General features: G+C 37.8%; 57 protein-coding genes and 1 other annotated feature. Of the genes, 14 read left to right on the top strand and 43 right to left on the bottom strand.

What is annotated here, in order from left to right; all coding sequences use genetic code 11:
• Nucleotides 1-1,114 precede the first annotated feature (1,114 nt).
• From P6922_RS04995 to P6922_RS04955, 9 genes are all read right to left on the bottom strand, one after another.
• On the bottom strand, nt 1,115-3,067 hold the full coding sequence (locus P6922_RS04995; protein ID WP_276874862.1) for a sensor histidine kinase: 1,953 nt from the start codon (nt 3,065-3,067) through the stop codon (nt 1,115-1,117).
• Nucleotides 3,064-3,768 (bottom strand): response regulator transcription factor, encoded by a 705-nt coding sequence (locus P6922_RS04990; protein WP_276874859.1) that lies wholly within the window; start codon nt 3,766-3,768, stop codon nt 3,064-3,066. The genes P6922_RS04995 and P6922_RS04990 overlap by 4 nt, the downstream gene beginning before the upstream one ends.
• Before the next feature lie 35 nt (nt 3,769-3,803).
• Nucleotides 3,804-4,589: a phosphate ABC transporter ATP-binding protein PstB gene (pstB, locus tag P6922_RS04985; protein ID WP_276874858.1), complete on the bottom strand. Its 786-nt coding sequence runs from the start codon at nt 4,587-4,589 to the stop codon at nt 3,804-3,806.
• Nucleotides 4,589-5,518 (bottom strand): phosphate ABC transporter permease PstA, encoded by a 930-nt coding sequence (gene pstA, locus P6922_RS04980; protein ID WP_276874855.1) that lies wholly within the window; start codon nt 5,516-5,518, stop codon nt 4,589-4,591. Before pstA ends, pstB begins: the two co-directional genes overlap by 1 nt.
• A complete protein-coding gene (gene pstC / locus P6922_RS04975) occupies nt 5,518-6,396 on the bottom strand; it encodes a phosphate ABC transporter permease subunit PstC (protein WP_007553661.1) in 879 nt (292 codons plus the stop codon). Before pstC ends, pstA begins: the two co-directional genes overlap by 1 nt.
• A gap of 11 nt (nt 6,397-6,407) precedes the next feature.
• A complete protein-coding gene (locus P6922_RS04970; RefSeq protein ID WP_276874852.1) occupies nt 6,408-7,271 on the bottom strand; it encodes a phosphate ABC transporter substrate-binding protein in 864 nt (287 codons plus the stop codon).
• A 169-nt stretch (nt 7,272-7,440) separates the two neighbouring features.
• Nucleotides 7,441-8,424, bottom strand: coding sequence for a tRNA dihydrouridine synthase DusB (gene dusB / locus P6922_RS04965; RefSeq protein ID WP_007553773.1), 984 nt, complete (start codon nt 8,422-8,424; stop codon nt 7,441-7,443).
• Between the two features lie 8 nt (nt 8,425-8,432).
• On the bottom strand, nt 8,433-8,558 hold the full coding sequence (locus tag P6922_RS04960) for a hypothetical protein (protein WP_276874849.1): 126 nt from the start codon (nt 8,556-8,558) through the stop codon (nt 8,433-8,435).
• A complete protein-coding gene (locus P6922_RS04955; RefSeq protein WP_276874848.1) occupies nt 8,555-8,953 on the bottom strand; it encodes a nitroreductase family protein in 399 nt (132 codons plus the stop codon). Before P6922_RS04955 ends, P6922_RS04960 begins: the two co-directional genes overlap by 4 nt.
• 358 nt (nt 8,954-9,311) lie before the next feature.
• Between P6922_RS04955 and P6922_RS04950 the strand changes: the two genes are divergently transcribed.
• From P6922_RS04950 to P6922_RS04935, 4 genes are read left to right on the top strand one after another with little or no spacing between them, the layout of a single operon-like run.
• Nucleotides 9,312-9,968 (top strand): amino acid ABC transporter permease, encoded by a 657-nt coding sequence (locus P6922_RS04950; RefSeq protein ID WP_276874846.1) that lies wholly within the window; start codon nt 9,312-9,314, stop codon nt 9,966-9,968.
• Complete coding sequence (locus P6922_RS04945; protein ID WP_276874843.1) at nt 9,950-10,639, top strand: amino acid ABC transporter permease; 690 nt, start codon at nt 9,950-9,952, stop codon at nt 10,637-10,639. Before P6922_RS04950 ends, P6922_RS04945 begins: the two co-directional genes overlap by 19 nt.
• Nucleotides 10,629-11,366: an amino acid ABC transporter ATP-binding protein gene (locus P6922_RS04940; RefSeq protein ID WP_276874840.1), complete on the top strand. Its 738-nt coding sequence runs from the start codon at nt 10,629-10,631 to the stop codon at nt 11,364-11,366. Before P6922_RS04945 ends, P6922_RS04940 begins: the two co-directional genes overlap by 11 nt.
• Before the next feature lie 23 nt (nt 11,367-11,389).
• Nucleotides 11,390-12,235 carry a cysteine ABC transporter substrate-binding protein gene (locus P6922_RS04935; protein ID WP_276874837.1) on the top strand — a complete coding sequence of 282 codons (846 nt, stop codon included), beginning with the start codon at nt 11,390-11,392 and terminating at the stop codon, nt 12,233-12,235.
• A 28-nt stretch (nt 12,236-12,263) separates the two neighbouring features.
• Here P6922_RS04935 and P6922_RS04930 read toward each other — a convergent pair whose 3' ends face one another.
• Nucleotides 12,264-13,883 carry an FAD-dependent oxidoreductase gene (locus P6922_RS04930; protein ID WP_276874835.1) on the bottom strand — a complete coding sequence of 540 codons (1,620 nt, stop codon included), beginning with the start codon at nt 13,881-13,883 and terminating at the stop codon, nt 12,264-12,266.
• 13 nt (nt 13,884-13,896) lie between these two features.
• Nucleotides 13,897-14,460, bottom strand: a complete 564-nt coding sequence (ahpC, locus tag P6922_RS04925; protein WP_276874833.1) for an alkyl hydroperoxide reductase subunit C — start codon at nt 14,458-14,460, stop codon at nt 13,897-13,899.
• Nucleotides 14,461-14,746: 286 nt separating this feature from the next.
• On the opposite strand from ahpC, the gene P6922_RS04920 reads away from it, so the two are divergent.
• Nucleotides 14,747-18,163: a PD-(D/E)XK nuclease family protein gene (locus P6922_RS04920; protein ID WP_276874831.1), complete on the top strand. Its 3,417-nt coding sequence runs from the start codon at nt 14,747-14,749 to the stop codon at nt 18,161-18,163.
• Nucleotides 18,160-22,017 (top strand): helicase-exonuclease AddAB subunit AddA, encoded by a 3,858-nt coding sequence (gene addA, locus P6922_RS04915; RefSeq protein ID WP_276874830.1) that lies wholly within the window; start codon nt 18,160-18,162, stop codon nt 22,015-22,017. Before P6922_RS04920 ends, addA begins: the two co-directional genes overlap by 4 nt.
• A 302-nt stretch (nt 22,018-22,319) precedes the next feature.
• Here addA and P6922_RS04910 read toward each other — a convergent pair whose 3' ends face one another.
• Complete coding sequence (locus P6922_RS04910; protein WP_276874828.1) at nt 22,320-23,231, bottom strand: RluA family pseudouridine synthase; 912 nt, start codon at nt 23,229-23,231, stop codon at nt 22,320-22,322.
• 79 nt (nt 23,232-23,310) lie between these two features.
• On the opposite strand from P6922_RS04910, the gene P6922_RS04905 reads away from it, so the two are divergent.
• Nucleotides 23,311-23,544, top strand: coding sequence for a hypothetical protein (locus tag P6922_RS04905; protein WP_276874826.1), 234 nt, complete (start codon nt 23,311-23,313; stop codon nt 23,542-23,544).
• Here the strand turns inward: P6922_RS04905 and folE are convergent, their stop codons facing one another.
• From folE to P6922_RS04825, 16 genes are all read right to left on the bottom strand, one after another.
• A complete protein-coding gene (gene folE, locus P6922_RS04900; protein ID WP_007553762.1) occupies nt 23,545-24,111 on the bottom strand; it encodes a GTP cyclohydrolase I FolE in 567 nt (188 codons plus the stop codon). It abuts the gene before it with no gap.
• A complete protein-coding gene (gene queE / locus P6922_RS04895; protein ID WP_007555800.1) occupies nt 24,108-24,788 on the bottom strand; it encodes a putative 7-carboxy-7-deazaguanine synthase QueE in 681 nt (226 codons plus the stop codon). Before queE ends, folE begins: the two co-directional genes overlap by 4 nt.
• Nucleotides 24,778-25,107 (bottom strand): 6-carboxytetrahydropterin synthase QueD, encoded by a 330-nt coding sequence (gene queD, locus P6922_RS04890; RefSeq protein ID WP_007553769.1) that lies wholly within the window; start codon nt 25,105-25,107, stop codon nt 24,778-24,780. Before queD ends, queE begins: the two co-directional genes overlap by 11 nt.
• 2 nt (nt 25,108-25,109) lie before the next feature.
• Nucleotides 25,110-25,802, bottom strand: a complete 693-nt coding sequence (gene queC / locus P6922_RS04885; protein ID WP_007553724.1) for a 7-cyano-7-deazaguanine synthase QueC — start codon at nt 25,800-25,802, stop codon at nt 25,110-25,112.
• A 74-nt stretch (nt 25,803-25,876) separates the two neighbouring features.
• Nucleotides 25,877-26,179 (bottom strand): hypothetical protein, encoded by a 303-nt coding sequence (locus P6922_RS04880; RefSeq protein WP_007553561.1) that lies wholly within the window; start codon nt 26,177-26,179, stop codon nt 25,877-25,879.
• A gap of 208 nt (nt 26,180-26,387) precedes the next feature.
• Complete coding sequence (locus P6922_RS04875) at nt 26,388-27,110, bottom strand: YebC/PmpR family DNA-binding transcriptional regulator (RefSeq protein ID WP_276874824.1); 723 nt, start codon at nt 27,108-27,110, stop codon at nt 26,388-26,390.
• A gap of 18 nt (nt 27,111-27,128) precedes the next feature.
• Nucleotides 27,129-27,713 (bottom strand): RNA methyltransferase, encoded by a 585-nt coding sequence (locus P6922_RS04870; protein WP_276874822.1) that lies wholly within the window; start codon nt 27,711-27,713, stop codon nt 27,129-27,131.
• Nucleotides 27,713-28,456: a tRNA (guanosine(37)-N1)-methyltransferase TrmD gene (gene trmD, locus P6922_RS04865; RefSeq protein WP_276874819.1), complete on the bottom strand. Its 744-nt coding sequence runs from the start codon at nt 28,454-28,456 to the stop codon at nt 27,713-27,715. Before trmD ends, P6922_RS04870 begins: the two co-directional genes overlap by 1 nt.
• 1 nt (nt 28,457) lies before the next feature.
• Nucleotides 28,458-28,955: a ribosome maturation factor RimM gene (gene rimM / locus P6922_RS04860; protein WP_035062603.1), complete on the bottom strand. Its 498-nt coding sequence runs from the start codon at nt 28,953-28,955 to the stop codon at nt 28,458-28,460.
• Between the two features lies 1 nt (nt 28,956).
• Nucleotides 28,957-29,364, bottom strand: a complete 408-nt coding sequence (locus P6922_RS04855) for a YlqD family protein (RefSeq protein ID WP_007553647.1) — start codon at nt 29,362-29,364, stop codon at nt 28,957-28,959.
• Between the two features lie 10 nt (nt 29,365-29,374).
• A complete protein-coding gene (locus tag P6922_RS04850; protein WP_276874816.1) occupies nt 29,375-29,602 on the bottom strand; it encodes a KH domain-containing protein in 228 nt (75 codons plus the stop codon).
• A gap of 12 nt (nt 29,603-29,614) precedes the next feature.
• Nucleotides 29,615-29,878: a 30S ribosomal protein S16 gene (rpsP, locus tag P6922_RS04845; protein ID WP_007555806.1), complete on the bottom strand. Its 264-nt coding sequence runs from the start codon at nt 29,876-29,878 to the stop codon at nt 29,615-29,617.
• A 28-nt stretch (nt 29,879-29,906) separates the two neighbouring features.
• Complete coding sequence (ffh, locus tag P6922_RS04840) at nt 29,907-31,265, bottom strand: signal recognition particle protein (protein ID WP_007553735.1); 1,359 nt, start codon at nt 31,263-31,265, stop codon at nt 29,907-29,909.
• A gap of 10 nt (nt 31,266-31,275) precedes the next feature.
• A complete protein-coding gene (gene ylxM / locus P6922_RS04835; protein WP_007553772.1) occupies nt 31,276-31,599 on the bottom strand; it encodes a YlxM family DNA-binding protein in 324 nt (107 codons plus the stop codon).
• Nucleotides 31,600-31,794: 195 nt separating this feature from the next.
• Nucleotides 31,795-32,847 carry an iron-containing alcohol dehydrogenase family protein gene (locus P6922_RS04830; RefSeq protein WP_276874814.1) on the bottom strand — a complete coding sequence of 351 codons (1,053 nt, stop codon included), beginning with the start codon at nt 32,845-32,847 and terminating at the stop codon, nt 31,795-31,797.
• Nucleotides 32,848-32,893: 46 nt separating this feature from the next.
• Nucleotides 32,894-33,898, bottom strand: a complete 1,005-nt coding sequence (locus P6922_RS04825) for a bile acid:sodium symporter family protein (protein ID WP_276874812.1) — start codon at nt 33,896-33,898, stop codon at nt 32,894-32,896.
• A 79-nt stretch (nt 33,899-33,977) separates the two neighbouring features.
• Nucleotides 33,978-34,212: a binding site (T-box leader), on the bottom strand.
• A 153-nt stretch (nt 34,213-34,365) separates the two neighbouring features.
• On the opposite strand from P6922_RS04825, the gene P6922_RS04820 reads away from it, so the two are divergent.
• Nucleotides 34,366-34,545 (top strand): hypothetical protein, encoded by a 180-nt coding sequence (locus P6922_RS04820; protein ID WP_007553637.1) that lies wholly within the window; start codon nt 34,366-34,368, stop codon nt 34,543-34,545.
• Between the two features lie 46 nt (nt 34,546-34,591).
• Here the strand turns inward: P6922_RS04820 and gyrA are convergent, their stop codons facing one another.
• Nucleotides 34,592-37,030 carry a DNA gyrase subunit A gene (gene gyrA / locus P6922_RS04815; protein WP_276874809.1) on the bottom strand — a complete coding sequence of 813 codons (2,439 nt, stop codon included), beginning with the start codon at nt 37,028-37,030 and terminating at the stop codon, nt 34,592-34,594.
• Nucleotides 37,031-37,227: 197 nt separating this feature from the next.
• On the opposite strand from gyrA, the gene P6922_RS04810 reads away from it, so the two are divergent.
• The gene (locus P6922_RS04810) at nt 37,228-37,737 is read left to right on the top strand and encodes a hypothetical protein (RefSeq protein ID WP_007553791.1); all 510 of its coding nucleotides are present in this window, start codon (nt 37,228-37,230) and stop codon (nt 37,735-37,737) included.
• 26 nt (nt 37,738-37,763) lie between these two features.
• Here P6922_RS04810 and P6922_RS04805 read toward each other — a convergent pair whose 3' ends face one another.
• Nucleotides 37,764-38,267, bottom strand: coding sequence for an 8-oxo-dGTP diphosphatase (locus P6922_RS04805; RefSeq protein ID WP_276874806.1), 504 nt, complete (start codon nt 38,265-38,267; stop codon nt 37,764-37,766).
• A 309-nt stretch (nt 38,268-38,576) separates the two neighbouring features.
• On the opposite strand from P6922_RS04805, the gene P6922_RS04800 reads away from it, so the two are divergent.
• Together P6922_RS04800 and P6922_RS04795 are read left to right on the top strand one after the other, a co-directional pair.
• Complete coding sequence (locus P6922_RS04800; RefSeq protein WP_276874804.1) at nt 38,577-39,485, top strand: LysR family transcriptional regulator; 909 nt, start codon at nt 38,577-38,579, stop codon at nt 39,483-39,485.
• A gap of 34 nt (nt 39,486-39,519) precedes the next feature.
• Nucleotides 39,520-40,212, top strand: coding sequence for a hypothetical protein (locus P6922_RS04795; RefSeq protein ID WP_276874801.1), 693 nt, complete (start codon nt 39,520-39,522; stop codon nt 40,210-40,212).
• 419 nt (nt 40,213-40,631) lie between these two features.
• On the opposite strand, the gene P6922_RS04790 is transcribed toward P6922_RS04795, so the two are convergent.
• Nucleotides 40,632-41,774: an iron-containing alcohol dehydrogenase gene (locus P6922_RS04790; protein ID WP_276874799.1), complete on the bottom strand. Its 1,143-nt coding sequence runs from the start codon at nt 41,772-41,774 to the stop codon at nt 40,632-40,634.
• A 119-nt stretch (nt 41,775-41,893) separates the two neighbouring features.
• Here P6922_RS04790 and P6922_RS04785 point away from each other — a divergent pair, with 119 nt between their 5' ends.
• Both P6922_RS04785 and P6922_RS04780 read left to right on the top strand, forming a co-directional pair.
• On the top strand, nt 41,894-42,268 hold the full coding sequence (locus P6922_RS04785; protein ID WP_007553672.1) for a RidA family protein: 375 nt from the start codon (nt 41,894-41,896) through the stop codon (nt 42,266-42,268).
• A complete protein-coding gene (locus P6922_RS04780; protein WP_276874796.1) occupies nt 42,268-42,834 on the top strand; it encodes a nitroreductase family protein in 567 nt (188 codons plus the stop codon). The genes P6922_RS04785 and P6922_RS04780 overlap by 1 nt, the downstream gene beginning before the upstream one ends.
• A gap of 17 nt (nt 42,835-42,851) precedes the next feature.
• Here the strand turns inward: P6922_RS04780 and P6922_RS04775 are convergent, their stop codons facing one another.
• From P6922_RS04775 to P6922_RS04730, 10 genes are all read right to left on the bottom strand, one after another.
• Nucleotides 42,852-43,547 (bottom strand): SIMPL domain-containing protein, encoded by a 696-nt coding sequence (locus tag P6922_RS04775; RefSeq protein ID WP_276874793.1) that lies wholly within the window; start codon nt 43,545-43,547, stop codon nt 42,852-42,854.
• 15 nt (nt 43,548-43,562) lie between these two features.
• Nucleotides 43,563-44,240 carry an RsiV family protein gene (locus tag P6922_RS04770; RefSeq protein ID WP_276874790.1) on the bottom strand — a complete coding sequence of 226 codons (678 nt, stop codon included), beginning with the start codon at nt 44,238-44,240 and terminating at the stop codon, nt 43,563-43,565.
• Between the two features lie 64 nt (nt 44,241-44,304).
• Complete coding sequence (locus tag P6922_RS04765) at nt 44,305-45,033, bottom strand: class I SAM-dependent methyltransferase (RefSeq protein WP_276874787.1); 729 nt, start codon at nt 45,031-45,033, stop codon at nt 44,305-44,307.
• Nucleotides 45,034-45,053: 20 nt separating this feature from the next.
• Entirely contained in the window at nt 45,054-45,911 is an 858-nt protein-coding gene (gene speE, locus P6922_RS04760) for a polyamine aminopropyltransferase (RefSeq protein WP_276874785.1), read from the bottom strand.
• Nucleotides 45,904-46,521 carry a DivIVA domain-containing protein gene (locus tag P6922_RS04755; protein WP_276874782.1) on the bottom strand — a complete coding sequence of 206 codons (618 nt, stop codon included), beginning with the start codon at nt 46,519-46,521 and terminating at the stop codon, nt 45,904-45,906. Before P6922_RS04755 ends, speE begins: the two co-directional genes overlap by 8 nt.
• Nucleotides 46,522-46,538: 17 nt before the next feature.
• A complete protein-coding gene (locus tag P6922_RS04750; protein ID WP_007555831.1) occupies nt 46,539-47,330 on the bottom strand; it encodes a YlmH family RNA-binding protein in 792 nt (263 codons plus the stop codon).
• Entirely contained in the window at nt 47,327-48,121 is a 795-nt protein-coding gene (proC, locus tag P6922_RS04745) for a pyrroline-5-carboxylate reductase (RefSeq protein WP_007555832.1), read from the bottom strand. The genes P6922_RS04750 and proC overlap by 4 nt, the downstream gene beginning before the upstream one ends.
• Nucleotides 48,118-48,525: a cell division protein SepF gene (gene sepF / locus P6922_RS04740; protein ID WP_276874780.1), complete on the bottom strand. Its 408-nt coding sequence runs from the start codon at nt 48,523-48,525 to the stop codon at nt 48,118-48,120. Before sepF ends, proC begins: the two co-directional genes overlap by 4 nt.
• A complete protein-coding gene (locus P6922_RS04735) occupies nt 48,525-48,983 on the bottom strand; it encodes a cell division protein SepF (protein ID WP_276874778.1) in 459 nt (152 codons plus the stop codon). Before P6922_RS04735 ends, sepF begins: the two co-directional genes overlap by 1 nt.
• Nucleotides 48,980-49,681 carry a YggS family pyridoxal phosphate-dependent enzyme gene (locus P6922_RS04730; protein ID WP_276874776.1) on the bottom strand — a complete coding sequence of 234 codons (702 nt, stop codon included), beginning with the start codon at nt 49,679-49,681 and terminating at the stop codon, nt 48,980-48,982. Before P6922_RS04730 ends, P6922_RS04735 begins: the two co-directional genes overlap by 4 nt.
• A gap of 149 nt (nt 49,682-49,830) precedes the next feature.
• On the opposite strand from P6922_RS04730, the gene P6922_RS04725 reads away from it, so the two are divergent.
• Nucleotides 49,831-50,286, top strand: coding sequence for a cupin domain-containing protein (locus P6922_RS04725; RefSeq protein ID WP_276874775.1), 456 nt, complete (start codon nt 49,831-49,833; stop codon nt 50,284-50,286).
• 78 nt (nt 50,287-50,364) lie between these two features.
• Here P6922_RS04725 and P6922_RS04720 read toward each other — a convergent pair whose 3' ends face one another.
• Both P6922_RS04720 and P6922_RS04715 read right to left on the bottom strand, forming a co-directional pair.
• Complete coding sequence (locus P6922_RS04720) at nt 50,365-51,348, bottom strand: TAXI family TRAP transporter solute-binding subunit (RefSeq protein WP_276874772.1); 984 nt, start codon at nt 51,346-51,348, stop codon at nt 50,365-50,367.
• Nucleotides 51,345-53,264, bottom strand: a complete 1,920-nt coding sequence (locus P6922_RS04715) for a TRAP transporter permease (protein ID WP_276874770.1) — start codon at nt 53,262-53,264, stop codon at nt 51,345-51,347. The genes P6922_RS04720 and P6922_RS04715 overlap by 4 nt, the downstream gene beginning before the upstream one ends.
• Nucleotides 53,265-53,971: the final 707 nt, after the last annotated feature.

Here is a 53,971-nt window from a genome sequence, read left to right as displayed (position 1 = left end):
ACGCCGCCAGCGTTCGTCCTGAGCCAGGATCAAACTCTCCATGATAGATTGTTTGCTAGGCTCATTATTTTTTGCCTTGTTCTTACTCAAATTAATTGCGGTTTCATATTGAAACTCGCACATCGGCTTTTTACCAAAAAATGTTTTGCATTTTTTCGTTGTACTGTTTAGTTTTCAAAGAACCGTGTCGCTCTTCACGCGACTTAGTCATTATACCACCGGTTAAACAAATTGTCAACAGGTGTTCAGGATATTCTTTTCAAAACTGTCCTGCATCATCATTTCATTGACGATGTTGATAATATTATCACAAGAAAAAGTCTCCGTCAAGTATTATTTTAAAAAAATATCAAATAAAATGCGTACTTAAAATTTAATATGAAATATTTTGTTTTATAAAATCAATTACACGATTGAAACAAACTCCGTCTTATTAAATTTATTACTTATAAATAGAAAGAGGGAAGATTTTCATCTCCCCTCTTATGTAGTGTTATTTATGTATAACACTTCTTATTGGCATTTGCATAATTACCTAATGCCAATGAGTAATCTCCGTCCGCTTTAGCTCCATCACCTTATTCAACGGCTCCTGCACCTTTTGCGTACGTATAATTATAAAAACCTGATGTGCCGACAGTACCCAAAACTATCGTTGCAATTATACCGTTTCGTAAAATTTTATTCATACGTAGCGTCTCCCCTTTGATAAATCAGATATATAAAATATACATAATTTATATCAAAATAAATTTATTTACTTTAATATAATCCCCCGATGTTTTGTCAACACCGATTTTTTCGGCGTTTACAACTCATTTTATAATTTTTTTATTTTTTATTTTATTCATTTCTCATGTGTGAAATATCCGATTTCCAAATGCGGAATTTTTTCACAGGTAATTCTTATCAATAATTTTCCGTTTTTATTAATATGTCACCAAAAATAAAACACATTGCACCGATAATGCAATGTGTTTTGAAATAATTACAAGTTTTATATTCTCGTTTCAGATCATTCAGTTTTTTACTTATATTTATATACAGTCCTTAAATATACCCTCATTACCGATTGTCCGATAGTGAGGGTATTCATTTCAAAAGGGTTTTGTTTTTATTCTTTTCCTTTGTTCTTTTTCTTCTTTTTCTCCTTTTTACGTTTTTCTTTTCTCATTTGTGCTTTTTCATCTTTTTTATGTTTTCGTCTTACTTGCAAAACTTCTTTGTTTTCTTTTATTTCTTTTTCGATTTCTTTGTCTTCCGCCGCTTCCATTGCCGCCAATTCTCCAGATTCAACTTCTTCGACTTCTTGTTGTGCCGTAATTTCGGTTGCATTTTCACGAAGTATTTCTTCATCGCTCAGGCATGGAAGTTCGACCGTTACAGTTGTTCCTTTTCCTTCAATGCTGCTTATTTCTATTTTTCCGTTGTGTCTTTCTATTATGTGTTTGCATATTGAAAGTCCCAGTCCGCTGCCGCCGGTAGCTTTGTTTCGACTTTCTTCCGCACGGAAAAATCTTTCGAATACACGATTTTGTTTTTCTTCCGGTATTCCTACGCCTGTGTCGGATATTGTTATTTTCATTAATTTTTCTTTCAGACGTTTTATATGTACCGTTATATTTCCGCCTTCTACGTTGTATTTTACCGCATTATCCAAAAGGTTCATGAAAAGTTCGGATAAGAGTGCCGCATTTCCGTACATGTATACCGGTTCGATATCCAAGTTTATTTTCAAATCTTTTTTTGTGGCTTGCGAGGTTATAAGGTCCGCCACGTATTTCAATACGCTGTCTACCGAAACGAGTTTCCATGATATTGTCGTTTCTTTTTCTTCTATTTTGGACAGGTGCATTATTGTGTCTATAAGGCTTAACATGCGTCTTGATTCTTGGTGTATTTTGTTGCTGAAATTTTTTATGTCTTCGGTGTCTTTGCACATTCCTTTCGCTATCATTTCGGCAAATCCGCTTATCGTGGTGAGCGGTGTTTTCAGTTCATGTGATACGTTTGCCGAAAATTCTCTGCGCATTTTTTCGGCAATATGTTCCGCCGTCATGTCTCGCAGTACTATTAATACTCCGTGTTGTTCTTCAGGAAGTATTGTACGTGTCATTATGACTTTGAATGGTTTGTCCGCTATTGTCATTGTGTATTTTTGTCTGTTTTCGTCACGATATGCTCTATCTACGGCTCTGAGCCAATCATGATCGCAGTACATCGAGGATATTTTTCTAAATCTTTTATCTTCAGACGGATTAAATATTTTTTCCGCTCTTCGGTTGTAGTCAATTATTTCTTTTTTGTCGTTCAAAAGAATAATTCCGTCATAAATCGTATTCATTACTATACGTATATTGTTACGATCTTCTTCCATATCTTCGAGGTATTTTTCTATTTGATTTCTTTGTTCGGCAACTTTTTTATACAGAGGTTGGAGTTCCGAGTAATTTACGGGCAGTTCTTTTATGTTTTCTCCCGACATTATCCGTTGTACCATGTCACCGAGTGATTGCAGGGGACTTAGAATTCTGTCCGTTCTGTATTTTGCAAGCATTACACTTGCAAACAAAAATACTATTATGAAAATAAATATTTCCGGTGAAAAGTTTGAGAAAATATTTATCGGCAGGTTTCGTTCAAGTGAAAATCTCAGAATTGTACCGTCTTCAATTTTTTGTGCAATGTATATTTTCGGCATGTCGTTTTTGTCTTTGTGTACATTGTATCCGCTGCCGGTTTTAATCGCTTCGTTTACTTCGGGGCTTTCGAGATAACGGTCGGCATCGCCGTTGTCTTCATTGTCGTAGTAAATTGTTCCTTTTCTATCGAACCATGCTATATGTATTTTTTCGTGTCCCGCTTTTGAAAATTCTTCAAGATATTTTTTACTGTTGCTTTCGTCTTCGGTTGTAATTACGGAAGATACTACTTTGTTCAAATTTATTAATTCTTCCGTTCTTCTTTCCTGCATTCCTTGATAATAGAATACGCCCAAAACTATAAATACTATTATTGCGGTCGTTATTCCCGTTATCAGAAGACTGTTGAATATTTTATTTCTCATTTATTTTCCTTTCCGTGTTCCAATCGGTATCCTATACCTCGCACGGTATTTATATATTTATCACAATCTTTGATTTTTTTACGCAAACTTTTTATGTGCATGTCTACCGTTCTGCTTTCTATTTCTATCGGTGAGTCCCATACAACTTCCATAATGCGATCTCGTGAGAGAACTATTCCTTTGTTTATCACCAGGTATTGAAGCAGTTTGAATTCTTTCAACGTCAAAAAGACTTCTTTTCCGTTTTCGGTTACAACATGCTTTGCTTCATCTATTATTGTGTTTTTATATTTTAATATTTTCGGCTCTTCTTTTGAAGTATTTTTTCCGTAATTACTTCTACGTAAAAGAGATTTCACACGTGAAATCAGTTCCATTATTCCGAAGGGTTTCGTTATATAATCGTCGGCGCCCGAATCGAGGCCTTTCACTATGTCATATTCGCTCGTTTTCGCCGTCATCATGACAATCGGAATTGTGGAATATTCATTTGTTTTTCTCAGTTTTTTCAATACACATAGTCCGTCTTCGCCGGGTAACATTATGTCCAGCAATATTAAATCCGGTATTTTATTTTCCAATTCTTTGTAAAATTTTTCCGCTCCGGCAAAGCCTTTTACATCAAATTTTTGACCTTTCAGTGCATACATAACGAGTTCACGTATTCCGGAATCATCTTCTACGCAATAAATAAGTGCCATATTTACTCCTTTCTTTTTTATTTATTGTATCATATTTATCCGAATTGTCCCGAAATATATCTGTATGTACGTTCATTTTTCGGAGTTGTAAATATATTTTCGGTTTTTCCATATTCTATAAGTTCTCCGAGATAGAAAAATGCGGTCTTGTCTGATATTCTTCGTGCTTGCTGCATGTTGTGCGTTACCATAATTATCGTGTATTTTTCTTTCAATTTCATAGTGAGTTCTTCTATCGCCGCAGATGATACCGGATCCAATGATGCCGTGGATTCGTCCATAAGCAGTATTTCAGGTTCCATTGCTAGCGCTCTTGCAATGCACAGTCTTTGTTGTTGACCGCCGGACAGTCCGAGTGCGGATTTTTTCAGTCTGTCTTTTACTTCGTTCCATATCGCAGCTTGTTTCAAACTTTTTTCCACAATTTCGTCAAGTTCGTCTTTTTTCGTAATTCCTTTGAGTCTTACTCCATATGCTATATTGTCGTAGATACTTTTTGCAAAGGGGTTCGGTTGTTGAAATACCATTCCAACTTCTCTTCTGAGCGATATGGGATCCGTTTCGTTGTAAATATCTTTTCCTCTATATAAAATTTTTCCTTCAACTCTGCAATTTTCTATAAAGTCGTTCATTCTGTTCAATGTCCGCAGAAATGTGGATTTTCCGCAGCCTGAAGGTCCGATGAGTGCCGTTATTTTATTTTTTTCTATATTTATTGAAATATTTTTAAGTGCTTGCGTTTTTCCGTAGTACAAGTACAAGTTTTTTATTTGAAAGGATATGTTTTGTAAATTTTCATTTTCTTTTGTGTGTTTTTCCATTATTTACTTCCTTCGCTTTTTCTTGAAAAGTACCTACTTATATAGTTTGCACTTAAACAGAATACAATTGTCATTATTACCAATATCGCAGATGCTGCAGATGCGGTATCATATGCTCCGCTGCCTATTCCGTCCATTCTCGATGCCCATACTTGAAGTGCCAATGTTTCTCCGGGTCTTAAAGGATTAAGCGGACATTGCGATGATGCAATGTTCCAAACTTTCCAACTGAAGTCGGTACTCATTCCTGCGGTATACAAAAGTGCCGCAGCTTCTCCGAATACTCTTCCGGATGCGAGAATGACGCCTGTCATTATTCTCATCGATGCTGCCGGCAATATTACTTTTCTTATCGTTTCGAAGCGTGTCGCTCCGAGTGCAAAACTTCCTTGTTTGTAGTTGTCGGGTACTTCTTTGCATGCGTCATATGTGGTTGCGGTAATGAGAGGTATCGTAAATATCGAGACCGTCAATGCTCCCGACAGTAAGTTCCATTGAGTTCCTACGTACGTTACAAATGCAAAGTATCCGAAGAGTCCGACAACTATTGACGGTAGTGACGACAGTGTTTCTACCGCCATTTTCAAGATGCTTGAAATTTTTCCGGATGTAACGTATTCGGACATGTATATTCCCGAAAAAATTCCTATAGGAACAGATACGAAAAGTGAAAGCACGAGAAGGTATATTGTATTGAACAGTTGATTTCCTATACCCTTTTCCGTAAATGACAGTATTTCGGGTGAAAATACTTTTATTCCGTTATAGAGTACGTTTGCAAGAAATAATGCAAATACGACAACCGTTATTCCTGTAAATATTTTTATAATCGAAGTTGCAACATGATCCGTAATTCTGTTTCTTTTTATATTTCCGATTTTTATTTTTCCACTATGAACGGTTTTGTAAATTCCGATTGTTTCTTCCATCACTTGTTGTCCTTTCGGTGAAGCATATGAATGATTATTACGAAGAACATAGATATGCAAAATAAGAGTAATGCCATGGACCATAGTGCATAGCTGAGTTCTCCTCCTGCTGTTGCCCCTCCCATGTCGGATGCAATTGCCGTTGTAAGGTTTACCGCCGGTGATAAAATCGAGTCCGGTATTATTCTCATTTTTCCTATTACCATAGATACGGCAAGTGCTTCTCCGAATGCTCTCGTAAGTCCTAAAACAAATCCTGTCACTATACCGGATGATGCCGAGGGTATCAATATGCTGTAAATCATTTGCCAACGTGTGGCTCCAAGTCCGTAGGCGCCTTCAATATATTTCGGAGGTACATTTTTGAATGCATCGGCGATAACGGCTGTCACTGTAGGAAAAATCATCATCGCAAGTACGATTGATGCAGCAAGTACGGTTTGCCCTGTCGGAAGATTGAATATATCCCGTATAAACGGAACAAGTACCGTAAGTGCGGTCCAGCCATATACAACGGAGGGTATTCCGGCGAAAATCCCTATCATCGGTTTTATATATTTTTCTCCGTTCTTTTTATCCGTTACCGATATGTATAGTGCAGTTGCTATAGAAAACGGTGCAACCATAAGGACGGATGCAAGACATACTGCAACGGATCCTGTTATGAATACGCTTGCTCCGACTTTTCCTCCACCTAATTCCGTATCGGAAGGATTCCATGCCGATGAAAAAATAAATTCTCCGATTGTATGATTGAAATATGTAAAAAGCCGAGTTCCGTTCCACAAAAGACTTGCGGCTACCGCAATTGTCAATATCAGCAGTACCGATGCCGATACTGCCGATATATATTTTCCTAAATATTCACGTTTGAGCATATGTCACCAAATCAGCGTGAAACTTGCATTTTGCTTGTAATTCCGTATCCGAGTTCTTCAATTATTTTTCCGAATTCTTCAGATGTAAAGAAGTCGAGATAGTTTTTTACGGCACCTTTTGCTTCGCCTTTTGTATACATATGTTCGTATCCCCATACAGGATATTTTCCGTTATATGTGTTTTCAACTGTCGGTTCTACTCCGTCAATTGCAAGGACATTTACAAATTTACTGTTTCTTACATACGGCAATGCAACATATCCTATCGCTCCTTTTGTCTGCGATACATTTTCGATTAATGTTCCGTTGTCGTCGGTTTCCAAAGTTGCATTTGCAGTTTCATCCGTGCCGTCAAGTGCATACTTTGTAAAAAGCATTCTTGTGCCTGAGGTTTTCGGTCTTGTTATCAATACGATTTCTTCGTCCGGTCCTCCGACTTCTTTCCAGTTTTTTATTTTTGAGGTAAAAATACCTCTTAATTGTTCTTTTGTTATATTTTTCACGTCTTGATAAATATCTTTATTTACTACTGCCGCTACCGTTACTATGCAAACTTTATGATCTTGTAATTCTTTCGCTTTTTCGGAAGGAAGTTTCATTGAGGCATCTACGTCCGAATTTCCGATGTCTACACTGCCTTCGGAGACTTGTTTCAAACCTACTCCGGATCCGCCGGCATTAAGTATGATTGATACATCCGGATTTTTTTCTTTAAATGCGGAGGCCGCTTTTTTTGCGAGCGGCAATAATGCCGATGACCCCGATCCCGTAACGGTACTGCCTTTTTGCGTGCTTTCACCGCTTCCGCAACCGGCCAACAGTACGGATATTCCCAATGCCGCAACACTTGCTACCAACCATTTTCTTAATTTCATATAATTTCTCCTTTCATTTTCCAATTTCATTATTCCGATTTCATTATAAAAAGAGAATGTAAAATACTCGCATATCTTTTGTATAGTTTTTGTATAATAAAATGTTTTTTGTAATTTTTTTGTAAAATAAAAAAATGTATCGCTTTTTTTGCAATACATTTTTTTATTTTTATTCTGAAAGTCCCAATTCTTCTTCATACAAGTCTACTACTTGATTGAATGTTCCTTCGCTTTCACATTTCATGATTTCTCTTCTGAGTGCGGTCGCTTTCGGAAGTCCGTGAAAGTAGTGGCTTGCATGTGCACGCATTTCTCTGATTGCCGTATATTCACCTTTTTCTTTTACCAAATTTCCAAGGTGAGTTCTCGCCATTGAAAGTCTCATTTCCCAAGACGGTTCTTCTACCGTTTCTCCGCTTTCAAGATATGTATTTACCGCATTGAATATCCACGGGTTTCCCCATGCGGCTCTTCCTATCGCCACTCCTACGCAACCGGTTTCTTCCATCATTCTTTTTGCACTCGGTCCGTCCACTATATCACCGTTTCCGAATACGGGAATTTTTACCGCTTCAACAACTTTTCTTATTGCATCGAGGTCCGCTTTCCCGCTGTACATTTCTTCTCTTGTTCTTCCGTGTACGGTAATTGCTGCGGCACCTGCGGCTTCTACGGCTTTTGCAAGCTCGGGGGAGTTCAGATTTTCTCTGTCCCAACCTATACGCATTTTTACGGTAACGGGAACTTTTACGGCTTTTACCATTGCTTCGACTACTTTTGCGGAGTTGTCTATATCTTTCATCATCGAGCATCCGTCACCGTTTTTTACAACTTTTTGCATCGGACATCCCATATTTATATCTATTACGTCCGCACCGGCCTCTTCAACTTCTTTTGCAGCCAATGCCATTATTTCCGCTTGATTTCCGAAGAGCTGCAACGCTACCGGATGTTCGTCAGGTGCTATTTTCAGCATTTCTTCGGTTTTTTCATTTTTATAATAAAGTCCTCGTGAACTTACCATTTCGGCAGTCGTCATGGCTGCACCGTGTTTTCTTGCGATAACTCTGTATGCAAGGTCACTTACTCCTGCCATAGGCGCCAATACCGCCCATCCGTCCAACTTCACCGATCCTATTACCGGTTTTTTCATATCTGTATTTATTCCTCCACACGAATTATTTTAAAATTTCTTTTTGACGGTTTTACACTTTCGGAATTTTTTGCATATCCTATGCCTATCGCAATAACGGGCTTTATATCATTACCCAATCCGGATAATTTCAAATATTGCGCTTTTCTCCCAAATGTCCGACAAAACCTCTGAGTATTACCGAGCTCAATCCCAATTCGGTCGCTTTCAAGTGTATATTTTCGACAATTATTCCGCAATCGAAGTCAACCAGATTTTCTATCGCTTTTTCGGTTTCGCAAACGATTATTACAAGCGGAACTCCATATAAAGGATCTTTTTTCGCTCCCGATTTTATGCTCTCTTCAGTTATACTTTTCAAAATTTTTTCATCACTTATTGAAACAATTGCATACCCCTCATCATTGTGCATTCCTACGGGTACACGTATCGCCGCATTTAAAAGTTCATCTACCGTACTTGAAGGTATTTTTTTGTTTGTATATTCTCTTACGGTTTTTCTGTTTTCCAAAACTTTTTCAAATTCCATTATATACCGCCTTTTCAAAATTCTCTCATATTCTTTATTATGTCACGTTTTTTTACAAGTAACAAGCAAGCGTTTTACACCTTTGAAACAAACATTTTCATCAATTTTGTTGACATTGATTATTTTACATGCTATCATGATAAAAATTTACAAAGGAGGAACACATCATGAGAAACACATGGAATACAATTACAATTTGCTGCTGTTGTACCTGCATGGTTTGTTGCTGCCATGTTTCTTTTGCGTGTGCTCCTGTCGATCGAATAGGTACAATTTTGTAACGATATTTTTGCATATTTGTCATCAAAGGCGGGAATGCACTTCCCGTCTTTTTTTGTTGTTTGAAAAGGAAAATAAAATGGATACTGTTTATATTTTCAAATATCTTCACTTGTTTGTCGATGCAGGTTTGACGACATTGAGAATTGCTTTTTTCGGAATTGTGCTTTCTCTTTTATTCGGACTTTTTATAAGTGTAATACGCTACAAAAAAGTTCCGGTAATTTCACAAATATGCAAGTTTTACATAGAGCTTTCGAGAAATACTCCTCTGCTCGTGCAATTATTTTTTCTCTACTTCGGTCTTCCTAAAGCGGGAATACATATTTCCGGTGAAAATTGCGCACTTTCAGGACTTGTATTTTTGGGAGCAAGTTACATGGCGGAAACGTTTCGAAGCGGATTGGAATCTGTTGCAAAATCTCAAATCGAATCTGCGGCGGCATTGGGAATGGGTGAGTATCAAATTTTCCGTTTCGTTATTATTCCTCAAGCAGTCTCGGTTTCGATTCCTTCCGTTTGTGCAAACATAATTTTTCTTATAAAAGAAACTTCGGTTTTCAGTGTTTGTGCAATTCCCGATCTTATGTATGTGGCAAAAGATTTAATAGGTCTTTATTACAAGACCGATGAAACTTTATTCATGCTCGTTATTGCATACTTAATTATTTTATTACCCGTTTCTATAATCGCTTATTTATTGGAAAGGAAGACGCTATGGATTTATCGGAATTAAATTTTCTGTTTGAAGGTGTGAACGGTTTGAGATTACTTCAAGGTTTGGGAACTACTTTGATGATTTCATTGCTTTCGGTAGCAGGCTCTTGTATATTGGGACTTTTTGTCGGATTGATAATGACTTTGAAAAATCCGTTTATACAATTGCTTTCGAAATTTTATCTCGAGTTCATGCGTATAATGCCGCAGCTTGTACTTCTTTTTATCGCATATTTCGGAATTGCAAAAGCATTTAATATACACATTTCGGGGTTCATCGCTTCATTGACAGTTTTCATTTTATGGGGCATGGCGGAGATGGGCGACCTTGTACGTTCGGCAGTGGAGTCGATACCTGAAAATCAATATGAAAGTGCGGCAGCTCTCGGTTTTTCGAAATTTCAAATGTATCGTTTCATAATTATTCCTCAAGCTGTCGGATTTCTTCTTCCTCCGGCAATAAACTTGTTTACACGAATTATAAAAACAACTTCGCTTGTAGTTATGATCGGAGTTGTGGAAGTTCTCAAAACGGGACAGCAGCTTATAGAAGCAAATCGCTATACTTCACCCGATGCGGCACTTCCCATGTACGGTTTGATATTTTTCCTTTATTTCTTCTCTTGCTGGCCTCTTTCAAAATTATCTTCTTATTTGGAAAAGAAACGGAGCGGCAGATATGCAAAATAAAATATTGCTTTCAATAAAAAATTTAAAAAAGAATTTCGGCGAAAATACCGTTTTAAAAAATATTTCCCTTGATGTAAAAGAAGGTGAAGTAATCGCTGTAATAGGTCCTTCCGGTTGCGGAAAATCCACTTTTCTGCGTTGTATAAACGGACTTGAATTTATAGACGACGGTTCTATATACCTTGATGACGAATGTATTTCCGACGGTTCGATTTCAGGTAAATATGTGCGTCAACGTATCGGAATGATTTTCCAAAGTTATGACTTGTTCAATCATATGAAAGTTTTACAAAATATTATGCTTGCTCCGGTGGAAGTACAAAAAAGAGATAAAAAAGAAGTAAAACGTGAGGCTCTTGAATTGTTGGAGCGTGTACACCTTTCGGATAAAGCCGATGCATGGCCTTCTCAATTGTCCGGCGGACAAAAGCAGCGAATTGCAATTATTCGTGCATTGATTATGAATCCTAAGTTGGTACTTATGGATGAAATTACCGCTTCTCTCGATCCTGAAACCGTAAGTGAAGTTTTACAGTTTGTAACTGAACTTGCAAAAAGCGGAATGACAATGATTATAGTTACTCACGAATTGTCTTTTGCAAAAGCGGTTGCAGACCGAATACTATTTTTCGATAAAGGTCTGATTTCCGAGGAAGGTACACCGGATAAAATTTTCAATCACCCCGATAAGGAACGTACAAAACAATTTCTCACATCCGGTTTTTAAATTTATACAAAGAGGAGTTCACTATGAAAAAAATTACAATGTTTTTAATGGCAATCTTTTCGATTTTGGCATTGACTTTTGCCTCAGGCTGCGCATCAAATTCGGAAACGGAATCAAAACCTTATCGCTCCATCGCAGAAATTAAAAAGAGCGGAGAATTGATAATAGGTGTTTTCAGCGACAAAGCTCCGTTCGGATATATAGACAAAAACGGTAATTACCGAGGATATGATATTTATTTTGCAGAACGTCTTGCAAAAGATTTGGGAGTGAAGCCCAAGTACATTTCTCTTGAACCGGCAAACCGTACCGAATATGCAAAAACAGGAAAGGTAGATATAATTCTTGCAAATTTCACTGTGACAAAGGAACGTGCCGAGCAAGTGGATTTCGCACTTCCATATATGAAAGTAGCAATAGGTGTGGTTTCACCCAAAAATCAAAACATTACATCTGTCGAACAGTTGAAAGGCAAAAAATTGATTGTCGCAAAAGGAACTACTGCGGAAACTTATTTCACTGAAAATCATCCTGAAGTAGAATTACTCAAATTCGATCAATATTCCGAAACTTACAACGCTTTGCTCGACAAAAGAGGCGATGCATTTTCTACCGACAACACCGAAGTGCTTGCATGGGCCATGAAAAATCCCGAATACAAAGTGGGTATTACACATTTGGGAAAAGATGAAGTAATTGCACCTGCGGTGCAGAAAGGCAATAAAGAGCTTCTCGATTATATAAATAATGAAATAAAAGAATCGGCAAAGGAAAATTTCTTCCACAAAGATTATGAGGAAACACTTGCTCCGGTTTACGGAAGCTCCGTAAATCCCGACGATCTTGTAATCGAAGACGGAAAATTGTAATACAAAAGGCGACTTCAGTCGCCTTTTTTTATACACCGAGTATATCCAATATTTGAGATAAATTTTTCTTTCCGAAATGTATTTCTTCTCCGTTTATTATCATACAAGGTACACTCATTATATTGTACTTTTCACGCATTTGCGGATAGTACTGCAAATCATGCACGTCAACAGTTACATTCGTATTTTCGGAAGCTATACGCTGAGCGGCAGCTACCAAGTCAGGACACATCGTACATGAAAGTGAAACTGCAATCTGTATTTTCACGGATTTCTTTATATTCGCAATACGTTTACTTGCTTCTTCACCTATATTTTGTCCCGGACCTGCCACATTGTACATTGCAAGTACAAATGAATTGAACTCGTGTCCGCCGGGTATACCGTGAAATCTCAATCCTCTGTCCGTACCGTCTTTGTCACATATGGAAATCATGTATCTTTCGCTTTCTTGTGATACCGGAACAAATTCGGATTTTATCTTTTCGCAAAGAGATGTTATTTCATTTACAATTTTTGTGTTTTCTCTCGAAACCTTGCTGTCATCGGTATATACACGAAGTACAATTTGATTTTCAAATTTATCGAATACCGGCACAAGTGCTTTACGCATATTATCATCCAAAAAGGCATTTGAAGATGCTTTCGGTACATTTTTCTCTTCAACATTTTGAATTTTCGGCTTTACGAAAGTTCTCTCCAAATTTAGTTTGCGATACTGAATGCCCAAATATTTTTCGGCACTTGTCGCAGCAATTGCACCGTCGGATACGGCGGTAACAACCTGTCTTAAATTCTTTATACAAATATCTCCGGCGGCATACACACCTTTTATATTCGTTTCTTGATTACGATCGGTTACCACATAGCCCTGTGCATTCAATTCCAATAAACCTTTTACGAGTGAATTTTCCGGTTCATATCCGATGAATACGAATACTCCGAAAAAGTCTTTGTCGAATGATTTATATGCAGTTTCTTTTTCGGTTACATTGTTTTTCAATACAACTTTACGAATTGAATTATCTCCCTGAACCGATTTGAGTCGAGTATTGTACATTACGGTAACTTTGGGATGATTTATCAATTCTTCAACTTCCGCAGATGAAATCGAGAATTTATCTCTGCGAACTACCACGGTAATGCTTTTTGCATAACGTGTCAAAAACAATGCTTCTTCTACGGCGGAAAATCCTCCACCGATTACAAATATATCCTTATCGGTAAAAAATTCTCCGTCACATGTCGCACAGTAAGCCACACCATGACCGCGGAATTCATCTTCACCTTCAAACTCCGCTTTCTTGGGATGAGCACCTGCTGCATATATGACACTCAAAGCTTTGAAACTTCCCACATCGGTATGTACAACTTTGTAATCACCCTCAAGCTCAAGCTTGTTTACTTTTGAAATTAAAAATTCCGCACCGAAATTTTCAGCCTGAACTTTCATCTGTTTTGTAAGAGTCGCACCGTCAGTTTTTACAACTCCCGGATAATTTACTATATCCGAAGTAATTGTAATTTGTCCGCCGATAGTTTCCTTTTCGACAACAAGTACCTTGAACTGCGCTCTCGCCATATAAATAGCGGCAGAAAGCCCCGCAGGCCCTCCACCGACTATTATTGCATCATATAACTTTTCCATTCACAAGTACCTTTTAAAGTTTACCGGACAAATCAAAGGAAGGTTTCAAAGTATCATCACCTGGTTCCCACTTTGCCGGACAAACTTCATCACCGTGTTCGTAAACGAACTGTGCCGCCTGTACCTTACGAAGAAGTTCATCGGCATTACGTCCGATATTATCCGCACTTACTTCATACAATACGACCTTTCCCTCCGGATTGATTACAAATGTACCACGTTCCGCCATTCCGTCACTTTCCACGTAAACATCGAAACTCTTTGCCAAATTTCCGTTGGGATCTGCAAGCATTGTGTATTCAACCTTGCCTATTCTGTCGGAACTTTCATGCCAAGCCTTGTGAACATATTCACTGTCACAAGAAACTGAATAAATTTCACAACCCATTTTCTTGAATTCGTCATACTTGTTCTGCAAATCTTCCAATTCTGTCGGACATACAAATGTGAAATCTGCCGGATAAAAGAAAAGTACACTCCACTTACCCTGCAAATCCTTGTCCGTTACAACCTTGAATTCACCTGTCTGATATGCGTTTACCTTAAATTCTGCAATGCTCTTTCCTGCCATTGACATAATTAATTCCTCCTATGTTAAATAAATCTATATTTATTTTTTTCGTTTTAGCGTCTTTATTATAGCAAGCATATCTAAAAAAGTCAATTCAATATAAATTCAAATCCGACTTTCAATTCAAAAACGAAAACGACAAACTCAAAAGTTTAAAATTCCAAGTACGAACTCCCATTTCATTTCAAATTTTGCTGCAAACACATCGGACTTGCAGTTGCATTTCGGTGCAACTTTTTTGTATCTCATTTATAATATAAATTAATGAAATATTTTTTATAGAGGAGATTTTATGTCACTAAAATTCATTTTCGGACTTTCAGGCTCGGGCAAAACCGCACGCTGCTGCAAAGAAATATTCGAATACACACAAAACAAAGATTCAAGTGCGTACTTTATCGTACCCGATCAAAGCACATACACAACCGAATACATTCTTGCACAAACATTTCCCGAAGGCGGATTTACAAATGTAACGGTTACAGGATTTTCACGACTTGCGTACGAAATTTTTCGTGAAGTAAAAACACGTAAACACGATGCAATTTCAAAATTGGGACAAGACCTCGTTTTAAGTCTTATATTGAGTGAAGAGAAAAATAATCTTTCCGTACTTTCTCAAATGTCATCTCAACCTAAATTTATAAAATCTTTAAAAGATATTTTTCATCAATTCAACAGTTCCCTCATAACTGAAGAAATGCTCGAAAATGCGGCAAAAAAAGAAAAAGACTCTCACTTGGGAAAAAAACTCGACGATTTGCACCTTCTTTTCAAAAAATATCATGAATATCTCACAAACCGTTTTTCTTACAACGGTGAAATTTTTGATTTGCTTGCAACTGAAATATCTAAATCGGACTCTATAAAAAAATCTGCAATATGGATAGACGGATACCACGGATTTACACTTCAAGAAATGAAAATAATTTCGGCACTTGTAAAAAACGCAAAAAAAGTGACAATTACACTCCCCTTTGAATCTACCGAGCAGGCAATACAAAATCCTCTTTTCATGAAACCTTCGGAAACATGGAGAATACTTTCAGAAAATGAAAAAACATCGGATGCGACAATACTTACAACGCTGCATAGATTTCAATCAAGCCGCATACGCTCGCTGGTAAAACACGGATTTGAAACGACACCTTACGAATGTCGTGAAAAAGAAGAAACCGACGGCGGAATATATCCGTCATCGGCAGCGGACAGATCTGTCGAGGTAGATTTTATCGCAAGAAAAATACTCACACTCGTACGTGATAAAAAATTACGCTACAGAGATATAACAGTACTTTTGAGAAACCCCGAATTGTATACGGACTTAATCGAAAGAATATTCAAAAAATATGAATTACCCGTTTTCATAAACAAAAAAGACACAATGAACAATCATCCGCTTATAGTGTCGGTAACGGGACTTTTGGAATTTCTCACCGCACAGGCAAGCAGAAAAAATTCCGGATACTCAAGACATATTTTATTTCCGATACTCAAAACCGGACTTTTGAAAAATTTCCCGCCGGAAAAAGTAAACAAACTTGAAAATTACATAATCAAAAACGGAATAAGATTTTTCCAATGGGATAAAGAATGGAATTATCGAACGGTAAAAGACATAGACAATCCGGAAAACGAACTTTCCGAGAATGAAAAATCCGAAAACGAAGAGGCAAACAGCTGCAGAAAAAAACTTCTCGAAACGCTCGGAAATCTTGAAAAAGAATGGAACACCAACACCTCGGTAAAGGAACGTTGCCGCATACTTTACGAATGGCTCGTTTCTCAAAATATACCTCAAATACTTGCAGAACGTGACAAAATCGAATTTGAAAAAACACAAAAAAAGCCGCACATTCAGGCGTGGAAAAAATTCATCTCACTTTTGGACGAACTTGTAAATATCGCAGGAGAAGACACACTTCCCGAAGAATATTTCATGAACGTTTTGAAAAGCGGACTTTTCAACTTGTCATTTGCAACCATACCCGACACATTGGACCACATTACCGCAACTTCCATAAGCAGAGGCTACCACATGGAAAGCACAGCAGTATTTATCCCCGGAATGGCAAACGGAGAATTTCCGAAAGACATTGAAAATACAAACTTCATAACGGAAGCAGAAAGAAAACATCTTGCAAAGGAAAACACACTTACACTCGGAAACGACTTTGTATTTAACATATACGAGGAACAATTTTACACATACCTTGCATTGACACGTGCAAAAAAATACATGTACATCTCGTATCCGAAAACGGACTCGGAAAACAAACCTTTGGAGCCGTCATTCATTTATAAAAAAATAATTTCTCTGAATTACGCACACAAAGAGGAAATTGCCGACAGACCCACCTACGACACAAAAGATATGACATTCTTCTCAAATCCCAAGCAGGCGATAACACTTCTGCCGGAAATTTTAAGACAGGGACTTCCGGAAAAAAACAGCTTCTGGACATATCTCAAAAATTGGGCGACACAATCGCATAACGAATACGCCGAACTTTTTTACGATCAACAAAAAAGTTTTAAATACAACTCGACTGCAAGCACGCTGTCGCAAGACATAGTGAATAAACTTTTCAAACCGTACGGAAAATTTTACGGTTCAATTTCACAATTGGAAGAGTATCGTTCATGCCCGTATAAATATTTCCTCAACAGAGGACTGAAACTGAGCGACCGTCAAGACGGACGGATACAAAACATCGACTTCGGAAACTACCTTCACTCGGGACTTAAACGTTTCGGAAATCTTTTATCGTCAATGAACAAAACATGGAAGGACCTGAGTGATGATGAAATAGACGCTTTCTCAAATCAAATTTCTTCAATAATTACACCGCTTGTTGCACACGGAACACTCACCTCGGACGCAACAAACGCATACACACATCGACTTTTGAATATGACATTCAAAAAATCAATAAAACAATTCAAAAACTGGAGCGAAAACAGCGATTTCAAAACAACGGACTTGGAACGTGAATTCAAAATAAATATAAAAGCCGATGACAAAGATACGTTTACGCTGCGTGGAAAAATAGACAGAATAGACTCATATACAACGGAAACATCACAATGCGCACTTGCGGTATGCGACTATAAAACGGGTATACAGTCAATAGACTTGCAAAGCATAATCTCAGGAATAAAACTTCAACTTGTTACATACATGCTGGCAATGATAAAAGAAAATCCCGAAAAAAATATTATTCCGACAGCACTCATGTACATCTATCTGTCAAACGATGCGGAAAGCTTCAAAAGCGCTCCGCCTGACGGAATACCCGCAAAAGAAGAAACATCGGCATGCGACGGATTTTACCTTTCGGATGCAAATCTGCTCACAAAGCTGGATAAATGCATCGAAGATAAAGATTCGAAAACAAAAAAACATATAAACGTAACACTGAACAAAACCGGAACACTGAGAGCAAATCAAAACACACTGACACCTCAGGAAATGGAAAACCTTACAAAAGCCGTAGAGCAAAAACTCATAGACCTTTACAAACAAATTTCACAAGGAAATATAAGTATCTCACCGATACTCTACGACAAATACACAGCATGCAACTATTGCCCGTACAAAAGCATATGTCGATTCGACATCGCACTCAAAAACAAGTACAACTTTGTAAACAAACTGAAAAACAACGAAGTAAAAGAAATATTAAACGAGAAAGGAAATGACAAATGAGCGACAAAAAATGGACCTCGTCACAAAGCGAAGCACTGAAATCGAGAAACTGCAACCTTCTTCTTTCTGCAGCTGCCGGAAGCGGAAAAACAGCCGTACTCGTAGAACGCATCATACGAAGAATAACCGACCTTGACGATCCGACAGACGTAACCGACCTTCTCGTACTCACATTCACAAAAGCCGCCGCATCGGAAATGAAATCCCGTGTAACAATCGCACTCAACAACGCACTGTCAAAAGCCGCAAAAGAACATAACGAAAAACTGGTAATGCACCTTCATAAACAAATAGCACTCATGTCGGGAGCGCAATTTTCCACACTCGACTCATTCTTTCTCGGTATAGTACGACAATACTTCTACCTCATAAACATTCCGCCGGACATATCAATAATCAACAACCAAAAAGAACTCTACCTCATGCAGCAGGAAATACTCTCGGAAATACTCGAAAAATACTATTCATCAAACGACAAAGACTTTCTGAACTGTGCAGACATGTTCGCCGGAAAATTCAGAGACACAAAACTGAAAGAAATAATATTGAAACTCTACACATTCTCATGCTCGATGCCGTTTCCCGAAGAATGGTTGAATTCACTTTCAACTCCATACAAACTTGAAAATGCAACAAACATAGACGACCTTCCGTACACAAAAATAATATTGACCCACCTTCACAACCTTGCAAAAGAATGGGAAGACAACTACCGTATAATGTTCAACCTCATAGAAAAAGAAAAAGCGCTTATGAATTACACCGAAACACTCAGTGAAGAACTGGCGGCGATAAGCATACTTTGCAATGCAAAAACATGGAAAGAATGGCACGAAACTATAAATAAGATAACATTCAGAAGCTTAAAACCCGTAAAGAAAACTCAAGCGGAAAACCCCGAAGCACTTGAAATATACAAAACAACAATACTGAGTGCACGCCAAAACATAAAAAAGAAATTAACGGAAATATCCGCCATGTACTTTGCGATAGACGAAGCACGCTGGATAGAAGAAATGAAAAAAACCTGTCCTACAATAGAAATACTCTCAAAAATCACAACGGAATTTTACAATGAATACCTGAAAAGAAAACAAAAAGAAAGTACAATGGAATTTTCCGACACCACGCACTATGCACTCAACATACTCATAAAAAAACACAAACTTGAAAACGGAAAACAAGAAATCGAACTCTCCGAAGCCGCAAAAGAACTTCAAAAAAAATACAAAGAAATAATGATAGACGAATACCAAGACACAAACTCCATACAAGAACTGATAACAACACTCATATCAAACGGCCGCAACCTCTTCATGGTAGGAGACCTCAAGCAAAGCATTTACCGTTTCAGAATGGCGGATCACACAATATTTCTCGACAAATACTCCACATTCACAAAAGATGAAAACGCAAAAAATCGCCTGATTGTACTGAACAAAAACTTCAGAAGCGATCATGCGCTCCTGTCGTCAATCAACTACATATTCAGACAAATAATGAACCCTGAAATATTGGAGCTGAGCTACAACGATGATGAAGCGCTGCATGCCGGAAGACTGCAAGAAACGCCGCCGGATACATACATAGGAAACAAAGAACACGGATCCGTTTCGATAAACATAATAAACAACAAAGAACTCGAAGAAAAAATCAGCGACGGGGACAAATCTCAAATCGAAAACGGAGAAACCGAAATAAGATACATCGCAGAAGAAATAAAAAATATAATAAACAACGAACTCACAGTAACAAACCCGGACGGTACGTATCGCAAAGCGGAATACAAAGACATCGCAATACTTGCACGCTCACTTTCAAAAAAAGCATCACTCTTTTTGAAAATATTCAACGAATACAACATACCGGCAGCAACACAAAACGATGACAACTTCTTGGATTCGACAGAAACGAAAATACTTCGTGCATTACTCGAAATCATCGACAACCCCTACAGAGATTTGCCGTTGGTTGCAGTGCTGCGTTCATACTTTGCGAACATGGACGAAACGGAATTTGCAAAAATAGCAATCGCAAAAAACGAACTGAAAACACAAACATGGTGGGAAACATTACCGCTTACCGAAAAATACGTAAGCGAGAAAACATTTGAAAAAATAAAAAAATTCATCGAAAAATACAATAACTGGAAAGACTACTCACTAAACAACAGCATATCCGAACTCCTTCAACACATACTTGAAGAAACGGGATACATGACATACATAAGCGGACTTGCAGAAGGAACATTCAGAAAATCTCACATAGAAAACTTCTACAAACTTGCACTCGACTTTGACGAAAAAGAAAAAAACGGACTATACAGATTTCTCTACATGCTCGAAAAACTCACCGAAGAAGGCCGTACACCGGAAGGAAAATCAATAAAACCGGAAACAAATGCAGTACAAATCATGACAATACACAAAAGCAAAGGCCTCGAATACCCCATAGTATTTCTTGTAAACTGCAACAAAACATTCAACGAAACGGACTACAAAACATCATACATCACACACAAAACGATGGGACTGGGACTTCACTACTACAGCAAAGAACACATCGCACACTGGCCCACGCTGTATTGGTACGCAATAAAAGAAGACTCAATACGCTCCAACAAAGCCGAAGAAGCAAGACTCCTATACGTTGCAATGACACGAGCAAAAGACAAACTCTACATAACCGGAACAACAAAAGACTTTCTCAAAGATCTTGAAAAATGGACAATATCACTAAACGAAAACTCAAGCAACACATCCCCCGCACTGCTTGAATCACACATAATAAGCACCGCCAAAAACTACCTCGATTGGATAATGCCGGCAGTCATGGGACACAAAACACTATACCAAGCATGGAACATGGTAAACACTCAACCCAAAATACAAAAAGATGCACCGACCGACCAATCAAACTACACACTGAAAAGCATATCGGCAATAAACTACCTTCCGCCCGAAATCAAAAGAAAATACGCACAAACAAACGAACAACAAAACACAAAAGAAAATACGGAAGAAAATGCACTCGAATTCTTCAAACCGGAAAACGACACAACCGTCCCCGACCGGCTCAACAGACAACTCACATGGACATACCCATACCCGCAAGCAACAAAAACACCCGTAAAACTTACAGCCACACAAGCGGTCGCAATGAAAAACCTGGAAGAAAACCGGTGGACGGAAGAAAATGACAACGACACCGTACTGGTAACGGAAATTGACGAAACGAAAGAAAACGAAACCACAAACGAAAACGAAATCCCGCCGGAATTTAGAGCGGAACCGGAATTCATGCAAGAAAGCAAACCGATTACAGGAACAAGCTACGGTACACTCATGCACAAAACAATGGAACTCTTACCATTTGAAAAACTTGAAAACGAAACTGAAATAAAAGACGAAATAACAAAACTGAAAAACAACAACTCAATAACGGACGAAGAATACGAAATACTCACACAAAAAGGAAAACATTCACCCGTAACAAAAATAATGACATTCATAAAAAGTCCGCTCGGAAATGAACTAAAAAACGCAAGCGAAATAAAAAAAGAAATGCCGTTCTCAATACTTCTACCGGCAGACGACTTCTACAAAAACTGTGAAAAAGGCGAAAAAATATTCATGCAAGGTATCATAGACTGCATGTTTGAAACGGACGGAAAAATAACAATCATAGACTACAAAACCGACAAAACGAAAAACGAAGAAAAACTAATAAATCACTACAAAACCCAACTTCAAATCTACGCAAACGCAGCAAGCAAAATTCTGAAAAAAGAAATAAAAAACATCTACATATGGTCCTTCTCAATGGGTAAAGCAATAAAAATACCGATGAAGTAATAAAAATCCGACATAAAAAAATGTCGGATTTTTTATTCCATATAAAGATATGTTTTTAAATTTAAGAAACGAAAAAACGATACGTGCAAAAGCACATACCGTTCTTCGTATTTAATGAGTAAAACAAAATGAATAAAAAAATTTTTACTCAAAAAATAAATAAAATATTAAACTTTAAAGGATGTTTCAATTATATAGCAATAAAAACGATATTTCAATAACCAGTTTTTAATTTTTCATCGGCTTGAATGAATTTTCAAAATATTTTTGCAAGCAAAAAGCATGATTTCCGTGTTGGAATTTCATGCTTTGTTTTTGAAGTATTTTTTTATGAAGGGTATTTTTTTCGCTTTGATTTCTTTTCCTTCCAAGTAATCGAGTATGTGACCTTTTCCGTCAAAGTTTATTTTTATTTTGTATGCACACAGGAGTTGTTTTCGTTCTTTGTATGTTTTGTTTATTGTTTTGTTTCCATATTTGTCATCGCCCAAAATCGGGTAGCCTATGTATGAGAGTTGGCTTCTGATTTGGTGTGTTCGTCCTGTGATGAGTTCACATTCTACAAGCGAGAGTCCGTTTTCGGTTTTCAGACATTTGTAGTTCATTGTTGCGGTTTTGGATCCTTTGCAGGGTTTTTCGTAGATGTATACTTTGTTGTTTTTTGCGTCTTTGAATAGTTGGTGTTCAAGTTTTCCGCTTTTCTTTTTCATTGTTCCCGTTGTTACGCACAGGTAGTATTTTTTTATGTTTCTTTCTTTTATAGCTCTGTCGAGTATTACTCGTGCGTGCATGTTTTTTGCAAATATTACAAGTCCTATTGTGTTGAGGTCTATTCTGTGTACGGGGTATGCTTCCGGTTCGTTTTTTTCTTTGAGGTATTCGTTTATTTCGTCATGCAGCGTTTTTTCTTCTTTATTTGTCGTGTCGTTGCACAGTATTCCTGCTTCTTTTTCCGCTATGATTATGTTTTCGTCTTCATAGTTTATACTGAAGTGTATTTTTTCTTTTTCGTTTTTGTTTTTGTTTTCGATGTATGAGGTTACAATGTCTCCGGTTTTGAGTTTGTAGTTTCCGCTTTCTTTTTTACCGTTGACTTTTATTTTGTTTTTTTTGAGTGATTTTATGAAGATGAAGTGAGGTATTTTTTCTTTTTCTTTTATGTAGTTGTCGAGTCTTTTTCCGTTTTTGTCGGGTGTTATTTTGTATTCTCTCATATTTTCCTTTTTTGTTTTTATAGTTATATTTTTTGTGTTGTGTTACAATATACCCATATTTTAATAAGGAGTTTTTTACATGATTAATGAAAAGGTTATTATTTTTACATCGCCTGACGGCAATGTCGATATAAAGATAGACAGCAGCAATCGTATGAAAACTATTACGTCTTTGTCCGCTGCCATGTGCGGTGCTTTCAATCTTGCGGGTGAGCATGAGAAGGAAGTTTTGAGTACTATTTCCAAGATTGCATTGCAACAGTTACATGATTACGGTGATGACGGTCTTTTGTCCGAGTCGGATTTTCAGTAATCAGTTTTTTACCATTTTCAGAAATTCGGCTCTTGTTTCATAGTTTTCTTTAAATATCCCGGATGACGCTATCGTTTCGGTAACGGCTCCGGGTTTTTGTATGCCTCTTGCGGTCATACAGGAGTGTTCTCCCGATATGTGTACGATTACGTCTTCGGATTTTGTTATTTTTTTCATTATTTCTCTTATGTCGGTGCCTATTCGTTCTTGTATTTGAAAGCGTTTTCCTACGGCATCGGCTATTCTTGCCATTTTGGAGAGTCCTATTACTCTTCCTTTCGGTTTGTATCCGATTGATACTTTCATGTTGTACATTATCGCTATGTGGTGTTCACAGTGCGAGAATATCGGTATTTGTTTTACTATTACTATGTCGTTTTCTGTCGTTTCGAATGTTTTGTCGAATTTTTTTGCTATTTCATCGTTTGTTATTCCTACATACGCAAATTGTTCTTGTATCATTTCGGCAAAACGTTTCGGCGTTTCGAAGAGTCCTTCACGTTTCGGGTCGTCTCCTATAGCTTCTATCAAAAGTTTTGCGGCTTGTTCAAGTTTTTCTTTGTTCATACTCCTCTTGCCTCCGGATTCCATATAATTTTGTGCAGTTGCACTTGTACGCATACGTTTGTCATTTTGTGATCTTTTACGTAGTTTACGAGTTCGACGGGTTTTATTTTTCCCCATACGGGGCTTACGTAAAATCTGGGTTGTTCTGCGTTATTGTACTTTATTTTTATTATTTTTCTCATATCTCCCAGGTCCGTCAAATCTCCTACAACAAATTTAAGTACGTCGTCTTTGTTCAATTTTTCAAAGTTTTCTTCTATCATGTGTTGTTTCATTCCGCTGCCGGTACATTTGAAGTCCATCGTATAGAAGAGGTTGGGCGGTCTTTTGTCGAATAACGGTATCGAGCCGCTTGTTTCTATATTTATTTCATAGCCTTCTTTTCCGAGTGTTTCGCATATGTTTTGAAGGGGGTGAAGCATCGGTTCTCCGCCCGTAAATGTAATTTTTTTCCACGGATATGAGTGTATTTTTTCAATCAGTTCTTTTTCACTTAAAATTTCTTTTGTGTCTTTCAGTGTAAGTGCATAAGATGTGTCGCAGTATGTGCAGCGAAGGTTGCATGATGCAAGTCTTACAAATATTGCCATGTATCCTGTGCGTTTTCCTTCTCCTTCTATGCTGTCGAATATTTCTACGATATGAAAACCGCCTTTTATCGTTCCGTTATTTTTCATATGTTGCAATATTTCCTTCAGTTTCCTGTACTGATACTTTTATGCAGTTGGGAATTTGGTCGCAAAGCCATTTTGCTATGTTTTCCGCAGTCGGGTTCATGGATCCGATTACTTCATTTACTACATTGTGATCGAGTCGGTTTACAACTTTTTTTATGTCGGTAAAATCCACTACCATTCCATGTTCGTTCAATGTTTCGCTTTGTACGGTTATTGTCACTATCCAATTGTGTCCATGAAGTTTTTTACATTTGCTTTCGTAGTCAAGTTTCAGAAAGTGTGCTCCGCTTATTTCCATTCTTTTTGTTACAGTATACATTTTTATGCCTCCAATGCCGGATCTTTTACTCCGTTTTCTTCAAATGCTTTTTGTCTGTCTATACATGTTCCGCATGTTCCACAGGGTTTTTCTCCGCCTTCGTAGCAGCTCCATGTGAGTTCGTACGGTGTTTTGAGTTTCAGTCCGGTTGCTACTACTCCTGCTTTGTTTGTATTTGCAAAAGGAAATACGAGTTTCACTTTTTCATATGTTCCTATCATAATTGCATCGTTCATCGATTTCAGAAATTCTTCGCTGCAGTCCGCATATGCGTTTCCTGCCGCATCATCTGCGTGTGCGCCTATGTAAATTCCCGTTTCTTCATTTTCAAATATACTTGCCGCAAGACTTGCAGCTACCGACAACATGAGTCCGTTTCGAAACGGTACGTATGTTGCGACTTTCCCGCTGTTTTCTCTTACTTGTTCTTCGTAGCTTGCGTGTTCTATTTCTTTTGTTGATTTTGCAAGCAGCGGACAATTTGAGTATTGCAGAACTTGCGCCAAGTTGAATTCATAGTGTTTAAGATTGTAAAATTGTGCAACTTTTCTTGCACATTCCAATTCTTTTTCGTGTTTTTGTCCATAAAAAATAGAGGCTGTAGCGACATTTTCTCTGCCGAGTTTGTCTACGGCGACAGATATACATGTCGTTGAGTCTACTCCTCCGCTTGACAGTATAATTGCTCTTTTCATTTTTTACCTCCGGTTTTTTTAGGTTGGTTTTCAGAAACAACCATATTAGTGCATTATAACATATGCTTTTTCATTTACCAATCTATAAGTTGTAATGCTTTTTCAAGTTGGTAGAATGTTTTTCCGTCCCACAGAGTATCTTGGGTGAGTTTGTCCAGACAGATGTTTTCATCTTCATCTTCAACGTAGTATACGCATTCTATAAATTCTTCAAACGGTTCTTTTGTGCGTCTGTATTTTTCGATGCTTATCGAGTAAGTATTTCTTGCCGGATGATAAATAACTCCCGAAAAGCGGTATATGCAACTTTTGTATCTTACGCTTGCTTCGCCGTCAAGCATCGAGTCTATAAATTCATCTGCATTTATACCTTGCATTCGTTTTCTCCTTTGTTTTCCCTTTGTTTTTCTTTTTATATTATATCCTTTATTTTTAATTTTTTAAATATATCTTCTCTTTTATTCAAGTTATATTTTCATTCGAGTTTTTATTTTTCAATTTTATAAAGTTACATATTTTGCTGCATTTCATAAAAAAAAGTATTCATTTTATCGTAAAAAACAAATGAATACTTTTTGTTTGTTGTTACTGCATATCCGCATTGTGATATACTTCTTGAACGTCGTCGATTTCTTCCAATGCTTCTATCATTTTCTGCATTGATTCGGCTTTTTCTCCGTCCAAGCTTACCGTGTTGTCGGGAATCATGGATACTTCAGAAGATTCGACTTCGATGCCTTCTTTTTCAAGTGCTTCCGATACCGCTATGAATGCGTCCGGTTCGGTTATGATTTCGTATACTTCTTCGTGTGCCTGTACGTCTTCGGCGCCGGAGTCGAGTGCAAGAAGCATCAGTGTGTCTTCGTCTGCTACCTCTTTATCTACTATAATGATTCCTTTTTTCTTGAACATCCAACCTACACAGCCCGGTGTTCCTATACTTCCGCCATGATGTGTGAACGCATAACGCACATCCGCAGCTGTACGGTTTTTGTTGTCGGTGCTGCATTCAACTATTATTGCAACTCCGCCCGGTCCGTATCCTTCGTAGGACATTTCTTCAAATCCTTCGCCGGATGTGGCTCCTACACCTTTTGCTATGGCACGTTGAATATTTTCTTTCGGCACGTTGTTTTGTTTTGCTTTGGTCAATGCCAATTTCAAACGCATATTTCCGACCGGATCACCACCGCCCATACGTGCCGCAAGGGTAATTTCTTTTGAAATTTTTGTAGTAATTCTAGCTCTTAAAGCATCTGCCTTGCCTTTTTTATGCTTTATGTTGGCCCATTTTGAATGTCCGGACATATTGTTCCTCCTTTTGAATCACAAGGATTCTTTCGTATTCCACCACGTTTCGCCGAGCAGGCGATCAAGTATAATGGCAACGGCGCTTCTTACACATAAATGATTATAACTTCCCGCACCGTAAATAGGTTCGATTATATAATCAAATTTTTTCATCATTTCTTTTGTCATTCCGTATCCGGTTCCGAAGAGTATCAGAAACGGTGTTTCGTCTTCGTGAATTTTTTTACGCATTTCACAATAGGTGACGGTATTCGGATATACACGTGCATCCGTTGTGACTATTACCGGTTCTTTGCCGCAATCTTTTTTTATAAAGTTTATCGCTTCTTCCAAATTGCATACAAGTTCCGTATCTTCAAAAGCTTCTTTACGATTGGGGTTGTAATATACTCCGCTTCCGGTTTTCCAATGGTTCATTATTCTGCTTGCCACTACACGTTGGCTTTCCAACGGATGAATGATGAAATAAGTTTTCACGTTGTACGTTTTTGCAGTTCGTGCAATGTCGTGCAGATCATAATTTGTGAGTGCGGTTGTAATTACTTCCATGTGCTTATTGTAAATCGGATAATGTATGAGTCCGATGTATACAGGTGCCATTATGTTTTTCCTTCTTTCCGCAATTCTTCAAGCATTTCTTCGTCTTTTTCGGTTTTTTTCAACTTTTCAAGTAAATCCGGTCTTTTGAGAAGTGTACGCTTAAGTGCTTCTTTTCTTCTCCATTGTGCGATGTTTGCATGATGTCCGGAAAGCAGCACTTCCGGTACTTTCCATCCTCGAAATTCGGCAGGTTTCGTGTATTGAGGACATTCGAGTATTGGTTCGTAGAATGAATCGTATATGGCGCTTCCTTCACTTCCCAATACTCCCGGAATCATTCTTGCTACCGCATCCGATATAACCATCGCTCCGAGTTCTCCGCCGGTGATTACATAGTCGCCGATGGATATTTCTTCGTCCGCCAAGTGTTCTTCAACTCTATAGTCCACGCCTTCATAGTGACCGCAAACAAGTACGAGGTGATCGTATTTTTTATAGAGTTCTTTTGCTTTGTCTTGTGTGAACGGAGTTCCCGCCGGAGACAGAAATATAATTCTGTCCTTTTCACTTTTTTCCGGCAATGCCGATTCTACCGCTTCGAATATCGGTTGGCATTGCATGAGCATACCGTCACCGCCTCCGTAGACAGTATCATCTACATGACGGTGTTTGTTGTGCGAAAAATCTCTCGGATTTACTACGTTCATTTCCAAAAGTCCGTTTTCAATTGCACGTTTCATTATGCTTTGATTGAAAAATGCTTCCACGAATTCAGGAAATAAGGAAATAACTGTAATTTTCATATTAAGCCCATTCCGGTAATTCAACTGTCATTTTGCGGCTTTCCACATCTACTTTTTTTATACATGAAGGAATTGCCGGCAAGTATATTTCTTCTTTGTCGGGACCGATTACGGTGTATACGTCATTTGCACCTGTTTCGATAATTTCTTTCAGCGTTCCTACAAATGTACCTTCTTGCGTATAAACTTCCATATCCAAAAGTTCGAAACAATAGTATTCGCCTTCTTTGCATGGAGGTATTTCATCTTTTGACAGACTTGCCGAAAGTCCTACCATACTTTCGGATGTATTTCTGTCCGTCACTCCTTCAACTTTCATTATATAAATGTTTTTGTGAGGGCGTGAGGAAATAACTTTGTAGGATTTTTCACCGAAATAAATATGCTTGATATTTTTAAATATTTCCGGTTTATCTATTTCAGGTAATACACGCAAATCACCCCGCACTCCATGCGGGGCAACTATTCGACCGACTACTGTCATTTCATCAGTTTTCATATTAATCACGGAAAGCGATAATTTTTCCGTCTTCCACCAAAATTTCTCCGCCCATAATCGTATTCATATCATCACCGATATGTAATGTTACAATGCGGTTCATAGGTGTACGCGGAATTTCCGCACCGATTGTCAATTTTTCCAAATGTTCTTTGTCTGCAATCAGTTTGTCTTTTACTTGTTGCATGCGTACGCGTTGAGCTTCATACTGTGCACGAAGCGGTGCTATCGCTTGTACGTTTATTTTTGCCTGTTCGGCAACTTTTTCTTTTTCGTCTGAAATAAGCTGTGACATATCATGGTCTACACGACTGATATTTTGCATAATTTCATTCATTAAAGCTGTTTTCAATGATTCGGTAAGCTTTGATTTTACAGCTACCGGAACCAATATTTGCATTTCTTCCATCAGATACCTCTTATACAATATCGACAGCTACTCTGCGATTTTCACGCAAAGCACCCGCCTTTACAACAGTACGAATTGCATTGGCAATACGACCTCTTCTGCCGATAACTTTTCCCATATCTTCAGGGGCAACGTGGATTTGATATACTTCCATGTTGCCCTTTGTGATCATGGTCACGGAGACGGCTTCAGGGTCTGTAACAATAGCCCGAGCAATTGTTTCAACCAATTCTTTCATGCTGCGCCTCCATTACTTCTTTGCATCTGCAAACTTGGCAATAACACCTTTTTTTCTCAAAATGCTGCGTACGGTGTCTGTAGGCTGTGCACCTTTTCCCAACCAGAAAAGTGCTCTTTCTTCGTCAAGTTTTACCGGTGCATCAGTCTTTGCCGGATCATACCATCCGATTGTTTCGGTCGGTACTCCGCTACGAGCCGCCTTGGAGTCGATAACGACAATGCGGTAGAAAGGATTCTTCTTTGCACCCATACGAGTTAAACGAATTTTTAACATATTTTCACCTCCTCTTATTTATTCCGTTTTAGCGAAACATCCCTGTAAAATTTCCGAAATTTTTAAGCAAGGACGGATTAATCTTTTTGTTTTTCATGCGTTTCATTTGTTTACGCATTTCTTTGAATTGTTTTACCAGACGATTTACATCTTGTATTTGTACTCCTGCACCTTGTGCAATACGTTTTCTGCGACTTCCGTTCAATATATCCACTTCATTGCGTTCTTCATTTGTCATGGAAAGTATAATCGCTTCCAAATGTTTCATTTCTTTGCTGTCAAGGTCCAAGTTTTTGAGTTGGTCTTTGAATTTTCCCATACCCGGAAGCATTCCTATGATACTTTGCAATGATCCCATTTTTTTGATTTGATGTAATTGTTTCAAGAAATCGTCAAGTGTAAATTGTCCTTTTCTCAGACGTGTTGCGGCTTCTTTCATCGTATCCTGATCGAGGTTTCTTTGTGCTTGTTCGAAAAGTGATGCCAAGTCTCCCAAGTCCAGAATGCGTCCCGCCATACGGTCAGGATAAAAATCTTCCAGTCCGCCGTCAAGTTTTTCACTGACACCGATAAGTTTTATCGGTTTGCCTGTTACCGCTTTTATGGAAAGTGCGGCACCGCCTCGTGCATCACCGTCCATCTTCGTCAAAACGGTTCCGTCAATTCCCAAACTTTCGTCAAATGCTTTTGCGGTAGTTACCGCATCTTGACCGGTCATGGAATCGAGTACGAGAAGAATTTCATGCGGCATAACGGCAGCTTTTATATTTTTCAATTCTTCCATTAAAACCGTATCTATGGTCAAACGACCTGCAGTGTCTATAAGAATTACATCGTTATTATGCTTTTTTGCGTATTCGACAGCTTCTTTTGCAATTGCAACCGGTTCTTTTGAGCCTTCAATCGTGAATGCCGAAACTCCGACTTGCGATGCAAGTACTTGCAACTGCTTGATTGCCGCCGGACGATAAACGTCACATGCTACAAGCAAAGGATTTTTACCTTTTTTCTTGAGCATCAATGCAAGTTTACCTACCGTTGTAGTTTTACCTGCACCTTGCAGACCTACAAGCATAATCGTTGTCAATCCTTTAGATGACATGGTGATTTTACTTTGAGTTCCACCCAAAAGTTGAGTCAATTCGTCACGAACTATTTTAATGACGGTTTGATCCGGCTTCAAACTTCCGAAAACTTCTTCACCGATTGCTTTTTCACGAACTTGTGCAATAAAGTCTTTTGCAACTTTGAAATTTACATCAGCTTCCAAAAGTGCTTTTCTGACTTCACGCAAAGCACCGTCTATATCGGATTCGGATAATTTACCCTTACCGCGCAAATCTTTAAAAGCTTTTTGCAGTTTATCGCCTAAATTTTCAAACGCCATTTGTTCACCTTCATTCCGATAAAAAATCTAAAAGAGTTTCTATACGACTGTCCGTTTTTCCGGACAAAAGAATTTTCAACTTTTCTATATTGTTTTGTCTTTCTTTTCTTTTTGTAACAATATTGAGTTCTTTCTCATAAGTATAAAGTTGTTCTTCACCGTGTCGCATCGCATCATGTACGGCTTGACGGGAAATATTGAAATGCTCGGCAATTTCCGCCAATGTAAGATTTTCATCGTAGTACAGTTCCAAGCATTCTCTTTGTCTTTTCGTCAAAAGTTTACCGTATATGTCAAGCAATTCACCCTTTTGTACAATTTTTTCCAATGACATACCATCACCACACCTAAGTAATTATATAGTAACTGCAAAACCATGTCAAGCAAAAAAACTTTACACGTTTATTTGTATTTCACAAAATTGTTTTATCAACGTTCTTTACTATTTATTTTTACATATTATATAAATTTCGTTTCAATATATTTTTTCAAATGAAAAGACACTCCGTTACAGAGTGCCTTTTGTGTTTTATCCCAATTCTTCCAAATCGTAAATTGCTTTAAGTACCATTTCTTCCGTTACGGGATATGCCGTTTTTCTTAAATCCGGTTTTGTAAGTGCATTCTTTACAAGTTCGGTCGGATCGGTTAATCCGATGTGTGCAAGTTTGTGCGGAAGTTTTGTGTTTTTGCAGAACTGATACATTTTGTCACGTTCTTCAAATTGTTTATCCATTGTCAAAAGTACGAGTACGCCCCATGCAATTACCGCTCCGTGCAAGTGCTTTCCTTCGTGGGGTGTGCCGGTATGACTGTTGTAAAGTGCATGCGCAAGGCTCGAGTTGTAATCTTCGGGTACCAAGTTTGAAATAATTCCCGTTGAGCAAATAATATTTTGAACTACATAGTCTACATCTTTGTTCACTTCATTTTTTTCAACGGCTTTCAGTGCTTCTTCTCCGTAGCGGAGCAATCCTTCGGAACAGTTTCTTGCGAGTTGTACTCCCAATCCTCTGCTGTAACTCAATTCGTCTCCTCTTGATGAGAATTCCACTTCATACTGTTTTGAGAGTGCGTCACCGATTCCTGCCCAGAAGTATTCGGTCGGTGCTTCCGCAATTACTCTTGTATTGATAAATGTGTGGTATGAAGGACGGTGTGCATACCATACGCTTCTGAATGCGTGTGTCGGATAGTAGTACGCACCTACCGCAGTAACGGGTGCACAGTTTGATGCAAGTGTAGGAAATACGAATAACGGTTTATTCATTTCACCTGCGGTTTTTTTGACGGTATCAATTGCACGACCGCCTCCTACTGCAAAAATCATGTCGGATTTTTGTACGCTTTCGTGTTGTTTCAAAGCGTCCGCATTTTCAAATGTTGCATCATCTCCGTACCACAGAGAGTCCGTAATTTCAAGTTTGCCTTTACAGGATTTTCTGAGATCTTCTTCGGCTGCCGCTCTGGCTTTATTTCCTCCGATAATGACTGCAGTTTTCCCGAATTCTCCGCAGATTTGCGGTACTGCGTCATAAGCATCTTCTCCTAATGTGTAACTGGGTAAAAATTGATGTTCCATTTTAATACACTCCTTTTGTGTTAAATATTTTAATGAATTCAATCTTTTAAGCACTTACTGCGACATTTTCATTTTTTGATGTGTCATCATTATTTTCTTTGCCGAAGTACGGATTCAGGTAGGTTGTACATACCCATGCAAGTACTGCGCCGGATATGGTGAACCATGCCGAGAATAATGCTCCCGGTATTACAGCTGCCGGTAAACTTGCAAAATGCACTTTTGAAAGTCCTGTCGCAAGTCCGGAGTTCTGCATTCCTACTTCTATTGCAAGTGTTACAGATTTTTTCCACGAAAGTCCGTTGAGTTTTGCCGCTGCAAATCCGAGTAAGTAACCGAACAGGTTGAAGAGTACAACTACAAGCATTATCATTCCGAAATGGTTGAGTATCGCATCATGCGATGCACCGATTACTCCGGCAAGTATCAGGCATATTGTAAGTGATGATACGCCCGGTGTGTAAGATGCAACCGTTTCTCCGACTTTCGGAAGAAATGTTTTAAGCATAAGTCCCAATGCTACCGGAAGTATTACTATTTCCAATATTGAGAGAAACATTCCGACCGGATCGAATTTTATGTTCGCACCTATGAGCCAAAATGTAAGCAGCGGTGTCATTATCGGAGAAAGCAATGTAGATACGGATGTCATCGTTACCGAATATGCCAAATCTCCTTTACTCATGTATGTGATGACATTTGATGTCGTACCTCCGGGGCAAGTACCCAAGAGTACAAGTCCTGCGGTAAGTCCGTCATCAAGTTGGAACAGTTTTGCAAGTGCAAATGCCAAGAACGGCATTATTGTATACTGTGCCAACGCTCCCAGAAATACATCTTTCGGCCTTTTGAAAATTCCCAAAAAATCTTTGTAATCGGATGTAGTTCCCATTCCGAACATAATCACTCCGAGCATCAGGCTCATAACGGAAACGCCTTTTACATTTCCCATTACCCACAGCCATTTGTCGGATGTGAAAAGTCCCAATAGCAGAAATACCACTGCCATAACGCCGAAATACTTCGATAAAAGTTCAAAAAATTTCTTCATAATACCCCTCCGTTAAAACATTATTTCGTCAGTGTTTAGAGCAAAGAGGCAAAAAAGGTATAAAAAAACGCCCCTCATATCGAGGGACGGCTATGCCGCGTTACCACCCAGGTTCCTGAAAATAATTCAGACGCTCTACAACGTACTAACATACGCGTTTCCTATAACGTGGAAATTACGTCAGCCCTTAATTAAATAATTCAGGTCTGCACCTCAGGGAGGATTTTCATCTACCGGTAAATGCCGATTTGCACCAAACATCGGCTCTCTGTGATTTACTTGAGTAAATTACTCGTTCCCTTCAAAGGATTTTTCGTATACCTTGTTTTGAAGTTGCACTAATTATAAACGTAAAAATGAATTTTGTCAAAAGTTTTTTTATAAATTTTTTTAAATTTGTTTCAAAGTAAGTAAATTTTGAATTGTAACGATAATTTTTCATGTTATTATATAGAAAAGGAGGCCCTATGAATTTAGCTGATGAAATAAGGAAAACGGAGTTGTATAAAACGTTTGAGGCATATATCGACACCGATGATATAACAAAAAGAATAAAAGGACATTTCAATCTTACAAGTGATGCTCCGAAAGAGGCTCATGAAGCACTTGCAAAATGGCGTGCGATAAAATTATCTAAACGTTTTTGAAATGAAAAAGCATGAGGTACGTATAGGTACTTCATGCTTTTATTTTTTATTCTTCTTCGTTTTCTTCCGGTACTACATCAATTGATGCTATACGATCGCCTTCTTCAAGACGTTGGAGAATCACTCCCTGTCCGGCTTTCGCTTTTTTGCTTGAAATTTGAGATGCTGATGTTTTTATCGTAATACCGCCTTCGGATACTCCGACAAGTTCATCATTATCATCTGCAGCTACAAGTGCAACTACTTCGAATCCGCGTTTGAAGTTTCTTACACCTTTACCGTTTCTGCCTTGTACATGGTAAGCGCTTTCTTTATTTCGTTTTGCATTTCCGTCTGCGGATATTGTGAAAATATCTTTTTCATCGGCTATTACCGCACCGACAACTTCATCGCCTGCGGATAATTTTATGCCGTGAACGCCGGCGGCTACACGTCCTACCGCTCTTATTTCGTCATCTGCTATCGAGAAACGTATCGCCATACCTTTTCTCGTACCCAATATAACGTCTTCATCACCGACAACCGGAATAACTTTTACAAGACGGTCGCCTTCATTCAAACGAAGTGCTATAATGCCGTTTTTGTTTATATGCTTGTATTCTTCGATTAATGTTTTCTTTACATAACCGTATCTTGTAATCATAAGCAGGTATTTTACGCCTTCAGTCGACATGTCCGGATCGAGCATTTCCGTTACACGTTCATCTTTTTCAAGTGTAGGAATGAAGTTTATCAACGCACTTCCACGTGCAGTTCTGCTTGAAAGCGGGAACTCGATAACGGATTTCAGATATACTTTACCTTCATCGGTAAAGAAAAGTAATCTGTTGTGTGTGGACGTATTCATTATTTTCCAAACATAATCGTCATCTTTCATCTTCATTCCGCTGACACCGCGTCCGCCTTTACGTTGAATACGTATATCACTTGATTCCATACGCTTGATGTAATTATGCTTTGTAACGGTAATCGTCATAGGTTCATCGGGAACGAGATCCGTCAAATCGAAACCTTCCGTACTTTTTTCGAATTGAGTTCTTCTTTCATCGCCGAATTTTTCCTTTATTTCGATTAATTCGTCTTTTACGACTTTCATAATCTTGTTTCTGTCGGACAATAAATCCTCCAAGTATGCTATTACTTCCATTACATCTTTGTAATCGGATTCAATTTTTTCACGTTCAAGTCCTGTCAAACGACGCAAACGCATATCCAATATCGCAACCGATTGCTTTTCGGACAATTCAAATTTCGACATCAAAGAATCTTTTGCTTCGCCGTCCGTTTTCGATGCACGAATGGTTTTTATTACTTCATCTATATGGTCGAGCGCAATAAGCAAACCTTCGAGTATGTGCGCCTTTGCTTTCGCTTTGTCCAACTCGTAGCGACTTCTTCTTGTAATAACTTCTTCCTGATGTTTCAAGTAGTAGTACATCATCTGTTTCAAGGACAATACACGTGGATGACCGTCTACAAGAGAAAGCATTATCGCACCGAAATTTATTTCGAGTTGAGTATGCTTGAACAAGTTGTTGAGCATAATTTGCGGATTTATATCACTTCTGAGTTCGATAACGATACGCATACCGTTACGATCCGATTCATCACGCAAAGCGGTAATTCCTTCAATAACTTTTTGCTTGCTCAATTCCGCTATATTTTCAACAAGACGTGCTTTATTTACCTGGTAAGGAATCTCCGTTACGACAATACGATTTTTTCCGTGCGACATTTCTTCAATTTCCGTTTTTGCACGTACTTTTATACTGCCTCGGCCTGTGCGGTATGTGTCTTGAATACCTTTTTTACCCATGATGATTGCGCCGGTCGGAAAATCCGGACCTTTTACATAATTCATCAATTCATCTACGGTAATCTCAGGATTATCAATCATCGCACACAATCCGTCAACAACTTCACCCAAATTATGTGAAGGAATATTCGTTGCCATACCTACGGCAATACCGTAAGAACCGTTCACCAATAAATTCGGAATACGTGAAGGAAGAACTACGGGTTCTTGCAATGAACCGTCATAGTTCGGCATGAAATCGACAGTGTCTTTATCAATATCACGCAACATTTCTGCGGAAATTTTTGCCATACGCATTTCCGTATAACGCATTGCGGCAGCGGAGTCACCGTCAACCGAACCGAAATTTCCGTGACCGTCAACCAAGAGGTAACGAGTCGAAAAATCTTGAGCCATACGAACTGCAGACTCATAAACGGCAATATCACCGTGCGGATGATACTTACCGAGTACATCCCCGACAAGACGTGCAGACTTTCTGAACGGTTTCGATGAAATCATACCGGACTCTTGCATGGCGTACAAAATACGTCTATGCACCGGCTTCAAACCGTCACGCACATCAGGTAATGCACGAGTAACGATAACCGACATGGCATAGTCGATGTAAGAATTTTTCATCTGACCTTCCAGCGGTGTAGAAACTATTTTACCTTCTTGCCAATCCATAATTACTCCTTTTTTATACAATTTTTACATATACATTATACCATAAAAACGCATTTAAAAGCATTTTGAAGCGTTTTTTGACTGTTTTAAAACAAAACTCTACATGTTGTTTAAGTTCAAATTTTATGAAAATAAAAAATTTTTTCACTTTTCACAAAAGATAATTCATTGTATAATTTACACATGGAGGAAGAAGTATGAAAAAAAGTAAACTGATTGCATGTTTGGTTCTACTCATCGCTATAATAGGCGTCGCAATTGCTTTTTTCTTCTACACGAAACGTGAACCTTGGCAAGGAACATGGTGGGGCGTGCAAGATGCCGGAATAAATTGGACCGGAGATCACATAAAAAATCTTGAAACGGTAACATTCACCGAAAACGACGACGGTACAATAAATGTAGAACACAAAGTTCAACACGGAAGTAAAGAGGTGGACGGTTTACTCTGCGGTACAGGAAAAATCGACGGAGGAAGACTTGTAATCACACCGAAAAACGGAAAAAGAGAACTCACACTCGCATACGAAAGACTTTCAAAACAAATAGAAACGCCTTTCAAGAACGAAGATAAATCGTACGTAAAACTGCAAAAACTCACCGAAGAAAACGATACCGAAAAAGAAGAAATACGAAAAGAAATAATACGTATCTCGCAAAAACCGGAAAATAAAATAGACACCACGTTGAGTAGTGCCAAAAGCTGAAAAACATCGCAAAAAGCGATGTTTTTTTATTTACAATCATATTTCTTGTCGCTATCGGACAATATCGCATCTTCAAAAGAATACGAAAGAACGGTACTTCCGTCAAAATCAAAAGTAATCAAACCTTTTACGGTTCTCCCCGAAAAAATCATCGGCAACCAAATTTTATCCGCCTGCCACATTTCATCATAAGGAAAATCCTCAAGTGAAAACACTCTCGGTTCCATTTCATCCGAAGACGTAAAAGTTCCCTTCCACTTTCTTAAAAAATAAATCGCTCCGGGATGCGACCAACTTCTGTCGGACGGTTGATCGAAATAAATATCCGCAACAAACTCCAAATCTTCAACCGCTGCCGAAATACCGCACTCCTCATACAACTCACGAACCGCACACTCACGCATCGTTTCACCGTCTTCTATTTTACCGCCGAAACCGTTCCACTTGCCGAAACCCATTCCGCGTTTTTTACGTCCCAATAAAACCTTACCGTCGGCATATATAGGAAAAACCAACGAAGTAGCACGCACACAAATCCCCCCTCGATAAACATTATACACTTAATGAACTCATAAAAATATATAACTCTTAAATATGTAAAATTTTTTTATTTATCTAAAATAGTGTATAATTAAAATGTATGATAAAAATTATCTCTTAATAATTGTATTTCATACCAAATATTCAATTTTTGCGTTAACGTATTTATAATTTATAAATCTATCAATATTTTAATATAAAATATTGACTCAAATAAAGATGATATTACCTACATGTTATACAATTAATCAAGAGTACCATTATTTACAAATTTTTATTGTTCCTACAAGGAGATGCCTATGAAACTTACTCTTTTAGGTCTCAGATATTTCCAAAAAATTGCAGAACTGCAACACATTACAAGAGCTGCGGAAATTTTACACATATCACAACCGTCACTGAGCCATATCGTAAAAGTTATGGAAATCGAACTTGGCGTACCGCTGTTTGAAAGACGTGGAAGAAACATTGTACTCACGCACTACGGTGAAATACTGCTGCTTCACACAAATCATATAATGGAAGAACTCGATGCGGCAAAAAAAGAAATTGCAAGAATAAAAGAAAAACAAAAAATGACGGTAAAAATATCAATATCGTCAAATTCGATTACATTTCCTGCATTTTTAACCACATTCCATCGTCATCATCCGGAAATACATTTTGAAATCCAGCAAAAAACAAACCAGCTCTCGAAAACTTCAGCAAAAGCGGCAGATTTATTCCTTACGACAAGTTTTACACCGCCGAAAGGAAAAAATATCGTGCCTCTTTTGAAAGAGAATATAATTCTTGCACTTGCGGAAACAGATGAAAATACAAGAAAAACATCATGCAAACTCGAAGATTACAAAAACTCGGGATTTATATCACTCGAACCTTCAAAAACGGGTGAAACGATAACGGAGCACTTCTGTCAAAAAGCCGGATTCGTACCGCAAACAATACTGGAAAGCGACAGTATAACTGCGGTAACCGAATTTATACGTGCAGGTCTGGGTATATCCCTCGTACCGGAAATCACATGGCATGGACTTAGAGGAACACAAATAAAATTACTCCAAATCGAATCGCCGAAATGCGAAAGATATCTTAATCTGTCATGGACAGAAGGAAAAGAACTTTCTGAACCGGCAAAAATCGTAAAAGAATTCATAATACAAAATTTCATGGAATTTGCAAAAAATTACACATACAAAAAAGGATAATCAATTCTGATCTATTTTACCTACCGGAGCATATATGGAAGAATTATCACTTTTCGACTTTACAAAAAATACACAAACGGAAAACAAAACGAACAAAAAAACTGCACAAAAAATTACAAAGGAAACCGAAAAAAATGAACCTTCACTGCTTTCAAAAAAGGAGTTTTACCTTGAATTTGCACTCACAATGCGAACACAGGAAATAAAAGACTATATAATAAAACTCTATCTTGACGAAGGCCTGAAGAAAAGAGAAATAAATAAAATTTTAAAAGGATTGTTTTTCAAAGAAAAAATATTCAACACAAAATTTCAAGCAATGCAATACCTTACGGAAATTCCTCACACATATGCGGTAAAGTATAAAATCGGTATAGAACCCTCACCGAAAATAATTACACTTTCGGAAAAACTCGAAAAGAAAAAAATTCTGCTTGAAAATTATAAAAAAGAAATAAAAGAAAAATTCAAAGCGGAATTTCTGACATGTAAAAATTGTAAATCCAGATTGAACATGAAATACGTAAAAAATTACAATTGCCCGCTCTGCAATGAAGAACTGAGAAATGCAACTTTGTTGCAAAAATTGAAAAAAACTGAAATTCTCGTAGAAAATTTGAAAACGAAACTGGAATTTGAAACAAGAAAATACAACAGCCACTTCACCGGCGGAGAACAATGGATTGTTCGTGTAGTAAATAATTTGACAACGGAAAAACAAAAATAATTTAAAACCGAAAACCGGACATAATTTAATTTTATAAAACGGATGCCGACCTATAAGTTACAGGGCATCCGTTTTTTCTTTTGAATTTTTTCCGTTACTGTAATAATTAATGTATTCTTTCATTGATTTAGAACTCCGATTGTTTTAAAGTCCATAAAACACATATTGTTTATTACGTTTTGACTTATGACATATTTCTTGCGATTTCTTTTTGTCGATACGATAAATCTCTTTTAAATCTTTACAATTTTTACAGTAACTTACTTCAATATTAGTACAATGTATACCTTTTCAAAAACCGTCATTTATAATTTAAATTAATTCATATACGATTTAATTTATTTACTATAGATTTAAATAAGAAATTGAAAAAATCGGAGTGATTGCTCCGATTTTTCCATTTGTTTATTTTTTTGTTTTCAATTACCTTTGAAGGACAATTTCATCATTTCATATACTTCTTCTTCGGTGAAAGGTTTTTCAAGGTATCTTTTTATTTCAAATTTCAAATCTTTTTCTTCCGGTCTTTTTCCTATTTGGTCGTAGGATGTGGGAAGTTGTGCTTCTTCTAAAAGTTTGTACCATTTTTTGCACGCTTTTTCTACCGCTTTTTCGGGGAGAAATCTTCCGTCTATGTCGAATATTTCCACTACGAACGCTTTTATTTCTTCGGGAAATTTCTTTACTGCAACTTTAAGCCATGCCGGAAAGAATATTACCATGGATGTACGATAATCTATTCCATAGAGTGCTTCCGCTATGGTTTCAAACGAGTATATGCTCCATGCGTATGATCCGCCCATACCTGCCGACAGAAATCCTACTGTCGACATTGATGACAGCCACATAAATTCTGCACGAAGTTCGTAGTTTGTAAGTCTGTTTGCAATATTGTCGATGTCTTGCAGAAGCATTTTCATCAATGCTCGTCCGATTACTTTTCCTACCGGATTTTCATTTTTGATATAGCTTATCGCCATTTGTATAAAGCTGACCAATGCTCCGTTTACAGTGAGTTTTTTGCTTACAGAGTATGTAAATTCGGGATTCAGTATTGCATAGTCGGCGTATATTCCGTAGAGTGAACCGTGACGATGCTTTTCCAAGTCGTCCACTTCCGATACGGCGTCTATCTCACTTCCGCCCGATGCGTATGTCGGTATGAGTATTGTTTCGAGGTGTTTTTTGCCTACGGGGTCTTTTTTTGCAAATATATAGTCTTCATGGTCTTCATTCATACATACGAACGATATTATTTTTGCCATGTCCATACAGGTGCATCCGCCGATTCCGATGATGCAATTTATTTTTTCTTTTTTACATATTTCTACCGCTTCAAGTATTTTTTTGTATAAAGGAAGTTTGTTGCCTCCGAAGTCTGTATAGGAAATATCATTTTCGTTAAGTATTCTTGTTATTTCTTCATATACTCCGTTTTCTTTTATCGCTTTTTGTCCGTACACGAGCATCACTTTTTTGTTTTTGCATATTGAAGCAAGTTTCTCGTGTGAGTCTTGTCCGAAGTATACTTTTACGGGTGTATAAAATTGAAAATCTTCCATGTCGTTTTATCCCCCTCCTTTGTATATATATTAAATTATATGGATATGAAATTACAAGCTTTTTGACTGACGTTTTTATTTTTTTGTTGTATACTGTAGTTGACAAGGAGGTATTTTTTATGAAAATTATTTATTCTGAAAATGCGCCGGCGGCTATCGGTCCATATTCTCAGGCAATTAAGACCGGCAATCTTCTCTTTATTTCCGGTCAAATAGGTTTTATTCCTTCTACCGGAAAACTTGCCGGCAATTCCGTTGATGAACAGGCTGAACAAATTTGTGCCAACATCAAGGCCGTTTTGAAAGAGGCGGGTCTTTCCATGAGTGATGTTGTAAAAACAACTTGTTTCTTGACCGATATGGGTGAGTTCAAAAAGTTCAACGCCGTTTATGCAAAGCATTTCATAAGTAAACCGGCAAGAAGTTGCATCGGTGTTACCGCTTTGCCGGGCGGTGCAGTTTGCGAGATTGAAGTTATTGCGGAGTTTAAATAATGGATTTTTCAAGTCTTTGTTTGCATTGCAGATCTTACAGACGTTTTAAGCAAGTTCCCGTTCCCAAGTCTGTAATTGATGAATTGATGAGAAATGTTTCATTGGTAAGTTGCAGCAGAAATGCACAGAAGTTGCGTTATTATGTAATTTCTTCCGATGACGTTTTGAGAAAGGTTTTCCCCTGTCTTCATTGGGCCGCTTCTTTACCTAAGGAAATCGGCACTCCTAAAGAGGGTGAAACTCCTACGCTTCTCATCGTTGTTTGCAAGCAAGGTAATTATCCTGCAGAAACAGATGCGGGTATCGCAGTACGCAATTTAGCTCTCAATGCGTATGTGCACGGTGTGGGAAGTTGCGTTATCGGTAATGTGAATTTCGTGAAATTAAAAGAAATTCTTGAAATTCCCGATGATTTGACTCCTTTTCTTACTCTCGCATTGGGTTATCCTTCTCATACGTCTACCGTTGTGGATGTAAAGGACAACTCGCTTAAGTATTATGTGGATAAAGACGGAAATTATTTTGTTCCGAAATTAAAACCGGAGGATATCTGTAAATTCAGATAAGCCTCCGGCTTTTCTTTTTATCCTATTTCGAATACTACGGTTATTTCCCCGCTTACATGCGTTTCTCCGCTTTCTATTGATGTTGATCCCATGTCGGCTGCCAACATTTTACTTCTGAAATTATATGGATTTATATCCACGCTTCCTTCACTTACGGATATGATGTTTATTATTTTTTTATGAAGTGTTTTCGCTATTGTTTCAGCTTTGCTTTTTGCATCGAGTATTGCATTTGCAAGTGCTTGACTTTGGTATTTTTTGCTGTCTTTCAATGTGAATGAGAGTGAATCTATGTCGGTCGCACCTGCATTTGTCGCAGCATCAATTATCATGCCTGTTTTTTGCAAATCTTCTGTTTTTACTTTTATTGTATGTACCGCTTCATACGTTTCCATTTCGTCTTTGTCTTTTTCATCGTATTTATTTGCTTTGTAAAGTCTGTAGTTGTCCGTTTTCAAAGATTCTTTTGAAAATCCTTCTTTTTGGAGTGCGGCTTTTACCGCATTCATTTTTATTGCATTTTCTTTTACTGCTTCGTCTGCAGATTTTGATTGTGTCGTTACACTTATTCTCATTATCGCCAAGTCTGACGGTACGCTGATTTCACTTGTTCCGGTTACGGTTATGCTTCTGCGATCGTCTTGTGCATGTGCTGTAATGTATGTTCCTGCAACCAATCCCAATGCCAGTAATATAGATAGTGTCTTTTTCATAAATTTTCCTCACTTTCAATTTTCAACCGGAAGCGCTATCCATCCTTCCGAGTAGGGTGCAATGTCGTATTCTTGAAATAATACATATGTTTTTCCGTTTCTACCTATGTAATAATTTTGCGGAAGTTCTTCTACATTTGTATCTTCAAATAGTTGATGTCCTTCTTTTTTTGCCGTCGTTTTTACCCATTTGTCTATATCGTTTTTCAATAACTTTTCTATGGATTTTTGTTCTTTAAACGGTATTTCATTCCCCTTTTTGTCGAATGTCATTCCTTGTATGAACGATACGGGATGTACTCCGCCTTTTACATAATAGGTTTTTATTAAAACCAAACTGTCTCCGGTATTTTCGTTTTCAACTTTCCTTTGCCCGATTTGCCATTGCATCCATCCGCTCGTTTCTCTTTCTGCATTTCTTTGTTTGAGCTCTTCTACAAATTCATTTATTTTTCCTTCTATTGCAAGGTTTACTCTTACTCGATACAGTATGCATTTGTTTTTGCTAATCGGTACCGCTATCGTTTGTCCTTGTATTTCTCTATTTTCATATATAAAATCTTTTTGTACTTTTTCCAGCGGTTCAAGTCCTTCGCCTGCAATGAAAGAGTCGTTTGCATTTATTCCAATCGGTAATACAATTGCAAATACAACCGTTATAAGTGCTGTTATAATTTTTTGAATGTTTTTCATTTTATAAAAGCCTCCTTTAATTATAACATAAATTTAAAAAGCCTCTCCTTACGGAGAAGCTTTGTTATTTTCTCTTTATCAACTTTATAATTACCGCCATAATTCCGATGCAAAGAAGCGTGCTTAAAATACGATTGAAATATTTCTTGGTTTGTGCAAATCTTTCATAATTGTCGTATCTTTCCGCAAGTCTTTCCGGTTTGCGTGCGGCTATTGCAGTTTTACCGAATTTTGTATCCGTTTCAATTTCTACAAATCCTGTTTTTTCGAGCATACTTTTTACCGCATCCAGTGTGTATGTTTTTTCACATTCCGTTTTGCAAATTCCTGTTATGTATTCACAAATCGGACAGTTCGACATTTTGTCTACGAGTAAAAATACAGATCCGGGCCTTAATACTCTCAATATGTCTTTAAATACTTCTTCCGGATTTTCCCATTTGTACAATGAGTTGTATGCAGTTACCAAGTGGAAATAGTTGCGTTCGAAAGGAAGGTGCTCGGGATCTCCGGCTACGAATGCACAGTTTTCTTCTTCTATGTCTTTTTTGTTGAGTTTTTTCGCTTCTTCTATTTTTTCTTCGGATTTATCCAGTCCGAATACTTGTCCGGACGGTGCTTTTTGTATGAGATTTTTAATTCTTTTGCCGTTTCCGCATCCTATTTCAAGTACATGGTCTTCGTGTCCGATTGTTACGTGAGATATTCCCCACAACCACGGTATTGCGCATAGGTTGAGGTATCGACATAAAAATTTCAGCACTTCCGTAATAATTTTATTTATGCATTCCATGTCGTTCCTCCTTTTTCAATTTAAAATGTATATTTCCCTTTATATATGGCTTCTTTTATAAATTCGGGCAATACAAAGGCGCTTTTTTGTATTTCTTCGTTGTAGTACTTCATAGGTGTAGGATGTTTTCTTGTTATTTTTGCATTTCTTATGTCAATATCGTCCGATGCCGCCATGAATGAGTGCAGACATTCCGGATATATCGGTACATATGCCAAAAATACATTTACATTTGTAAATACGTCTGTCATCGCTTTGTATACTTCGTGTACGGTTTTTTGTTGTACTATCGGAGATTCGGTCTGTTGTACTATAATTCCGTTTTTACGAAGTGCTTTTTTTGCGTCTTTGTAAAAGTTTCTTGTAAAAAGTCCTTCTCCCGGTCCTATGGGATCGGAGCAGTCTATTATTATCAAATCGTAAAAATTTTCTATTTCTTTTACAAATGCAATCCCGTCACCTATGTGCATTTTCAGTTTTCCGTTTTTTTCGTTTATTTCTTTTGATATTGTCGGAAAATATTCTTGAGATATTTCTACAACTCTTTTGTCGATTTCACATATATCCAATTGTTTTACGGTTTCATGTCTTAATATTTCTCTGGCGGCGCCTCCGTCTCCTCCTCCGATTATGAGTACTCGTTCGGGATTAGGATGTGCCATCATCGGTATGTTCGTTATCATTTCGTGGTATGTCCATTCTTCTTTTACCGATGTTTGAAATACTCCGTCAAGTATAAGAATTCGTCCGTATCTTTCGGTTTCCGCAACTTGTATGTGTTGGTACGGTGTTTGCTCGTCAAGGAGCATTTCTTTTATTTTCAGAGTAAATCCGAGATTTTTATCGACATACTCCGTTATCCAATTTTTTTCATTCATTGCTTTCTTCCGTTTTTTCCTGAGCGTCCGCTTCAACGTTTTCTTCTTTATTTTCTGTCGTTTCTTCAATTTCTTCAGTTTCTTCCGCTTTTGACGAAAGTTCTTCCGCATATAAATCATCTTCATGCGGTGCGTTTTCCGGTTCTTCGATTATTTTCGGTGCCGGTGTCGATTTGCATGCTTCGACAAGTGAGAATGCGGATTTGAAGTTTGAAAGTATTTTTTCTATGTAAAGGTTCAAATCGCCTTCCGTCTTGATCAGATTTGCATTTATTTCTCGGCGTGCGCTTTCCGCATCCGCTACTATTTTACTTGCTTTTGCTTTTGCTTCACGTATGCAAAGTTCCGCTTCTTTTTCCGCAGCTCTTTTTACGTTTTCGGCAGTTTCTTGTGCCATTACCAAAGTGGAGGACATCGTTGCTTCCATTTTTTCATAATTACGTAATTTTGTTCTTATGGTGTCCATTTCTTCTTCCGCTTCACGATGCTCGCGATATATTTTTTCATAGTCACTTGCCAATTCTTCCAAAAATGCGTTTACTTCTTCTTGTGAGTAACCTCTAAGTTGACGTGAAAATGTTTTATTATGTATATCCATCGGTGTAATCATGCTGTTCCTCCTAAATCTTATTTGAAACGATTTATTAAAAGTCCGGTTCTGCCTTTTCGGCTTTTTCCGGTTATTTCTTCAATTTCAATGCGTCCTTTTCCGCGTATGCTTATTATATCTTTGACTTTTACTGTCTGAGATACGCTTTTTGCGGATTGCCAGTTTACTTGTACTCTGTCTCCGTCTATCATTTGTACCATTTTGGTCCTTGACAGTCCGAATCCTGCGGCACCCACCGCATCAAGTCGCATTGATGCTACCATCGCACGTATTTCTTTCGCTTTTTGCTCCGGTACCTTCAATTCTTCAAGCGGAATTTCTTCTACTTGTACCGGTACCATTGCAACTTTTGTGAAATTGCTTTTTATGTACTCCGACATTTTACCGTCTACAAGTATTTGCGCTTGTGCGCCTTGCATGAGTATATCTCCAAGCACTTCTCTTTCAATTCCCAGTCCCATAAGACTTCCCAATACATCTCTGTGTCCTATAAGTCTGAAACGGTCATCCCATGTTACGGAAAGCAAACTTATTTCATAATTTACTTTGCCTCCGTAATCATTTGACTGAAATGCGACTTTTACACGTTCCGCTTCATGATATCCGCCGTTGTATGAGCTTGTGACGGTTTTCATGTGTGCGGCAATTGTTTGCCCTATCTGTATGGAAAGGGGCGACATGAATGAACTTACTGTAAACGGTCGTCCCCGTTCTACGGATTCGGCAAGATCGACAAGCCTTATTGCCATTTCTTTCGCTTCATCTCCCGATGAGGAGAAAAAGTTTATTATTTTTTCTCTTTCTTTCATTTTTTGCTCATTTCTTTTGTTTTTTGAAATGCCGCTAAAACTCCGTCTTTCAACGCAGTTCTTATTCCGGCTTTTTCCATGGCATGTATTCCGGCGATTGTCGTTCCGCCGGGACTTGTCACTTCATCTCTCAATTCTCCGGGGTGTTTTTTCGTTTCAAGTGCCATTTTGCCTGCACCGTATAATGTGAGTGCGGCGGCTTTTGTGGCAAGTTTTCTTGAAAGTCCGATTTCAACTCCGGCGTCCGAAAGTGCATCCATTATTACGAATGCATAACCGGGACCGGATCCGGACAATGCTCCCAATGCATCCAGTTCTTTTTCGGTAACTACAACCGTTTCACCGAGTGCATTGAATATTTTTTCCGTTTCTTCAAGAAATTTTTCACTTACATTGTCTTTGCATGTTATTGCCGTCAAACCTGCACCTACCGATGCCGGAGTATTCGGCATAACTCGTACCACTTCGGTTTCTTTCGGAAGTTTTTTTGAAAGATCCGAAAGCGTCACCGCAGCTGCAAGTGAAATTACATGCTTGGGGCCATACTTCGATATTTTATCCAAAACGGACGGCACGATATGCGGCTTTACCGCTATCAATACAACGTCCGCTTCTTCAATTTCTTTTTCATCTTTAATGTAAAAAACGCCATATTTTTCCGCTTTTTCTTTTGATGATTTTTCATTTTTGGATAAGATTTTTACTTCGCGTCTCTTCCATATACCTTTTTCAAGACATCCTGAAAGAACCGCACCTCCCATTGCTCCGCATCCGACTATAATTACGTTCATTCATCTACTCCTTTCCATACCGGAATATCCGAATATCTATGTAATTCGTCTGTTTGCATGCGTACACATGACGGTGCACATATAAGTACACGATCTTCAAAGTATTCGACGGTACCTTTTCCGAAATATACCGCCCCGCTCATGAAATCGACAAATTTACTTGCATCTTCGTGTAAAATATTATCTTGTAAAATAACTATCACAACTTTGTCATTCTGCAATTCATTTGTAACTTTCTTTGCGTCAGAATACTTTTCGGGTTTGATAATTACCGCTTCAAGCGGTCGAGCTGTGCGTACAGGCAGCGCGCCTGCCTGTACGGATTGCTCTTCTTCATAATCATTTACTTCATCTTCGATAAATTGGGATTTTATCCAATTTATCAATTTACGAATAAATGACATTAACGACTTCCGGCTTCCCACTGAGGTACTGCCACACCTTCGGTATTGTTACCTATGTCGGCAAAACTCTCACGAGATACACTCATATTGTTCGGCGCGCAAAGATAAATATTTTCAGAAATATGATCTATTCTGCCGTCAAGAGCATACATTATGCCCTGTACGAAATCTACAATTCTTCTTGCCTGCTCATCATCGGTCTTTTCCATATTCATAACTACCGGACGAGATTCTTTCAAATGATCTCCGATTTTTTCGGCATCTTCATAACTTTGAGGATTTACGACAACCATGGTATACGGTTTTGTCTGTCTTACGGAAACTCCACGAGCTACAGCCGCACTGCTGCGTGCCGGTTGCGAAGGTACGGAAATTTCCTCTTCTTCATCCTCATATTCTTCCTCATAATCCTCATCACGATCAACGAACTGGTCTTTCAACTTATCTAAGAAACTCATAAATTAACTCCTCCTGTGTAGTCTCTGGCACCGAAAATCGCAGTACCTACCCTAACCATATTAGATCCTTCTTCAATTGCTATTTCAAAGTCTCCGGACATACCCATCGACAAAATTGAAATCTGTTCTTTCGGGAAATATTCTTTCAACTTTTCCCACAGTTCATGACCCTTTTTAAACACCGGACGAATTACATCTTCACCCTCTTCAGGTGCCATGCACATCAAACCTCTTACACAAATATTCGGCAATTCTTTTGCAAGTTGAACGGCTTCTTCGAATTCCTCGGGTTTAAGCCCATGCTTCGTTTCTTCACCGGAAATATTGAATTCCAGAAGAACATCCTGCACTTTACCTATAGCAGCCGCACGTTTATTTATTTCCTTTAAAATAGACAATGAATCTCCCGAATGTATAAGGCAATCCATCGCAATAACTTTCTTTACTTTATTTTTTTGCAAATGTCCCTGCAAATTCCAATGTACGGGTTTTTGAAGTAATCTGTACTTTTGTTCCATTTCTTGAACTCTGTTTTCACCTACATATGTTATCCCGCAATCAATTGCTTCTTCCATCTCGGCAAGAGAATGAAACTTTGTTACTGCAACAAGCGTTACATCTTGTTTGTACGGAGAACGTTTCTTTGCATCTTCCATACGCTTTCGCACATCTGCAATACGCTTTTCTATCTCTGACATAGTATTCCCCTTTTCTAAAAAATCTTTTACTTCTAGAAAGTATTATATCACACACGAAGCAAGCTAAAAACTAAAGTTTATTCATAATTACACTTTTATTTACATATTTTAAAATTCTTTTCATGTTAAAATATATTCGAGGTGATTTAATGTTTAAAAAATTCAAGAAAAATAAAAACACATGGGAAGATACACCTACTCATATTTATAAAGAAAATCCCGATATTTTCAAAGATGTTACAAGGCAAGTACTCTTTGACGGTGCTTTTGATTTACCTGTGCAATTTCGCTACTTTCAAGTGGAAGAATGCGGATACTCTTCACTCGAGCATCACGAGCACAGCCATTTCGTAATGATTTACAAAGGTAAAGGACATGTACTTTTGGAAAATGAAGTACATGAAGTGGAAGAAGGCGACATTCTTACAATAAATTCATGGCAATGGCATCAATTCAGAGCAGACAGAGGTACATTGCTGGGATTTTTATGTATGGTAAATATTGAACGTGACCGTCCTTCTTATCCGACTGAAAAAGAACTCGAAGATTTACGCTCCAATAAAAACGTTCCGGAATTTCTTGACGGTAAACTTCAAAAAAAATAAGCATATCTAAGTGTGCCGACCCAAAAAAGTCGGACCGAAATCTAACGATTGGTAGGTCGGCACATAAGTGATATGCTTTTATATTGCATTTATTTCTTTGTAGTACTTCATAGCTCCGTTGTGTATCGGAAGGTCCGCTATATTTTTTACCGCTTCTTGGGGTGTCAAGTTTTTCAGACTTTTTTGTGTTTTTGACAGCTCTTCCACGTTTTCCCAGAATGCTTTTGTAAGTTCGTACACTACTTCATCGGGAAGGTCTTCGTTGCAGAACATTACCATTTTTACCGCAGTTGTTTGTATATCCGTTTTTTGAGCCGGATATGTCCCTTTCGGTATGGTGTAAGCTACGTACCAAGGATATTTTTTTTGCATTTGTTTTATGAAATCGTCCGACAAGTTTACAAGGTGAGAATTCGATGACAATGTCTGCATTACCGATGATGAAGGTACTCCCGCCATTATCCATGCTCCGTCTATCGTTTTGTTTTGAAGCATTGCCGCCGCTTCTCCGAATCCTATGTATTCGGCTTGTATGTCATCGGGTACTTTTATATTTGCGGTTTCAAGGTGAGTTTTTACTTCGTTGTATACGCTTGAGCCTGCGCTCGCTATTGCAAAGTGTTTTCCTTTTATATCTTCTATTTTGTTTATTTCTGATTTGTCCGTTGCAATTACCTGATTCGGATTCAAGTATAATCCTGCTATAACTCTGAGGTGAGGATTTGCATGTCCCTTAAATATGTCGGTTCCATGAAATGATTGGTAGCAATTGCTGCTTATTGCAATTGATACTTGCGCTTCACCGTCATTTACCATATTCAGATTTTCAATTCCGCCCGCCGATGATTGTACCGATGCTTTTATTGTCGGTATTTTTTCGTTCCACATATGAGTTATTGCAGCTCCCGTTGCATACAATGTCCCCGATGATGTAGCAGTAGGCATTCTGATTTTTATTTTTCCGTCCGGTGTTGTGTTTTTCATATCTCCGAATGCTTTGAAACTTGCAATAATTACAATAATTACTGTTATTGCAATCATAAAAATTTTTGTTTTTTTCATATTTTTTTCTCCGCATTTTTCGCATTGAAATATTGTTTCATTATTATCGGTACAAACATAATTATTCCGATTATATCGGTTGTTGTCGAAGAATCCAAAAGCATCATCGCAGAAATGAAAAGTATTGCACGTTCATATATTTTCATGCTGCAAAGCATGTATCCTTCTATTGATGATGTAAAAAGTACAGTTCCGATTATTGCGGTAAATATCGCAATTATTGTATGTGTGCTTATATCGCTTATAAGAAGTTGCGGATTTGCAAGAAAGAAAAACGGTATTATAAATCCTATCAATCCGAGTTTTACTGAAATCAATGCCGTTTTCGTTTGATCCGAATTTGCTATTCCGGATGCTATATAACTGCTTATCGCTACCGGCGGTGTAATATTTGAAAGACACGCATATATAAGGCAAAACATATGTGCGGATACCGGTGTTATACCGGATTTTATAAGTACGGGTACGGCTACCGTTTGTACAATTACATATGCTGCTACCCCCGGTACTCCCATTCCTAAAATTGTCGACATTATCATTACAAATATTCCCGTTATATATATGTTCTCGGAATTTACCGAAGACAATATGAAATATCCCATATTCAGTCCCAATCCGGTAAGTGTTACGCTTCCTATTATTATTCCTATTACTATGCAACATATTCCTACGCTTATTGCATTTGAAGCACCTTCGGTTACCGCTTGTATTATTTTCCCGACTGTCATTTTCGTATCTTTTCCGATATAAGACGTAACTATCGTAACAAGTATTGATACAAGTGCCGCATATACAGGTGTATATCCGCTTACCATCAATCCTATAAGCGAGATAAACGGAAGTACAAGATACCATTTTCTTTTTATTATTTTAAGAGTATCCGGAATATTTTCTTTTTTTATTCCTGAAAGTCCCATACGTTTCGCTTCAAAATGTACCGCAAATATAAGACTTATGTAATAAAGCAATGCCGGAACAGTCGCAGCTATCATTATTTGTATATAACCTGTATGTAAAAACTCCGCCATAACAAATCCTACGGCACCCATTACCGGCGGACAAAATTGCCCTCCCGTAGATGCCACCGCCTCTACCGCCGCCGCAAATTCTTTTTTATACCCTGTCTTTTTCATCATCGGTATGGTAATCGTACCCGTTGTTGCGACATTTGCCACCGCAGATCCGTTCATCATTCCCATAAGTGCCGATGCGATAACTGCAACCTTCGCCGGTCCTCCTGTAGTATGTCCGACCATTGCAAGAGCTATTTCATTTATAAAATCCGAAAAGCCGCCGTACTTCAAAAATGCACCGAAAATTACAAATATAAATATATACGTTGAAAATACTCCGCTGCCTATCCCCAATATTCCTTCAGTTCCCCAAAATTGTGTGATGAGTATACGTTTTAACGTAAATCCGTTATGTCCCAAAAATCCCGTTATATACTCACCTAAATAACTGTATGCAAGAAATACAAGTGCCAGCGGCAACAAGTTTTTTGCAACACGTCTTGCACTCTCAAGTACCAAAAGTATGGCGATACCTGCAATTATAATATCCGGTGTACTTACACGCCCTCCGCTTTGCGTTATAAAAGTGTAATTGCAAATAAGGTATCCGAATGTAAACGAAGAAAGTATTGCAAAAATTATATCCGAAATCGGCGGTTTATATCGCTTTATATTTTCTTTTTTACTTGCCGGAAACAGTATAAATGTAAAAACCAAAAGAAATATGCAATGTATTGCACGCATATTTATCGCACTTATCGTTCCTACAGTCGAAAAGTACAATTGAAATACTGTCCACGCACACAAAAGAAGCATGACGATTTTTCTCATTATTCCGTCATACTTGCGAAATTTTGTGCCTTCATTGTTGTCATTTTCTTTTTCGTAAATTTTATTTTCCATGTCTTTAACTTTATAAAAATAAAGATCCTTTTTCAAGAGCCTTTTACATTTAATTGATCAATCTTACTTGAAATTATTTACCAAACGCAATTTTCCTTTACTAAAAACTCAGTCCTCATACTTTTTCTTTCCGTCTTTACAGCATCCTCATCGGAAATATATAACACCTCAATATTTCATAAATATTTAATATAAAAAATAATATGTTCACACTTGACTTAAATAAATTTTGCAAAAAAGATTTCAATACAATCGCTCTGACAATATACTTTGCCGTTATGTACCTTGACTGTAGTCAATACGCATACTATAGGCCGACTTCGGTTTATCACCGGTTATCGGTTATATACAATAATAAAAATTTTCGCTGTAAACTTAATTTATAAAACAGCAAAATACGATAAGCCATAATATTTCCGTTTCAGCTTAATTTGTATTAGAATTAAATTATAACCACATAAAAACAAATTCAATTATTCTAAAAAATAAAAGAAGTGTATTCTTGAAATATAAATTAAAATTATAGGGAATTTTATGAGAAAAAATATTTCTACAACAATCAGAATACTTAAATATAAATGTACAAAGTAATGTATCAGATACCTTGTAGGACAAACAATATACCAAGTAACAAATTGGCGATATCTTTATAGAACAGATAAGAATAAACGGACTTCCCGTTGCACCTAAAGTATATAATCCGAGCA

Source organism: Dialister micraerophilus, from assembly GCF_947090205.1.
GTDB lineage: Bacteria > Bacillota > Negativicutes > Veillonellales > Dialisteraceae > Dialister > Dialister micraerophilus.
This window is presented reverse-complemented; position numbering and strand designations above follow the sequence as displayed.

Bases quoted from the DNA above. Each gene is read 5' to 3' on its own strand.
- P6922_RS04880 (WP_007553561.1), bottom strand. From the start codon at position 26,179: ATGCAAGGTATAAATGCAGATGAATTTATAGACTCGATGCTTGACGGC.
- P6922_RS04810 (WP_007553791.1), top strand. From the start codon at position 37,228: ATGAAAAAAAGTAAACTGATTGCATGTTTGGTTCTACTCATCGCTATA.
- ffh (WP_007553735.1), bottom strand. From the start codon at position 31,265: ATGGCGTTTGAAAATTTAGGCGATAAACTGCAAAAAGCTTTTAAAGAT.
- P6922_RS04970 (WP_276874852.1), bottom strand. From the start codon at position 7,271: ATGAAATTAAGAAAATGGTTGGTAGCAAGTGTTGCGGCATTGGGAATA.
- P6922_RS04850 (WP_276874816.1), bottom strand. From the start codon at position 29,602: ATGAAAGAATTGGTTGAAACAATTGCTCGGGCTATTGTTACAGACCCT.
- P6922_RS04725 (WP_276874775.1), top strand. From the start codon at position 49,831: ATGTTTAAAAAATTCAAGAAAAATAAAAACACATGGGAAGATACACCT.
- ylxM (WP_007553772.1), bottom strand. From the start codon at position 31,599: ATGTCATTGGAAAAAATTGTACAAAAGGGTGAATTGCTTGACATATAC.
- P6922_RS04770 (WP_276874790.1), bottom strand. From the start codon at position 44,240: ATGAAAAACATTCAAAAAATTATAACAGCACTTATAACGGTTGTATTT.
- ahpC (WP_276874833.1), bottom strand. From the start codon at position 14,460: ATGTCAATGGCAGGAAAGAGCATTGCAGAATTTAAGGTAAACGCATAT.
- P6922_RS04830 (WP_276874814.1), bottom strand. From the start codon at position 32,847: ATGGAACATCAATTTTTACCCAGTTACACATTAGGAGAAGATGCTTAT.
- queD (WP_007553769.1), bottom strand. From the start codon at position 25,107: ATGTATACTGTAACAAAAAGAATGGAAATAAGCGGAGCACACTTTCTG.
- gyrA (WP_276874809.1), bottom strand. From the start codon at position 37,030: ATGGATTGGCAAGAAGGTAAAATAGTTTCTACACCGCTGGAAGGTCAG.
- P6922_RS04755 (WP_276874782.1), bottom strand. From the start codon at position 46,521: ATGATTACACCGATGGATATACATAATAAAACATTTTCACGTCAACTT.
- rpsP (WP_007555806.1), bottom strand. From the start codon at position 29,878: ATGTTAAAAATTCGTTTAACTCGTATGGGTGCAAAGAAGAATCCTTTC.
- proC (WP_007555832.1), bottom strand. From the start codon at position 48,121: ATGAACGTAATTATAGTCGGATGCGGAGCAATGGGAGGTGCGGTTCTT.
- P6922_RS04800 (WP_276874804.1), top strand. From the start codon at position 38,577: ATGAAACTTACTCTTTTAGGTCTCAGATATTTCCAAAAAATTGCAGAA.
- queC (WP_007553724.1), bottom strand. From the start codon at position 25,802: ATGAAAAGAGCAATTATACTGTCAAGCGGAGGAGTAGACTCAACGACA.
- P6922_RS04750 (WP_007555831.1), bottom strand. From the start codon at position 47,330: ATGAAAGAAAGAGAAAAAATAATAAACTTTTTCTCCTCATCGGGAGAT.
- pstC (WP_007553661.1), bottom strand. From the start codon at position 6,396: ATGCTCAAACGTGAATATTTAGGAAAATATATATCGGCAGTATCGGCA.
- sepF (WP_276874780.1), bottom strand. From the start codon at position 48,525: ATGTCATTTATTCGTAAATTGATAAATTGGATAAAATCCCAATTTATC.
- queE (WP_007555800.1), bottom strand. From the start codon at position 24,788: ATGAAAAATAACGGAACGATAAAAGGCGGTTTTCATATCGTAGAAATA.
- P6922_RS04955 (WP_276874848.1), bottom strand. From the start codon at position 8,953: ATGGAATTTGAAAAAGTTTTGGAAAACAGAAAAACCGTAAGAGAATAT.
- P6922_RS04950 (WP_276874846.1), top strand. From the start codon at position 9,312: ATGGATACTGTTTATATTTTCAAATATCTTCACTTGTTTGTCGATGCA.
- P6922_RS04945 (WP_276874843.1), top strand. From the start codon at position 9,950: ATGGATTTATCGGAATTAAATTTTCTGTTTGAAGGTGTGAACGGTTTG.
- P6922_RS04935 (WP_276874837.1), top strand. From the start codon at position 11,390: ATGAAAAAAATTACAATGTTTTTAATGGCAATCTTTTCGATTTTGGCA.
- P6922_RS04780 (WP_276874796.1), top strand. From the start codon at position 42,268: ATGGATTTTTCAAGTCTTTGTTTGCATTGCAGATCTTACAGACGTTTT.
- P6922_RS04720 (WP_276874772.1), bottom strand. From the start codon at position 51,348: ATGAAAAAAACAAAAATTTTTATGATTGCAATAACAGTAATTATTGTA.
- P6922_RS04855 (WP_007553647.1), bottom strand. From the start codon at position 29,364: ATGGAAGAAATGCAAATATTGGTTCCGGTAGCTGTAAAATCAAAGCTT.
- P6922_RS04825 (WP_276874812.1), bottom strand. From the start codon at position 33,898: ATGAAGAAATTTTTTGAACTTTTATCGAAGTATTTCGGCGTTATGGCA.
- P6922_RS04785 (WP_007553672.1), top strand. From the start codon at position 41,894: ATGAAAATTATTTATTCTGAAAATGCGCCGGCGGCTATCGGTCCATAT.
- P6922_RS04995 (WP_276874862.1), bottom strand. From the start codon at position 3,067: ATGAGAAATAAAATATTCAACAGTCTTCTGATAACGGGAATAACGACC.
- P6922_RS04820 (WP_007553637.1), top strand. From the start codon at position 34,366: ATGAATTTAGCTGATGAAATAAGGAAAACGGAGTTGTATAAAACGTTT.
- pstB (WP_276874858.1), bottom strand. From the start codon at position 4,589: ATGGAAAAACACACAAAAGAAAATGAAAATTTACAAAACATATCCTTT.
- P6922_RS04715 (WP_276874770.1), bottom strand. From the start codon at position 53,264: ATGGAAAATAAAATTTACGAAAAAGAAAATGACAACAATGAAGGCACA.
- trmD (WP_276874819.1), bottom strand. From the start codon at position 28,456: ATGAAAATTACAGTTATTTCCTTATTTCCTGAATTCGTGGAAGCATTT.
- P6922_RS04735 (WP_276874778.1), bottom strand. From the start codon at position 48,983: ATGAGTTTCTTAGATAAGTTGAAAGACCAGTTCGTTGATCGTGATGAG.
- P6922_RS04875 (WP_276874824.1), bottom strand. From the start codon at position 27,110: ATGTCCGGACATTCAAAATGGGCCAACATAAAGCATAAAAAAGGCAAG.
- P6922_RS04920 (WP_276874831.1), top strand. From the start codon at position 14,747: ATGTCACTAAAATTCATTTTCGGACTTTCAGGCTCGGGCAAAACCGCA.
- P6922_RS04905 (WP_276874826.1), top strand. From the start codon at position 23,311: ATGATTAATGAAAAGGTTATTATTTTTACATCGCCTGACGGCAATGTC.
- rimM (WP_035062603.1), bottom strand. From the start codon at position 28,955: ATGAAAACTGATGAAATGACAGTAGTCGGTCGAATAGTTGCCCCGCAT.
- P6922_RS04730 (WP_276874776.1), bottom strand. From the start codon at position 49,681: ATGTCAGAGATAGAAAAGCGTATTGCAGATGTGCGAAAGCGTATGGAA.
- pstA (WP_276874855.1), bottom strand. From the start codon at position 5,518: ATGGAAGAAACAATCGGAATTTACAAAACCGTTCATAGTGGAAAAATA.
- P6922_RS04775 (WP_276874793.1), bottom strand. From the start codon at position 43,547: ATGAAAAAGACACTATCTATATTACTGGCATTGGGATTGGTTGCAGGA.
- dusB (WP_007553773.1), bottom strand. From the start codon at position 8,424: ATGAAAAAACCGGTAATAGGATCGGTGAAGTTGGACGGATGGGCGGTA.
- P6922_RS04990 (WP_276874859.1), bottom strand. From the start codon at position 3,768: ATGGCACTTATTTATTGCGTAGAAGATGATTCCGGAATACGTGAACTC.
- P6922_RS04940 (WP_276874840.1), top strand. From the start codon at position 10,629: ATGCAAAATAAAATATTGCTTTCAATAAAAAATTTAAAAAAGAATTTC.
- P6922_RS04790 (WP_276874799.1), bottom strand. From the start codon at position 41,774: ATGGAAGATTTTCAATTTTATACACCCGTAAAAGTATACTTCGGACAA.
- P6922_RS04870 (WP_276874822.1), bottom strand. From the start codon at position 27,713: ATGGCACCTGTATACATCGGACTCATACATTATCCGATTTACAATAAG.
- speE (WP_276874785.1), bottom strand. From the start codon at position 45,911: ATGAATGAAAAAAATTGGATAACGGAGTATGTCGATAAAAATCTCGGA.
- P6922_RS04930 (WP_276874835.1), bottom strand. From the start codon at position 13,883: ATGGAAAAGTTATATGATGCAATAATAGTCGGTGGAGGGCCTGCGGGG.
- P6922_RS04795 (WP_276874801.1), top strand. From the start codon at position 39,520: ATGGAAGAATTATCACTTTTCGACTTTACAAAAAATACACAAACGGAA.
- addA (WP_276874830.1), top strand. From the start codon at position 18,160: ATGAGCGACAAAAAATGGACCTCGTCACAAAGCGAAGCACTGAAATCG.
- P6922_RS04910 (WP_276874828.1), bottom strand. From the start codon at position 23,231: ATGAGAGAATACAAAATAACACCCGACAAAAACGGAAAAAGACTCGAC.
- P6922_RS04765 (WP_276874787.1), bottom strand. From the start codon at position 45,033: ATGGAATGCATAAATAAAATTATTACGGAAGTGCTGAAATTTTTATGT.
- folE (WP_007553762.1), bottom strand. From the start codon at position 24,111: ATGAACAAAGAAAAACTTGAACAAGCCGCAAAACTTTTGATAGAAGCT.